The 54967-nt window shown below is 65.4% G+C and carries 55 protein-coding genes and 5 tRNA genes (2 of these 60 only partly in view); 48 read left to right on the forward strand and 12 right to left on the reverse strand.

What is annotated here, in order from left to right; all coding sequences use genetic code 11:
- Positions 1-193: the 3' end of an NAD(P) transhydrogenase subunit alpha gene (locus tag ACZ75I_RS03635; RefSeq protein WP_111201060.1), read on the forward strand. 887 nt of this gene lie to the left of the window's left edge; only the last 193 of its 1080 coding nucleotides appear in the window; its start codon lies beyond the left edge, outside the window; its stop codon occupies positions 191-193.
- Between the two features lie 101 nt (positions 194-294).
- Here ACZ75I_RS03635 and ACZ75I_RS03640 read toward each other — a convergent pair whose 3' ends face one another.
- The 3 genes from ACZ75I_RS03640 to ACZ75I_RS03650 are packed head-to-tail and all read right to left on the reverse strand — an operon-like array spanning position 295 to position 1667.
- Positions 295-756 (reverse strand): DUF3106 domain-containing protein, encoded by a 462-nt coding sequence (locus ACZ75I_RS03640; RefSeq protein ID WP_061480123.1) that lies wholly within the window; start codon positions 754-756, stop codon positions 295-297.
- Between the two features lie 3 nt (positions 757-759).
- Positions 760-1086 (reverse strand): hypothetical protein, encoded by a 327-nt coding sequence (locus tag ACZ75I_RS03645; protein ID WP_472958719.1) that lies wholly within the window; start codon positions 1084-1086, stop codon positions 760-762.
- Positions 1083-1667, reverse strand: a complete 585-nt coding sequence (locus tag ACZ75I_RS03650; RefSeq protein WP_180868698.1) for an RNA polymerase sigma factor — start codon at positions 1665-1667, stop codon at positions 1083-1085. The genes ACZ75I_RS03645 and ACZ75I_RS03650 overlap by 4 nt, the downstream gene beginning before the upstream one ends.
- Positions 1668-1764: 97 nt before the next feature.
- Here ACZ75I_RS03650 and ACZ75I_RS03655 point away from each other — a divergent pair, with 97 nt between their 5' ends.
- Both ACZ75I_RS03655 and ACZ75I_RS03660 read left to right on the forward strand, forming a co-directional pair.
- Positions 1765-2085 carry an NAD(P) transhydrogenase subunit alpha part 2 gene (locus tag ACZ75I_RS03655; protein ID WP_005415382.1) on the forward strand — a complete coding sequence of 107 codons (321 nt, stop codon included), beginning with the start codon at positions 1765-1767 and terminating at the stop codon, positions 2083-2085.
- Positions 2082-3542 (forward strand): NAD(P)(+) transhydrogenase (Re/Si-specific) subunit beta, encoded by a 1461-nt coding sequence (locus ACZ75I_RS03660; protein ID WP_472958720.1) that lies wholly within the window; start codon positions 2082-2084, stop codon positions 3540-3542. The genes ACZ75I_RS03655 and ACZ75I_RS03660 overlap by 4 nt, the downstream gene beginning before the upstream one ends.
- A gap of 111 nt (positions 3543-3653) precedes the next feature.
- Here ACZ75I_RS03660 and ACZ75I_RS03665 read toward each other — a convergent pair whose 3' ends face one another.
- The gene (locus ACZ75I_RS03665; RefSeq protein WP_032953950.1) at positions 3654-4073 is read right to left on the reverse strand and encodes a membrane protein; all 420 of its coding nucleotides are present in this window, start codon (positions 4071-4073) and stop codon (positions 3654-3656) included.
- 122 nt (positions 4074-4195) lie between these two features.
- Between ACZ75I_RS03665 and sufT the strand changes: the two genes are divergently transcribed.
- The 3 genes from sufT to ACZ75I_RS03680 all read left to right on the forward strand — a co-directional run bounded on the left by sufT (position 4196) and on the right by ACZ75I_RS03680 (position 8097).
- Positions 4196-4747 (forward strand): putative Fe-S cluster assembly protein SufT, encoded by a 552-nt coding sequence (sufT, locus tag ACZ75I_RS03670; RefSeq protein WP_005415385.1) that lies wholly within the window; start codon positions 4196-4198, stop codon positions 4745-4747.
- Positions 4748-4806: 59 nt separating this feature from the next.
- Positions 4807-5901 (forward strand): branched-chain amino acid aminotransferase, encoded by a 1095-nt coding sequence (locus ACZ75I_RS03675; RefSeq protein ID WP_005412326.1) that lies wholly within the window; start codon positions 4807-4809, stop codon positions 5899-5901.
- Positions 5902-6354: 453 nt separating this feature from the next.
- On the forward strand, positions 6355-8097 hold the full coding sequence (locus tag ACZ75I_RS03680) for a S8 family peptidase (protein WP_472958721.1): 1743 nt from the start codon (positions 6355-6357) through the stop codon (positions 8095-8097).
- Positions 8098-8286: 189 nt separating this feature from the next.
- Here ACZ75I_RS03680 and ACZ75I_RS03685 read toward each other — a convergent pair whose 3' ends face one another.
- From ACZ75I_RS03685 to wrbA, 3 genes are all read right to left on the reverse strand, one after another.
- The gene (locus ACZ75I_RS03685; RefSeq protein ID WP_010481766.1) at positions 8287-8772 is read right to left on the reverse strand and encodes an asparaginase domain-containing protein; all 486 of its coding nucleotides are present in this window, start codon (positions 8770-8772) and stop codon (positions 8287-8289) included.
- 79 nt (positions 8773-8851) lie between these two features.
- Complete coding sequence (locus ACZ75I_RS03690) at positions 8852-9187, reverse strand: DUF2069 domain-containing protein (RefSeq protein ID WP_005415388.1); 336 nt, start codon at positions 9185-9187, stop codon at positions 8852-8854.
- On the reverse strand, positions 9184-9777 hold the full coding sequence (wrbA, locus tag ACZ75I_RS03695; protein WP_049438254.1) for an NAD(P)H:quinone oxidoreductase: 594 nt from the start codon (positions 9775-9777) through the stop codon (positions 9184-9186). Before wrbA ends, ACZ75I_RS03690 begins: the two co-directional genes overlap by 4 nt.
- A gap of 77 nt (positions 9778-9854) precedes the next feature.
- On the opposite strand from wrbA, the gene ACZ75I_RS03700 reads away from it, so the two are divergent.
- Both ACZ75I_RS03700 and ACZ75I_RS03705 read left to right on the forward strand, forming a co-directional pair.
- The gene (locus tag ACZ75I_RS03700; protein WP_005415390.1) at positions 9855-11129 is read left to right on the forward strand and encodes a YihY family inner membrane protein; all 1275 of its coding nucleotides are present in this window, start codon (positions 9855-9857) and stop codon (positions 11127-11129) included.
- Positions 11126-11698, forward strand: a complete 573-nt coding sequence (locus ACZ75I_RS03705; protein WP_346476623.1) for a TlpA family protein disulfide reductase — start codon at positions 11126-11128, stop codon at positions 11696-11698. Before ACZ75I_RS03700 ends, ACZ75I_RS03705 begins: the two co-directional genes overlap by 4 nt.
- Positions 11699-12307: 609 nt before the next feature.
- On the opposite strand, the gene ppk2 is transcribed toward ACZ75I_RS03705, so the two are convergent.
- From ppk2 to hemA, 4 genes are read right to left on the reverse strand one after another with little or no spacing between them, the layout of a single operon-like run.
- Positions 12308-13090, reverse strand: a complete 783-nt coding sequence (gene ppk2 / locus ACZ75I_RS03710) for a polyphosphate kinase 2 (RefSeq protein WP_346476624.1) — start codon at positions 13088-13090, stop codon at positions 12308-12310.
- Between the two features lie 46 nt (positions 13091-13136).
- Positions 13137-14843, reverse strand: coding sequence for an O-linked N-acetylglucosamine transferase, SPINDLY family protein (locus tag ACZ75I_RS03715; protein WP_472958722.1), 1707 nt, complete (start codon positions 14841-14843; stop codon positions 13137-13139).
- A gap of 5 nt (positions 14844-14848) precedes the next feature.
- Positions 14849-15931 (reverse strand): peptide chain release factor 1, encoded by a 1083-nt coding sequence (gene prfA, locus ACZ75I_RS03720; protein WP_014036080.1) that lies wholly within the window; start codon positions 15929-15931, stop codon positions 14849-14851.
- Positions 15909-17192: a glutamyl-tRNA reductase gene (hemA, locus tag ACZ75I_RS03725; protein ID WP_180868706.1), complete on the reverse strand. Its 1284-nt coding sequence runs from the start codon at positions 17190-17192 to the stop codon at positions 15909-15911. Before hemA ends, prfA begins: the two co-directional genes overlap by 23 nt.
- A 63-nt stretch (positions 17193-17255) precedes the next feature.
- Here hemA and ACZ75I_RS03730 point away from each other — a divergent pair, with 63 nt between their 5' ends.
- The 8 genes from ACZ75I_RS03730 (at position 17256) to ychF (ending at position 24320) form a co-directional block, all read left to right on the forward strand.
- Positions 17256-18941, forward strand: a complete 1686-nt coding sequence (locus ACZ75I_RS03730) for a tetratricopeptide repeat protein (protein ID WP_472958723.1) — start codon at positions 17256-17258, stop codon at positions 18939-18941.
- Complete coding sequence (lolB, locus tag ACZ75I_RS03735; protein WP_472958724.1) at positions 18938-19597, forward strand: lipoprotein insertase outer membrane protein LolB; 660 nt, start codon at positions 18938-18940, stop codon at positions 19595-19597. Before ACZ75I_RS03730 ends, lolB begins: the two co-directional genes overlap by 4 nt.
- A complete protein-coding gene (gene ispE, locus ACZ75I_RS03740; RefSeq protein WP_472958725.1) occupies positions 19594-20463 on the forward strand; it encodes a 4-(cytidine 5'-diphospho)-2-C-methyl-D-erythritol kinase in 870 nt (289 codons plus the stop codon). The genes lolB and ispE overlap by 4 nt, the downstream gene beginning before the upstream one ends.
- Before the next feature lie 11 nt (positions 20464-20474).
- A tRNA-Gln gene (locus tag ACZ75I_RS03745) sits at positions 20475-20551 on the forward strand.
- 140 nt (positions 20552-20691) lie between these two features.
- Positions 20692-21651 (forward strand): ribose-phosphate diphosphokinase, encoded by a 960-nt coding sequence (locus ACZ75I_RS03750; protein ID WP_005415400.1) that lies wholly within the window; start codon positions 20692-20694, stop codon positions 21649-21651.
- Between the two features lie 109 nt (positions 21652-21760).
- Positions 21761-22378: a 50S ribosomal protein L25/general stress protein Ctc gene (locus ACZ75I_RS03755; RefSeq protein WP_005408191.1), complete on the forward strand. Its 618-nt coding sequence runs from the start codon at positions 21761-21763 to the stop codon at positions 22376-22378.
- A gap of 48 nt (positions 22379-22426) precedes the next feature.
- The gene (pth, locus tag ACZ75I_RS03760; protein WP_134527759.1) at positions 22427-23005 is read left to right on the forward strand and encodes an aminoacyl-tRNA hydrolase; all 579 of its coding nucleotides are present in this window, start codon (positions 22427-22429) and stop codon (positions 23003-23005) included.
- A gap of 223 nt (positions 23006-23228) precedes the next feature.
- Complete coding sequence (ychF, locus tag ACZ75I_RS03765) at positions 23229-24320, forward strand: redox-regulated ATPase YchF (protein WP_472958726.1); 1092 nt, start codon at positions 23229-23231, stop codon at positions 24318-24320.
- Positions 24321-24937: 617 nt separating this feature from the next.
- Here ychF and ACZ75I_RS03770 read toward each other — a convergent pair.
- Positions 24938-27676 (reverse strand): TonB-dependent receptor plug domain-containing protein, encoded by a 2739-nt coding sequence (locus ACZ75I_RS03770; RefSeq protein ID WP_346476631.1) that lies wholly within the window; start codon positions 27674-27676, stop codon positions 24938-24940.
- Between the two features lie 170 nt (positions 27677-27846).
- Between ACZ75I_RS03770 and ACZ75I_RS03775 the strand changes: the two genes are divergently transcribed.
- The 32 genes from ACZ75I_RS03775 to rplX all read left to right on the forward strand — a co-directional run.
- Positions 27847-28866: a cyanophycinase gene (locus tag ACZ75I_RS03775; RefSeq protein ID WP_472958727.1), complete on the forward strand. Its 1020-nt coding sequence runs from the start codon at positions 27847-27849 to the stop codon at positions 28864-28866.
- A gap of 138 nt (positions 28867-29004) precedes the next feature.
- Positions 29005-30021 (forward strand): isoaspartyl peptidase/L-asparaginase family protein, encoded by a 1017-nt coding sequence (locus ACZ75I_RS03780; protein WP_472958728.1) that lies wholly within the window; start codon positions 29005-29007, stop codon positions 30019-30021.
- 137 nt (positions 30022-30158) lie between these two features.
- Positions 30159-30244: transfer RNA gene (locus ACZ75I_RS03785), tRNA-Tyr, on the forward strand.
- A gap of 24 nt (positions 30245-30268) precedes the next feature.
- A tRNA-Gly gene (locus ACZ75I_RS03790) sits at positions 30269-30342 on the forward strand.
- Positions 30343-30391: 49 nt separating this feature from the next.
- Positions 30392-30467, forward strand: a tRNA-Thr gene (locus ACZ75I_RS03795).
- Between the two features lie 41 nt (positions 30468-30508).
- The gene (gene tuf / locus ACZ75I_RS03800) at positions 30509-31699 is read left to right on the forward strand and encodes an elongation factor Tu (RefSeq protein WP_049416993.1); all 1191 of its coding nucleotides are present in this window, start codon (positions 30509-30511) and stop codon (positions 31697-31699) included.
- Positions 31700-31801: 102 nt separating this feature from the next.
- Positions 31802-31877, forward strand: a tRNA-Trp gene (locus ACZ75I_RS03805).
- Between the two features lie 49 nt (positions 31878-31926).
- Positions 31927-32340, forward strand: a complete 414-nt coding sequence (secE, locus tag ACZ75I_RS03810) for a preprotein translocase subunit SecE (protein WP_004145202.1) — start codon at positions 31927-31929, stop codon at positions 32338-32340.
- Positions 32341-32350: 10 nt separating this feature from the next.
- Complete coding sequence (gene nusG, locus ACZ75I_RS03815) at positions 32351-32911, forward strand: transcription termination/antitermination protein NusG (protein ID WP_004154362.1); 561 nt, start codon at positions 32351-32353, stop codon at positions 32909-32911.
- 299 nt (positions 32912-33210) lie between these two features.
- Positions 33211-33639, forward strand: a complete 429-nt coding sequence (gene rplK, locus ACZ75I_RS03820; protein ID WP_004145248.1) for a 50S ribosomal protein L11 — start codon at positions 33211-33213, stop codon at positions 33637-33639.
- 4 nt (positions 33640-33643) lie between these two features.
- Positions 33644-34342, forward strand: a complete 699-nt coding sequence (gene rplA / locus ACZ75I_RS03825) for a 50S ribosomal protein L1 (RefSeq protein ID WP_005415407.1) — start codon at positions 33644-33646, stop codon at positions 34340-34342.
- Between the two features lie 386 nt (positions 34343-34728).
- Positions 34729-35265: a 50S ribosomal protein L10 gene (gene rplJ / locus ACZ75I_RS03830; protein WP_010480377.1), complete on the forward strand. Its 537-nt coding sequence runs from the start codon at positions 34729-34731 to the stop codon at positions 35263-35265.
- Between the two features lie 63 nt (positions 35266-35328).
- Positions 35329-35697 carry a 50S ribosomal protein L7/L12 gene (gene rplL / locus ACZ75I_RS03835; RefSeq protein ID WP_005415408.1) on the forward strand — a complete coding sequence of 123 codons (369 nt, stop codon included), beginning with the start codon at positions 35329-35331 and terminating at the stop codon, positions 35695-35697.
- Positions 35698-36025: 328 nt separating this feature from the next.
- Positions 36026-40180, forward strand: a complete 4155-nt coding sequence (rpoB, locus tag ACZ75I_RS03840) for a DNA-directed RNA polymerase subunit beta (RefSeq protein WP_005415409.1) — start codon at positions 36026-36028, stop codon at positions 40178-40180.
- 87 nt (positions 40181-40267) lie between these two features.
- Positions 40268-44491, forward strand: coding sequence for a DNA-directed RNA polymerase subunit beta' (rpoC, locus tag ACZ75I_RS03845; RefSeq protein WP_180868718.1), 4224 nt, complete (start codon positions 40268-40270; stop codon positions 44489-44491).
- 284 nt (positions 44492-44775) lie between these two features.
- Positions 44776-45150 (forward strand): 30S ribosomal protein S12, encoded by a 375-nt coding sequence (rpsL, locus tag ACZ75I_RS03850; protein WP_004145320.1) that lies wholly within the window; start codon positions 44776-44778, stop codon positions 45148-45150.
- Between the two features lie 12 nt (positions 45151-45162).
- Positions 45163-45636: a 30S ribosomal protein S7 gene (gene rpsG / locus ACZ75I_RS03855; protein WP_004145321.1), complete on the forward strand. Its 474-nt coding sequence runs from the start codon at positions 45163-45165 to the stop codon at positions 45634-45636.
- 141 nt (positions 45637-45777) lie between these two features.
- Positions 45778-47919 carry an elongation factor G gene (fusA, locus tag ACZ75I_RS03860; protein ID WP_049414677.1) on the forward strand — a complete coding sequence of 714 codons (2142 nt, stop codon included), beginning with the start codon at positions 45778-45780 and terminating at the stop codon, positions 47917-47919.
- Between the two features lie 52 nt (positions 47920-47971).
- Positions 47972-49162, forward strand: a complete 1191-nt coding sequence (gene tuf / locus ACZ75I_RS03865; protein WP_049416993.1) for an elongation factor Tu — start codon at positions 47972-47974, stop codon at positions 49160-49162.
- A gap of 332 nt (positions 49163-49494) precedes the next feature.
- A complete protein-coding gene (gene rpsJ / locus ACZ75I_RS03870; protein ID WP_005408208.1) occupies positions 49495-49806 on the forward strand; it encodes a 30S ribosomal protein S10 in 312 nt (103 codons plus the stop codon).
- Between the two features lie 11 nt (positions 49807-49817).
- Positions 49818-50468, forward strand: a complete 651-nt coding sequence (gene rplC, locus ACZ75I_RS03875; protein ID WP_004145336.1) for a 50S ribosomal protein L3 — start codon at positions 49818-49820, stop codon at positions 50466-50468.
- 12 nt (positions 50469-50480) lie between these two features.
- The gene (rplD, locus tag ACZ75I_RS03880) at positions 50481-51086 is read left to right on the forward strand and encodes a 50S ribosomal protein L4 (RefSeq protein WP_005415412.1); all 606 of its coding nucleotides are present in this window, start codon (positions 50481-50483) and stop codon (positions 51084-51086) included.
- Positions 51083-51382, forward strand: coding sequence for a 50S ribosomal protein L23 (gene rplW, locus ACZ75I_RS03885; RefSeq protein WP_004145338.1), 300 nt, complete (start codon positions 51083-51085; stop codon positions 51380-51382). Before rplD ends, rplW begins: the two co-directional genes overlap by 4 nt.
- A gap of 10 nt (positions 51383-51392) precedes the next feature.
- On the forward strand, positions 51393-52220 hold the full coding sequence (gene rplB / locus ACZ75I_RS03890) for a 50S ribosomal protein L2 (RefSeq protein ID WP_004145339.1): 828 nt from the start codon (positions 51393-51395) through the stop codon (positions 52218-52220).
- A gap of 6 nt (positions 52221-52226) precedes the next feature.
- Complete coding sequence (gene rpsS / locus ACZ75I_RS03895; RefSeq protein WP_005415413.1) at positions 52227-52496, forward strand: 30S ribosomal protein S19; 270 nt, start codon at positions 52227-52229, stop codon at positions 52494-52496.
- Positions 52497-52508: 12 nt separating this feature from the next.
- Positions 52509-52844 (forward strand): 50S ribosomal protein L22, encoded by a 336-nt coding sequence (gene rplV, locus ACZ75I_RS03900; RefSeq protein WP_004145348.1) that lies wholly within the window; start codon positions 52509-52511, stop codon positions 52842-52844.
- A gap of 18 nt (positions 52845-52862) precedes the next feature.
- Positions 52863-53597 (forward strand): 30S ribosomal protein S3, encoded by a 735-nt coding sequence (gene rpsC / locus ACZ75I_RS03905; RefSeq protein WP_005415414.1) that lies wholly within the window; start codon positions 52863-52865, stop codon positions 53595-53597.
- Between the two features lie 5 nt (positions 53598-53602).
- Complete coding sequence (gene rplP, locus ACZ75I_RS03910; protein ID WP_004154486.1) at positions 53603-54016, forward strand: 50S ribosomal protein L16; 414 nt, start codon at positions 53603-53605, stop codon at positions 54014-54016.
- Positions 54016-54201 carry a 50S ribosomal protein L29 gene (gene rpmC, locus ACZ75I_RS03915; protein WP_004154487.1) on the forward strand — a complete coding sequence of 62 codons (186 nt, stop codon included), beginning with the start codon at positions 54016-54018 and terminating at the stop codon, positions 54199-54201. Before rplP ends, rpmC begins: the two co-directional genes overlap by 1 nt.
- A gap of 11 nt (positions 54202-54212) precedes the next feature.
- Positions 54213-54482 carry a 30S ribosomal protein S17 gene (gene rpsQ, locus ACZ75I_RS03920; protein WP_004154489.1) on the forward strand — a complete coding sequence of 90 codons (270 nt, stop codon included), beginning with the start codon at positions 54213-54215 and terminating at the stop codon, positions 54480-54482.
- 12 nt (positions 54483-54494) lie between these two features.
- Complete coding sequence (rplN, locus tag ACZ75I_RS03925) at positions 54495-54863, forward strand: 50S ribosomal protein L14 (RefSeq protein ID WP_010483978.1); 369 nt, start codon at positions 54495-54497, stop codon at positions 54861-54863.
- A gap of 16 nt (positions 54864-54879) precedes the next feature.
- Positions 54880-54967: the 5' end (the start) of a 50S ribosomal protein L24 gene (gene rplX, locus ACZ75I_RS03930; protein WP_004154490.1), read on the forward strand. The gene runs 230 nt beyond the window's last position; only the first 88 of its 318 coding nucleotides appear in the window; the start codon lies at positions 54880-54882; its stop codon lies off the right edge, out of view.

The raw sequence follows: 54967 nt of genomic DNA on the forward strand, positions 1-54967 counted from the left end.
GCCGGGGCAGTGCATCGAACACCAGGGCGTGACCATCGACGGTCCGCTGGGCCTGGCCAGCCGCGGCGCGACCCAGGCCAGCGAGATGTATGCGCGCAACCTGCTCAACTTCGTTGCGCTGTTCGTGCGCGACGGGCAGCTCGGTTTCGATTGGGACGACGAACTGCTGGCGAAGACACGCTGGCAGGGGTGAACCTCATTGCCTCCTGTAGAGCCGAGCCCATGCTCGGCTTGCGCAGGCGCGATAGAGCAGCAGAGCGTGGGCTCGGCTCCACAAAGGGTTGAACGTTGCCTTTACCGCGGCTTCGCCGGCGGCGGGTTCTCCCGCACCCAGTCCTTGCGTTGCTCCGGCGTCATCTGCGACCAGCGCTCGCGCAGTGCGTCGCGCTGCGCGGGCGGCAGATCCCGCATCTGACCGAACAGGGCCCGGGCCTGCTCACGCTGTTCCGGGCTCATGTGCTCGAAGCGGCGCAGGCCGCGGCGGGCCTTGTCGCGTTCCTCCGGGCTCATCGATTGCCAGCGCTGGCCATGCGAGAGCATGCGCTGGCGCTGGCCGGCATCGGCGCTGTTCCAGCGGTCGCGCAGCGGCGCCAGCAGGGACTCACGCTGGGATTCGCTCAGCTGCTCCCACGCAGGCAGCGTGGCGCCCGGCGCAGGGCGTGCAGCAGGCGCGGGCGCTGCGCTCTGCGCCAGTACCGGGAAGACCGGCAGCAGCAACAGGGTCAACAGCAGCGGCAGGGTATGCAGTCGGGACATGGTTCACTCCATCGCCAGGTCGGTATCGCCCAGCCACAGGTACAGATCGGGATTTTCGTCGTACAGCGCGCTGTTGTCTTCCACCGAGGCCAGCACCGGTGCCGGCACGGCGGGCGACAGGGGGCTGTGGCCGCTGAACTGCAGGCCGATCCCCAGCGCCACCACCAGAGAGCAGGCGCTGGTCAGCCACCAGCGCCAGCGCCCGTGACGAGCTGTGCTGGCGCCGTGGCGCGCCAGGCGCAGCCGTGCCAGCGTGGCCGGTGACAGCGCCTGCAGCGACTGCGCGTGCAGGTTGCGCAGCATGTCATCGGAGGGCAGGGAGCGGTTCACGGGTGGGTCTCCAGGTAGTCCTGCAGCGCCTGCCGGGCGCGTGCCAGATGGGTTTTTACCGCGCCTTCGCTGCAGCCCATGGCGCGGGCGGTGGTGGCCCCGTCCAGGTCCTGCAGCACGCGCAGGGTGAAGGCCTCGCGCTGGCGTGCGGGCAGGGTACGCAGCGCCTGCACCAGTTGCTGGTACTGCTGGCGCTGTTCGTGCGCCTGCGCCGGGTCCGGGCCGGGGTCGGCCCAGTCGATCCCGCCTCCGTCGGCGTCCTGGTTGTCGCGCCAGAACGGCAGGCGGAAACGGCGCCGGCGCTGCAGGTCGATCACGCGGCGGCGCAGGATGCTCCAGAACAGGGGCGCCCATTCGGCCGCCGGCTTGTCGGCGTAGTCCAGCATGCGCAGCAGCGCATCCTGCACGGCGTCCATGGCGTCTTCGCGCTGGCGCAGGCCGGCCTCGGCGAAGCGGAACGCACGCGGGCCGACGCTGGCCAGGAACGCCTCCAGCGATGCCGGCAGGGCATCGGTCTCGGCGCTCGGGGGGACGGGGCTGCTCACCAGCACAGGGTACGGTTCCTCGCTCGGGGTCACCATCGACAACGCGTGAGCGTCGCTGCGGTTGACGTCGGGTGCGCGCGGGTTCAGCCCGTGGTTATGATGGGGCGACGAAGACAGAGCGGGAGCGTTGCCAGTGAGTGACGGGTTCGTGGCGCTGTACATCTTCATGCTGGCGGCCATCGCCGGCCACGTGATCATTTCGCGGGTGCCAGTGATCCTGCATACCCCGCTGATGTCGGGCTCCAACTTCATCCACGGCATCGTGCTGATCGGTGCGATGGTGGTGCTGGGGCATGCGCAGACGCCGCTGGAGAAGGCGCTGGGCTTCCTTGCCGTGGTGCTCGGTGCCGGCAACGCCGCCGGTGGCTACGTGGTCACCGCGCGCATGCTGGAAATGTTCAAGCCGAGCGCGCCCAAGGGCGGCAGGGACGAGCCGAAGGAGCCGCAGGCTTGAACATCAGCACCGTCGAACTGCTCGATTGGCTGGTCAAGGCCAGCTACCTCGTCGCCGCCACGCTGTTCCTGCTGGGCCTGCAGCGCATGGCTTCGCCGTTGACCGCGCGCAGCGGCATCCGCTGGGCCGGGCTGGGCATGCTGCTGGCCACGGTGGCGACTTTCTTCCTGCCTGAACTGCACAACGTGCCGCTGATCCTGGTGGCGCTGCTGCTGGGCGCCGGCCTGGCCTGGTGGTCGGCCGGCAAGGTTGCCATCACCGACATGCCGCAGATGGTGGCGCTGTACAACGGTATGGGCGGTGGCTCGGCGGCGGCGATCGGTGCGGTGGAACTACTGCGCTATGCCTTCCTTGCCAACCGCGATACCAGCCACTGGAGTGCACAGGCGCTGGCCGACCTGGCCGCGCGCCAGCCGTCGGGCATGGTGCTGCTGCTGGCGGTGGTCGGCGCGGCGATCGGTGCGGTGTCGCTGTCCGGTTCGGTGATCGCCTGGGCCAAGCTGGATGGGCGCCTGGACAAGCGCGTGACCTGGCCCGGCCAGCAGGTGATGAACCTGCTGGTGGCACTGGCGGTGGTGGTGCTGGCGATCATCGCGGCCAGCACGCTCAATACCTGGGCGATCGTCGCCTTCTTCGTGCTGGCGCTGGCACTGGGCGTGCTGATGACGTTGCCGATCGGTGGCGCCGACATGCCGGTGGTGATCTCGCTGTACAACGCGTTCACCGGCCTGGCGGTGTCCTTCGAAGGTTATGTGCTGGGCAATGAGGCGCTGATCATCGCCGGCATGATGGTCGGCGCGGCCGGCATCCTGCTGACCCGGTTGATGGCCAAGGCAATGAACCGGCCGATCCGCAACGTGCTTTTCTCCAACTTCGGCGGCGGTGCCGGAGGCGAGGCACAGGCGATCACCGGCGCGCAGAAGCCCATCGAAGCGTCGGACGTCGCGGCGATGATGGCCTTTGCCGAGCGCGTGGTGATCGTGCCCGGCTACGGCATGGCGGTGGCGCAGGCCCAGCACAAGATCTGGGAACTGGCGCAGCGGCTGGGCCAGCGTGGCGTGAGAGTGAAGTTCGCGATCCACCCGGTGGCCGGGCGCATGCCCGGGCACATGAACGTGCTGCTGGCCGAGGCCGGCGTGCCCTACGACCTGATCGCCGACATGGACGACATCAACCCCGAATTCGCCAATACCGACGTGGTGCTGGTGATCGGTGCCAACGACGTGGTCAATCCGGTGGCGCGGACCGACCCGGCCAGCCCGATCTACGGCATGCCGGTGCTGGACGTGGTCAACGCGCGCAACGTGGTGGTGATCAAGCGCGGCAAGGGCACCGGTTTTGCCGGCATCGAGAATGCGCTGTTCTACGCCGACAACACCCGCATGCTCTATGGCGACGGCGCCGAAGCGGCGGCCTCGCTGGTGAGCGAGCTGAAGGCGCTCGACGGCGGGCATTGAGGCCGTACCGGTAGCGCCGGGCCATGCCCGGCGGCGTTTCGTGCGGACCGCTGCGCTCGCCGGGCATGGCCCGGCGCTACCCTCATCCACGCGTGGCGTGGATCTGCGCGCTCAGCGCGCCAGCCAGGCACCTACGGCCACGGCCACGGCCAGCCACAGCCATTCCACCGCGCCGTTGGCCAGGCTGATCAGGGTCCAGGCCAGGTGCGGGCCCATCCGCGTGGTGGCATCCCACAGGTCCAGGCCGATCGAGCCGCCCATCCAGGCGCTGGCGATGGCCCAGTTGGCCACGGCGGCCACCAGCAGGGTGCCGAGCACGACTAGGGCGACGCGCAGCCGGCCTGGGCCCAGCGTGCCCAGGCGCAGCATGAACACCAGTTCCAGGGCGGCCAGCACCGCCATCCAGCCGACCTGCCGGCCGGTCATCAGCGCCAGGACCATCCAGGCGAGGGGAGCGACAAACAGGCCCAGCAGCAGCATGAGGGGCCAGAGCCAGGTCACGGTCCTGGCACGCGCGGCATTGGAGGACATCGAAGCTCCCAGAAGATCACCCACAGGATACTGTGGTTTGCCGCAGTGCACCGGCGGTGCGGGGGCGGCTGGGCTAGAATGCCGTCTTGCGTGGCCACGGCCACGGCCCCATATCGGTCCCCATGTATTCCCGTAGCAGCGAACCTGTCCACTTCGAACGCGATTGCGAGGCCGTGATGGTCCCGCAGGGCGACACCGTGACCCTGCCTGCCGGCAGCTATGGGTACATCACCCAGGCGCTGGGCGGCAGTTATTCGGTGTTCGTCGAGGGCAACCTGTTCCGCATCGCCGGCAAGGACGGCGATGCCATCGGCAAGGAGGCACCGGCGCCGCTTGAGCTGCCGGCCGACGCCACCGATGAACAGGTGGAGCAGCTGGTGTGGCAGCAGCTGCGCACCTGCTTCGATCCGGAAATTCCGGTCAACATCGTGGAACTGGGCCTGGTCTATGAAGTCGAGATCAAGCACCTGGATGAGGGCAAGCGCGAGATCGACGTGAAGATGACCCTGACCGCCCCGGGCTGCGGCATGGGCGAGATCCTGGTCGACGACGTGCGCAGCAAGCTTGAAATGATCCCAACGGTGGCCGAGGCCGACGTCGACCTGGTGTTCGACCCGCCGTGGAACCAGCACATGATGTCCGAGGCGGCCCGGCTAGAGACCGGCATGCTTTGACCCAGGGCCCGCAGTGACGCGGGCCCGGCACTACCCGCAACCAGAACAGGAATCCTCCGGTGTCCCAGTCCATCCCCAGCTTCGCCGTCACCCGTTCGGACCACCCGCGCAGCGCTGAAGAGCGCGCCAAGATCCTGGAGAAGCCGGGCTTCGGCCTGCACTTCACCGATCACATGGTGGAAGTGCGCTGGGACAAGGATGCCGGCTGGCACAATGCCAACGTGCGCGCCTACGGCCCGCTGCAGCTGGACCCGGCCGCCGCCGTGCTGCATTACGGCCAGGAAATCTTCGAAGGCATCAAGGCCTACCGTCATGCCGACGGTTCGATCTGGACCTTCCGCCCGGATGCCAACGGCCGTCGCCTGCAGCGTTCGGCGCAGCGCCTGGCGTTGCCGGAACTGCCGGTGGAGATCTTCGTCGAATCGCTGAAGCAGCTGATCGCCGTCGACAGTGACTGGGTGCCTTCGGCCGATGAGTCGAGCCTGTATTTCCGCCCGTTCATGATCGGCGACGAGGCCTTCCTCGGCGTGCGCGGCGCGCACAAGGCCGGCTACTACGTCATCGCCAGCCCGGCCGGCCCGTACTTCGCCAAGGGTGTTGCCCCGGTGTCGATCTGGCTGTCCACCGAGTACGCGCGTGCGGCCAAGGGCGGCACCGGTGCCGCCAAGTGCGGTGGCAACTACGCCGCCTCGCTGCTCCCGCAGCAGAAGGCGCAGGCGCAGGGCTGCTCGCAGGTACTGTTCCTCGACCCGGTCGAAGGCAAGTACCTGGAAGAACTGGGCGGCATGAACGTGTTCCTGGTCTACAAGGACGGCACGCTGGTCACCCCGGAACTGTCGGGCAGCATCCTCGAGGGCATCACCCGCGAGAGCATCCTGCAGCTGGCCCGCGACCGTGGCATGAAGGTCGAAGAGCGCAAGGTCAGCATCGACGAGTGGAAGGACGGCGTCGCCTCCGGTGCGATCAGCGAAGTGTTTGCCTGTGGCACCGCCGCGGTGGTCACTCCGATCGGCCAGCTGAAGGGCGAGGGCTTCTCGGTGGGCGACATCAACGCGCCGGCCGGCGAAGTGACCATGTCGCTGCGCAAGGAACTGACCGATATCCAGTACGGCCGCCTGCCGGACCGCCACAACTGGCTGGTCAAGCTGGGCTGATCGCCCACATCGAATCGTAGAGCCGGGCCCGCGCCCGGCTGCGCTTCTGGAAAGCCCGTCCCCGCGACGGGCTTTCTGCGTTTCGGGCCAAGGGGTCAGATCCCTTTCCGCGTGAGAAAGGGATCTGACCCCGGATCGGTGGACGCCGATGTCGGCAAAGTCATTCCAGGACACGTGACGACCCAGTCAGGTCTGTGCAGGACACGAGAAAGTTCCTTCACCTTCACAAACCCTCGACCCGAAAAGTCTCAGAACGAACATTTCATCTTGCTGAAAAGACGCTGAAAATCTTGTGGTGTCCGGTTTCGGCCATTAGCGTCATATGTACGGCGGATCGTTAGGGGGATCCGCTGACTCATCGGACTTCGAACCTCGCCAACGCAAGCCAGCCAAGGGTTCGGGCCGGTGCTTCTGCCGATTCCGGCATTCACACCACAAGAAAGGGAAATACTGATGTCCCAGGTAACGCAACCGCGTGTGCGTCGAGTGTGGGTGGTCCTTGGTGCGTCCGTTCTGTCATCGCTGCTGCTGGCCACGCCTGCGCTGGCCGGTGACGTCCAGCTCAGCGGCCTGCAGTCCGCGCCGACGCACCAGCGCTTCATCGTGAAGTACCGCGACGGCAGTGCGCCGGTGGCCAACACCACCGCACTGGCCTCTTCGCTGAAGACTGCCGCCGCCGGCCTGGCCAGCAGCCGGGGCCGCGCGCTGGGCCTGCAGGAGGTTCGCAAGCTGGCCGTTGGCCCGACCCTGGTCAGGACCGATCGCCCGCTTGACCAGGCCGAATCCGAGCTGCTGATGCGCAAGCTCGCCGCCGACCCGAACGTGGAATACGTCGAAGTCGACCAGATCATGCGTGCGACGCTGACCCCGAATGACACCCGCTTCAGCGAACAGTGGGGCTTCGGTACCTCCAACGCGTCGATCAACGTGCGGCCGGCCTGGGACAAGGCCACCGGCACTGGCGTGGTGGTGGCCGTGATCGATACCGGCATCACCAACCATCCCGATCTCAACGCCAACATCCTGCCTGGCTATGACTTCATCAGCGATGCCGCGATGGCGCGCGATGGCGGTGGCCGCGACAACAACCCGAATGACGAGGGCGACTGGTACGGCGCCAACGAGTGCGGCTCGGGCATCCCGGCCTCCAACTCCAGCTGGCACGGTACCCACGTCGCCGGCACCGTGGCGGCGGTGACCAACAACAGCACCGGCGTGGCCGGTACTGCGTTCAATGCCAAGGTCGTCCCGGTGCGCGTGCTGGGCAAGTGCGGCGGTTACACCTCCGACATCGCCGACGCGATCGTGTGGGCCTCTGGCGGCACCGTCAGTGGCGTGCCGGCCAACGCCAACCCGGCCGAGGTCATCAACATGTCGCTGGGTGGTGGCGGCACCTGCTCGGCCACCTACCAGAACGCCATCAACGGCGCGGTCAGCCGTGGTACCACCGTGGTGGTCGCCGCCGGCAACAGCAACACCAACGTGTCCTCGTCGGTGCCGGCCAACTGCGCGAACGTGATCGCGGTGGCGGCTACGACCTCGGCCGGTGCGCGTGCCAGCTTCTCCAACTACGGTGCCGGCATCGACATTTCCGGCCCGGGCCAGAGCATCCTGTCCACCCTCAACACCGGCACCACCACGCCGGGCAGCGCCACCTATGCGTCCTACAACGGCACCTCGATGGCGGCGCCGCACGTGGCCGGCGTGGTTGCGCTGATGCAGTCGGTGGCGCCGAGCGCACTGAGTCCGGCACAGGTCGAAAGCATCATCAAGAGCACTGCACGCCCGCTGCCGGGCGCCTGCTCGGGTGGCTGCGGCGCCGGCATCGTCGACGCCAACGCGGCCGTGGATGCGGCGATCAACGGCGGTGGCAACCCGAACCCGGGTGGCAACGTGCTGCAGAACAACGTGCCGGTGACCGGCCTGGGCGCCGCGACCGGTGCCGAGCTGAACTACACCGTCGCCGTTCCGGCCGGTAGCAGCCAGCTGCGCGTGACGATCAGTGGCGGCAGCGGCGATGCCGACCTGTACGTGCGCCAGGGCAGTGCCCCGACCGATACCAGCTACACCTGCCGTCCGTACCTGAGTGGCAACAGCGAGACCTGCACCATCAACAGCCCTGCCGCTGGCACGTGGTATGTGCGGGTGAAGGCCTACAGCACCTTCTCGGGCGTGACCCTCAACGCCCAGTACTGAGCCCAAGTCCCTCTCCAAGGGCACGCCCTGGCTTTGGCCGGGGCGTTCTTGCTTCTGTAGGGCCGAGCCCATGCTCGGCTGCTCTGGCTGCGGACCGTTGTGCCGCGCTGGCACGCGGTTGCCGAGCATGGCTCGGCACTACAAGGGCAGCGCTCTGGCAGGTGCCGAGCTTGGTCGGCACGCGGTTCCTCAGACCGACTCGAAGCGGTTCGCGGCCACGTTCTTGCGCACGTGCTGCGGGTCGAAGATCCGCCCGTTCATCGCGATGTACACGCCGCTCGGCAACGACTGCACCGCACCGATCGCACAGCCGATGTTGAACTCGGCATCCGAGCCGCGGAAGCGTGCCGGGCTCAGTGCGCCGGTCATCACGATGGTCTTGTCGGGGATTGTCGCCAGCACCTTGCCGGTCTGCACCATCGAGTCGGTGCCGTGGGTCACCAGGACGTGCCGGGTCGGCTGCGCGGCGATGGTGGCGCGGATCAGCTCGCGGTCCTCATCGTTGATGTGCAGCGAATCCTTGCGCAGGATCGGAATCACGTTGAAGCGGAACGTCACGCCCAGCTCGCGCAGGATCATGCCGATCTGCGGATCGCCGATCTGGTAGTCCGACTTGTCGTCGAAGTAGATCTTGTCGATCGTGCCACCGGTGGTGACGACCAGGAGCTCTTCCATCATGTGCATGCGCGAAACCAGGACAGGTACTGCGGCGCGGGGCCAGGAATGCAGATGATACGGCCCAGCGGGCGCAGCGTCAGCGTTGCTTGCCGAAGCGGGCGCGCAGGCCGGGCAGGCTGGCGCTGAAGATCACCAGCAGGGCCAGCGCGATCTCGATCAGCGCCAGCCAGCGCGTTTCCGGATGGCTCCAGGCGCTCATCACGCCGTGGCTGAACCAGCCCAGCGCCAGGACCGAGGCCCAGAATCCGGCCTTGCGCCAGCCCAGGCGCACGGCGATGGCCAGCGCCAGCGGCGGCGCGGTGAACACCAGCTGGGTCGCCAACCAGTGCTTGTCATTGATGAACCAGCCGGCGAACAGCGCGGCCAGCCCCATCAGGGCCAGCAGCAGGACCGTGCGCGGCGCGGCGCTCATCGGGCCAACCGCTGCGCGATGCCGGCCACCCGGCGCCCCAGCGCGCGCGCCAGCACGGCTTCGTCGTCGGTCGGCTGCGGGTCGTCGGCGGCACCGGCGACGTGGCTGGCGCCGTAGGGCGTGCCACCGCTGGTGGTGTGGCTCAGCGCCGGTTCGGTGAACGGAATGCCGACGATCACGCAGCCATGGTGCAGCAGCGGCACCTGCATCGACAGCAGGGTCGATTCCTGCCCGCCATGCATGGATGCGGTGGACGTGAACACGCCGGCCGGCTTGCCGGAGAGGGTGCCATTGACCCATTCGGCGCCCAGCCCATCCAGGAAATGCTTCACCGGCGCGGCCATGTTGCCGAAGCGGGTCGGACTGCCGAGCAGCAGGCCCTGGCATTCGACCAGGTCCTGCACGCTTACATAGGGGGCGCCATCGTCGGGTACCGGCGGCTGCGCGGTCTGGGTCACTGCGGCCACCGGCGGCACCGTGCGCAGGCGCGCTGTCATGCCCGGCACTTCGCCGATGCCCCGCGCGATCTGGCGCGCCAGCCGTGCCACCGAACCGCCCCGGCTGTAATACAGCACCAGAATCTCGCCCATCGTGCCCGCTTCTCCTCGTCGTGTGGTCACCAGTATGGCTATCCTGCGAGCATTCCGCATCGGGTACCCTTCCACCGATGGAACCTTTGGATACGCTCAACCTGTGGATGGAGCGCGCGCGGGATCGCGCACGGGCCATCAGTTTCGGCCGCTTCCTGTGGCATCGCTTCCTCGACGACCGCCTGTTCCAGGCAGCGGCGGCGCTGGCGTACACCACGGTGTTCGCGCTGGTGCCGCTGGCCATCGTGGTGTTCGGCGTGCTCTCGGCCTTCCCCGTTTTCGACCGCTGGAGCGACCAGCTCAGCGACTACGTCTTCTCCAACTTCGTGCCCTCCGCTGCGCGCGCGGCCGAGGGTTACCTGCGGCAGTTTTCGGCCAGTGCCGGCCAGCTGACCGCCGCCGGCTTCATCGCACTGGTCGCTTCACTGCTGATCACGCTCAACAGCGTGGAAGAGACCTTCAACCAGATCTGGCGGGTCGGCTCGAGCCGGCCCAAGCTGACCCGCTTCCTGGTCTACTGGACCGTGCTGACCCTGGGCGCGATGCTTGCCGCCGCGTCGCTGGCAGTATCGGCGAGGGTGTTCGCGATGCCGTTGTTCGGTACCCAGGAGGGCCGTTGGTTGGCCGAACTGGCGCTGCGGCTGGCACCGATCCTGATCGAGTTCGTCTGCATCACGCTGATGTTCCGTGTGGTACCGCACCACACGGTGAAATGGCGGCATGCCGTGCCCGGCGCGATCCTGGCGGCGGTCATCCTGGAGCTGGTGAAGTGGGGCATCGGCGCGTATCTGGGCAGCTTCCAGTCCTATCAGAAGCTGTATGGCACGGTCGCCTTCGTGCCGATCCTGCTGCTGTGGATCTACCTGTGCTGGGTGGCGGTGCTGCTGGGTGCGTCGCTGGCCTCCTCGATGGCCGCCTTCCGCTACCAGCCGGTCGAGCTGCGCCTGCCACAGGGGTACGAGTTCTATGGGCTGCTGCGCCTGCTTGGCCGCTTCCAGCATGCACGGGCCAAGGGCAAAGGCCTGGCCGATGACGAAATCCTGCGGCTGGAGCCGATGCTGACCGATTCACTGCTGCAGGACCTGATCTGCAACCTGCAGGAGATCGACCTGCTGCGCCGCGATGAGCGCGGCGAGTGGCTGCTGTCGCGCGACCTGGACCAGGTCAGCCTGGCCGATCTGTACGAATGCACCCAGCTGCGCATCCCGGTAGCCGAGCAGCACCTGCCGTATCGCGACGACAGCCTGGGCCGTGCCGCCTTGGCGGCGCTGGATGACCTGCGACTGCCCCTGCGCGAACGCCTGAAGCGCAAGGTCAGTGATATCTATACCGACTCTGGAGACACCCCATGACCCGCAAGACGTCGTTGCCGCTGCTGCTCCCGTTGACCCTGCTGCTGGCCCTGGCGGCCTGCAAACCGGCCCAGGAGCCGGCACCGGCCAGCAGCCAGCCGCCGGCACAGGCGCCGACGCCGAGCACGGCACCGGTCGAGGAAACCCCGGCCGAGCGCACCACCGCCGAGTTCCCGACACTGAAGATGAAGGCGGTGGATGGCAGCGACTACGACCTGGCCGCGCATCGCGGCAAGTGGGTGGTGGTGAACTTCTGGGCCACCTGGTGCGCGCCGTGCCGCAAGGAGATGCCCGAGCTGTCGGCCCTGCATGCGATGCGCAGCAACATCGAAGTGGTCGGCTTGGCTTACGAGGACATCGAAGTGCCGGAGATGCAGTCGTTCCTGGCCAAGCATCCGGTGACCTATCCGATGGTGATCGTGGATCCCTACGATCCGCCGGCGGATTTCGCCACGCCGCGCGGCCTGCCGCTGACGCATCTGCTGGACCCGCAGGGCAAGCTGGCGCACACGTTCCTTGGCCCGGTGACCGCCGCCGACATCGAAAAGCAGATCGCTGCTGCAAAGTAGTGGGGTTGTCGGCAGGGCCTGCAGCCCTGCACCTGCGGTAGTGCCGGCCGCTGGCCGGCAACCCCAGCAAAAGCAACAGCAACAGCAACAGCAACAGCAACAGCAACAGCCCAAGAGGGTTTCCTGTGGGGAGGCGGGGTGGGTCCGGTTGCGGGGGACGCCGTAAATACGTCCCTGTAGGCTCGGTCGCCGCATCCATGCGGCTCACGCCCCCGCAACCGGACCCACCCCGCCTTTGACAGTTCTCCGCGATCTGTCGGAATGGGATGGCCTGCTCTTGGTGGGTGTCGACCTTGGTCGACACGTAGATCCACGCCATGCGTGGATGCTCTTCGTTCCATTGTCGAAATGTTCGATTTCAATGGAGATTCATCCACGCATGGCGTGGATCTACCAGATCGCCGGAATCTGTCAGAGGTGGGGCGGTGCCGGAGTGCGGGGTGTCAGCCGCATGGATGCGGCTGCCAAGCCTACAGGGACGTACTTGCGGCGTCCCCGCACTCCGGCACCGGCCCAGCTACCCACGGAATGCACGCTGTTGCTGTTGCTGTTGCCGGCCAGCGGCCGGCACTACCGCAGGTGGAGGGCGGCAGGCCCTGCCGACCCACCCTAATCCTCGACCGGGAAGTCCTCGATCGGCTTCAGCACATCGAAGTGCTCGCGATGCAGCTTGCCCTTCAGCTTCGGCAGCTCCGGCAACGGTGCGTCCACCCGCGTGTCCGGCAACCGGTCCAGCAGGTTTCGCACCAGGGTCAGCCGGCCTAGCCGCTGGTCGTTGAAGTCCACCAGCGTCCACGGCGCCGCCTCGCGATGCGTCGCGCGCAGCATCGCCTCGCGGGCCTCGGTGTACGCGCTGTACTTGCTGCGCGATTTCAGGTCGACCGGTGAGAGCTTCCAGCCCTTCAGCGGATCGAGATGGCGTTCGGCGAAGCGCTTTTCCTGCTGCTCCTGGTCCACGCACAACCAGTACTTGAACAGCAGGATGCCGTCGTCCACCAGCAGCTGTTCGAACACCGGCGCCTGGCGCAGGAACTGCTGGTACTCGGTTTCGCTGCAATAACCCATCACCCGTTCAACACCGGCACGGTTGTACCAGCTGCGGTCCATCAGCACGATCTCGCCGGCGGCGGGAAGATGCGCGGCGTAACGCTGGAAGTACCACTGCGTGGCTTCGCGGTCGGTGGGCTTGGGCAGCGCCACCACCCGGCATTGGCGCGGGTTGAGATACTGGCTGATGGCCTGGATCGCACCGCCTTTGCCTGCGGTATCACGTCCCTCGAACAGCACCAGCAGGCGTTGCCCGCTGTGCTGCACCCAGCGCGCCATGGCGGTCAGTTCCAGCTGCAAAGGCAGCAGCAGTTCGTCGTAGTCCTTGCGCTTGAGCTTGGCCATCGTTACGTCACGCGGGGAGGAAGCCGGAGCGTAACGCAGCGGTTGCTCAGGGGGTGTCGACGCCCTGCCAGCCCTGCTCGCCCGCCAGCGTCTGCAGCAGGGCGGAAAGGTCCTGGGCAAAACCTGCCATGTCGAATACACCACTGTCTTCGCGTGCCTGCGCCAGTTCGGCTCGCAACGCTGCCAGCGCCGCCGGGTTGTTGCCCAGCGCGCTGGCGGTGGCGATGAACGCCGCATCGTCGGCAACGTTCATCCGCGAAAGACCCAGATGATGGTTGAGGCTGCCGGCCACGCGCGCGGCGAAGGTATCGCCCGGGCAGGTCAGCACCGGGCAGCCGGCCCACAGCGCATCGGAGGCGGTGGTGTGCGCGTTGTAGGGATGTGTGTCGAGGAACAGGTCGGCCAGCTGATAGCGGGCCAGGTACTGCGGATGCGGCAGCTTGGCCATGAACACCAGCCGCGTTGGATCCAGGCCGGCGGCCTGCGCGGCCGCACGCAGGCGGGCATCGGCCTTGCCGGGCCCGGACAGCAGCCACAGCACGCTGCCGGGCACGGCCTGCAGCACCGCGAAGGCACGGCCCATGCTGCGCGGGTTGAGCTTGTAGCTGTTGTTGAAGCAGCAGAACACCACGCCGTGTTCGGGCAGCCCGCACTCGGCGCGGGACGGTGCCGGTTCCAGTACGCGGGTGTTGTCCGAGGGCTGGAAGGCACGTGGCAGGCGCAGGACGCGTTCGCTGAAGTGAGGTTCCAGCGATGCCGGCAGCACGAATTCGTCGGCGACCACGGCATCCAGCCAGCGCGCACCTGATGTGCCGGGGTAGGCCAGCCAGTTCAGCTGCAACGGGGCCGGGCGCATGGCCAGCACTTCGGGCGTGCCGCCGCCCCCCCAGCCGCGCAGGTCGAACAGCAGGTCGATGCCCTGTGCACGGATGCGGGTCGCGATGTCGGCATGCCGCAGTGCGGCCACGTCATGCAGGCGGGCCGCAGCCTGCAGGCGTTCGCGGATGCGGCTGCCATCGGCGCGGTTCAGTGCGAACAGGTGCAGCTGCAGCGCCGGGTCATGGCGCAGGTGTTCGAGCAGGGCCACGGTCAGCAGCCCGGTGGGATGGGCGCCGAAGCCATTGGAGAGGAAGCCGACGCGCAACGCGCCGTGCTCGCGAACCTTCACTGCAGGAAGGGGGCGCACCGCCGACGCAACGACCGCGGCGCGTGCGCGCGCACAGGCCAACTGCTCCGCAGCGCTTACGTCTTCACTGAGGAAGGCGAAGGGTTCCACTGCACCCTGCCCGGAAGCGAGCGCGGCACGTACCTGCGCAGCCAGCGTGTCCACGTCCTGCCAGTCACACAGGCGGCGCTGCCAGGCCAGGCGCTGGGCCGCGATATAGGGTTCGCCCGGCATCAGCGCATGCGCGCGGCGATAGGCCGTCGCCGCCCCTTCGGCATCATCGGCATCTTCCAGCGCGTGGCCCAGCCACAACGCGATGCCCGGGTGCTGCGGGGCCAATGCCGAGGCCTGGCCGAGCAGCTTCGCCGCGTCGGCGTGCGCGCCGGCCATCCACGCCACGCGCCCCAGCCGCGCCAGCGCTTCGGGGTGGTTGGGGCGCAGCTGCAGGGCGCGTCGTGCGGCCTGCTCGCCGGCAGCGATGTCGCCGGCTTCCAGTTCCAGGTCGGCCAGCATCACCCAGGCGACGAAGTCGCCGGGCTGGCGTGCGATCGCCTGCTGCAGGTGCTGCCGCTGCTGCCAGGCCGTCATCGTGCTCAGCCCGCCGACAGCTGGGCCAGGGCATCGACCTGGTGTTCGTGGCTGAGCCGCTGCAGCAGCGGGTCGAGGTCACCGGCCAGGATGTTGGGCAGGTCGTACAACGTCAGGCCTTCCACGCGGTGGTCGGTGATCCGGCCCTGCGGGAAGTTGTAGGTGCGGATGCGCTGGCTGCGATCGCCGCTGCCGACCTGCAGGCGCCGCGACTCGGCCTGTGCCGCGTCCTGGCGCTGGCGCTCGGCATCGAGCAGCTGCGCCTTCAGGCGCTTCATCGCCTTGTCGCGGTTGGCGTGCTGGCTGCGCTCGGTCTGGCACTCCACCACCACGCCGGTCGGCACGTGGGTGATGCGGATCGCAGACTCGGTCTTGTTGACGTGCTGGCCACCGGCGCCGGACGAGCGGAACGTATCCACCTTCAGGTCGGCCGGGTTGATGACGATGTCATCGACTTCGTCGGCCTCGGGAATGATCGCCACGGTCGCGGCCGAGGTATGGATCCGGCCCTGCGATTCGGTGGCCGGCACGCGCTGCACGCGGTGCGTGCCCGATTCGAACTTCAGTCGCGAGAACGCACCCCGGCCGACCACACGCGCCACCACTTCCTTGTAGCCGCCATGCTCGCCGGGGTTGTCCGATTCGATCTCGACCTTCCAGCCCTGGCGCTCGGCATAGCGGGCGTACATGCGGAACAGGTCGCCGGCGAAGATCGCGGCTTCGTCGCCGCCGGTGCCGGCGCGCACTTCCAGGAACAGGTTGCCTTCGTCGCGCGGGTCACGCGGCACCAGCAGCAGCGCAAGCTCCTGCTCCAGTTCCTGCAGGCGCGCCTGCGCGGCGGCGATTTCCTCGTCGGCCAGCTCGCGCAGGTCGGGGTCGGCGCGCATGCCTTCGGCGGCGGCCAGGTCGGCCTTGGCACGGGCTTCATCGGCCAGTGCAGTGGCGACCGGTTCAAGTTGGGCGAATTCGCGCGAAAGGTCGCGGAAACGGGTGTTGTCGGCGACCACGTCGGGTTCGGCGAGCAGGCGTTCCAGTTCTTCGCGGCGCTCGGCCAGCGCTTCCAGCTTACGGCGCAGGGTCGGCGTCATCGGGTCTCACGGGTGGGTGGTGGTAGCCCGGCGTGGCCGGGAACAGGCGCTCGGCGGCGCGGGTCAGGTCGGCATCGCCGCTCAGTGCGGCAGCGCGCAGGGCAGCGGTAGGAGGATGCAGCAATCGATTGGTCAGGCCGTGCGCCAGCAGTTCCAGCACTTCGTCGGCGGGCTTGCCGTTGGCCAGCTGCTGGCGTGCGCGCTCCAGCAACTCGGCGCGGGTGGCCTCGCCGAACGCACGCAGCTGCCGCAAAGGCGCCTGATGGGCACTGGCCTGCTGGGTCTCGACGTAACGCGATACCTGCAGGTCGATGATCGCCTCGGCTTCGGCGGCGGCCTCGCGGCGGCCACGGCGGTTGTCTTCCACCGCGCGCTCCAGGTCATCGACGGTGTAGAGGAAGGCATCGTTGAGCGTGCCGACCTCGGCTTCGATGTCGCGCGGAACGGCCAGGTCGAACAGCAGCATCGGCTTGTGCCGGCGTGCACGCAGGGCCTTGGCCACCATCTCGCGATGGATCACCGGCTCGCGCGCGGCGGTGGCCGAGAACACCACGTCGGCCTCGCCCAGGTGACGGTCCAGTTCGGTCAGCGGCAGGGCCACGCCGCCATGGCGGCTGGCCAGTTCCTGCGCGTGGGCCAGGGTGCGGTTGGCGATCAGCAGCCGCCGCACCTTGCCTTCGCTCAGGTGCCGTGCAGCCAGCTCGATGGTCTCGCCCGCACCGACCAGCAGCACGGTGGAGTCGTCCAGCCGGGCGAACGCGTTCTGCGCCAGGCGCACCGCGGCCGACGCCACCGATACCGGGTTGGCGCCCACCTGGGTATCGGTGCGCGCCCGCTTGGCCACCGAGAAGGTCTGCTGGAACAGGCGGTCCAGGCGCTGGCCGAGCAGGCCATGGTCGCGCGCGGTCGACCAGGCGTCCTTCACCTGGCCGAGGATCTGCGGTTCGCCCAGCACCATCGAATCCAGCCCGGTGGCGACCCGGAACAGGTGGCGCACAGCCTCGGCATCGGCATGCTGGTACAGATAACCCTGCAGGTCGCCGGCCTGGCTGCGCAGCCACTGGTCCAGCGCCTGTGCCGAGTCGGCCACGGCGTACAGCTCGGTGCGGTTGCAGGTGGACAGCAGGACCGCCTCGGCGATCTGCGGGGTATCGCGCAGCGAGCCCAGCGCACGCGGCAACGCCTCACCGGCGAAGGCCGCGCGCTCGCGCAGCTCCACCGGTGCGGTCTGGTGATTCAGTCCGAGCACCCACAGGGTCATTGTTCAGTTGCTTGCGATAAGCTGCTGGCCATTGGACGACATTTTAAGGCCCCGATGCCGACGATGCCCGCATTGATTCGCATCCCCAGTGTTCTGCTGCTGTCCCTGGCCTGCGCCCAGGCCCTGGCGGCGGTGCCGCCCAAGGCCCCCGTGCGGGCCGCGGCCACCGGGGAACTGGCGCTGGAGCCGGTGATGGCCGGTGAGTTCGCCCTGCAGGCCGGCAAGCTGGCCGAGGCCGCGCGCTGGTACCTGCAGGCCGCGCAGCAGACTGACGGCGATGCTGGCCTGGCCGAGCGCGCGACCCGTATCTCCATGCTTGCCAACGATGACGCCAGCGCCGCCAAGGGCCTGGCCCTGTGGCAGCAGCGCGCCCAGCGTTCGTTGACCATGCGCAGCGCCGCCGGTGCGCTGGCCATGCGCCAGGGTGATGTGAAGGCCGCCCGCACTGAATTGCAGGCGCTGCTGGCCGACCCCGACGAGCGCGGCTGGAAGTTCGCCCTGGCCGCGCTGATCGGCGGTGGCCGCGACCCGGCGGTGCCGGCGCAGGTGCTCGGCGAGCTGGTCGATGCCAATGCCATTCCACCGAAGATCGAGGCCTGGCAGGAGTTCGGCCGCCTCGCCCTGCGCATGGACAAGCCCGACCTGGCGCGGCGCATGATCGATGAGGTGGTCAGACGCTTCCCCGAAGAACCGCGCGTAGCCTTGCTGCGTGCCAGCCAGCTGCAGCAGGCGGGCGAGACCGACAAGGCCTTGTCGCTGCTGCACGACGTCGAGCCGAAGACCCGGCAGGACCCCGAGCTGCGCAATGCGGTGGCCATCGCCTACGACAGCCTGGGGCAACCGGCTGCGGCCGAGCGCGTACTGGCATTCGGCCCGCAGGATGTGCAGACCTGGGGCATGCGCGCTTCACTGTTGGCCAAGCAGGGCGACAAGGCGGCGCTGTCCAACCTCTACAACGAACTGTCGCGGCAGGCGGCCAAGCCGGACCCCGCGCAGCGCCTGCTGCTGGGCAAGATCGCCGAATACCTGAAGCGTTATCCCGAGGCGGTGCAGTGGTACCACAGCGTGCCCGGTGGCGATGAACTGAGCGAGGCGCGCCTGCGCGCGGCCAATGCCCAGGCCCTGGCCGGGCGCCTGCCGCAGGCATTGGATGAAGTGCACGCGATCCAGTCCGATGCGGTGGTCGACGACGATGTGCGCCGCGATGCCTACCTGCTGGAAGCCGAACTGCGCCAGCGTGCTGACGACAGTGCCGGGGAGCTGGATGCGCTGGCCCGCGGCCTGGCCGCCTACCCGGATGACAATGGCCTGCTGTACGCCCGCGCGCTCACCTGGGAGCGTCGTGACGATATTGCGCGCGCCGAAGCCGACCTGCGCAAGATCCTGGTGACCGATCCGGAAAACGTGCCGGCCCTGAACGCGCTGGGCTATACCCTGGCTGACCGCACCGGGCGCCTGCAGGAGGCGCTGGAGCTGATCGACCGCGCCCGCGTCGCCGAGCCGGACAACGCCGCCATCGTCGACAGCTATGGCTGGGTGCTGTATCGCCTGGGCCGCAAGGACGAAGCGCTGGTGCAGCTGCGCCGGGCGTGGACCCTGGCCAAGGACCCGGAGATTGCCGCCCATGTCGGCGAAGTGCTGTGGGTGCTGGGCAAGCATGACGAGGCCCGCCACTTCTTCGACGAAGCGGCCAAGCTCGACCCTGAAAACCGCGCGCTGCTGCGCGCCCGCGAGAAATTCAATCCATGAGTGTTTCCCTGATCCGGCCGCTGCTGTTGGTGGCTGCGACCCTGGCGGTGACCGCCTGTACCAGCGTGGGCACGCAGAAGACCCCGCCACCGGCGGTGGTCGAGACGGTTTCGGCCGAAGCGGCGCAGGCCGAAGCGGTGCGCGTGGCCGCCCTGCATGCACAGCCGGACTGGGCCTTCCAGGGCCGGGTCGCGGTCAGCAAGGGCAAGGACGGCGGCAGCGGTCGCATCGACTGGAAGCAGCAATGCCGCCGCTACGTGGTGGAGTTGAGCGCGCCGGTGACCCGGCAGAGCTGGAAGCTGACCGGCGATACCCATTCCGAAGCTGGCCGCCTGGAAGGACTGACGGGCGGCCCGCGCGACGGCGAGGACGCCCAGCAGCTGTTGCTGGAGGCGACCGGCTGGGACATTCCGGTCAACCAGTTGCCGGAGTGGATCCGCGGGCTGGTTGCAGGCGACGCCGCCGGCCCCGAGACGGTCGAACGCGACGGTGAAGGCCGGCCGCGCCGCATGCAGCAGATGGGCTGGCAGGTACAGTACCTGGACTGGTACCCGGCCGACGCCGGACGGCCGGCGCTGCCGCGCCGGATCGAGGCCAGCAATGGTGACGCCAAGGTGCGCCTGCTGGTGGACCAGTGGGGGCAGGGCACGCCATGAGCGGGGCAGTCGACGACGCGGGCTGGTCCTGGTGGCCGGCCCCGGCCAAGCTGAACCTGTTCCTGCACGTCACCGGCCGCCGGGCCGACGGCTACCACGAACTGCAGACCGTGTTCCGCCTGCTGGACTGGAGCGATCGCATCGGCCTGCGCCTGCGTGAAGACGGCCAGGTGCGCCGGCACGGCGAGGGCCTGGCGGGCGTGGCCGAGGCCGACGATCTGGCGGTACGTGCCGCGAAGCTGCTGAAAGAGTCGACCAATGTCGCGCAAGGTGCGGACATCATCGTTGAAAAGCATGTTTCAGCCGGTGGCGGCTTCGGTGGCGGCTCGTCCGATGCGGCCACGGTACTGGTGGTGCTGAACCGGCTCTGGCAGGCCGGGCTGGACGAAGAGGCGCTGGCCGCGCTGGGCCTGCGCCTGGGCGCCGACGTGCCGGTGTTCGTGCGCGGCCGCAACGCCTGGGCCGAAGGGGTGGGCGAGCGCCTGCAGCCGATCACGCTGGCGCCGGCCTGGTATGTGGTGGTCGAACCGGGCGTTCATGTTCCCACGCCGGCCCTGTTTGCAGACCCGGATTTGACGCGCGACAGCCCAGTGGCGAAAATAGAGGACTTCGCTTCCGGGACCCTGGTCGGGAACGCGTTCGAACCGGTGCTGCGCCGCCGTGAGCCTGCCGTCGAGGCAGCGCTTGCCGCGTTGAGCGACATCGGCACGGCGCGGCTGACCGGTTCGGGGAGTGGTTGTTTCGTCGAATTCGCGTCGCAGTCTGCTGCAGAGCAGGGACGGTCGAAATTGCCGAAGGAGTTGCGGGCAAGGGTGGCTGCGGGCGTTGCGCGTTCGCCACTGCTGGATGCACTCGAGCAACACTGATTTATCAATGCAGGGGCGTCGCCAAGAGGCCCAAGGCACCAGGTTTTGATCCTGGCATTCGTAGGTTCGAATCCTACCGCCCCTGCCAATAGCGGCTGTGTCCGCGCCTTCCAGCGCATCGCCCGCGCGGGACGTGGAAACAACCGCGGTGTTGTCAGCAGCAAGGGTCCATCCGGGTCCTTGCCGCCCCCGGATCCCCGCCACTCGTCCCCGCCCGAGACAATCATGATGCAAGAGTCCCCGAACCTGCTGGTCTTTTCCGGCAACGCCAACAAACGTCTGGCGCAGAACATCTGCAAGGAACTGGGGGTTCGCCCGGGCAAGGCGTTGGTCTCGCACTTCTCCGATGGCGAAGTGCAGGTGGAGATCGAAGAGAACGTCCGCAAGCAGGACGTGTTCGTGATCCAGCCGACCTGCGCGCCGAGCGCGGAAAACCTGATGGAACTGCTGGTGCTGATCGACGCGCTCAAGCGCGCATCGGTGGCCAGCGTGACCGCGGTGGTGCCGTACTTCGGCTACTCGCGCCAGGATCGCCGCATGCGCTCCTCGCGCGTGCCGATCACCGCCAAGCTGGCGGCGAAGATGTTCAGCACCGCGGGCGCTGATCGCGTGCTGACCGTCGACCTGCACGCCGACCAGATCCAGGGCTTCTTCGATATTCCGGTGGACAACGTGTATGCGTCCCCGCTGCTGCTGGCCGACATCTGGCGCGCCTACGGCACCGAGAACCTGATCGTCGTCTCACCGGACGTGGGCGGCGTGGTCCGCGCCCGTGCGGTGGCCAAGCGCCTGGATGACGCCGACCTGGCCATCATCGACAAGCGCCGCCCCCGCGCCAACGTCTCCACCGTGATGAACATCATCGGTGACGTCGAAGGCAAGACCTGCGTGATGGTCGATGACATCGTCGATACCGCCGGCACCCTGTGCGCCGCTGCCGCTGCCCTGAAGGCGCGCGGTGCGCTCAAGGTCGCTGCCTACTGCACCCACGCGGTGCTGTCGGGCCCGGCAGTGGACAACATCACCAATTCCCAGCTCGACGAGCTGGTGGTGACCGACACCATCCCGCTGAAGGACGCCGCGCGGGTGTGCAGCAAGATCCGCCAGCTGAGCGTGGCGGAAATGCTGGCCGAAACGATGCGCCGCATCGCCTTCGGTGAGTCGGTCAGCTCGCTGTACGTCGACTGAGTTTTTCGTCCCTGCCGGCAACGGCGGGGGCATACCCGGATGCTTCTGGTCGCGGAAGCATCTTCAACCGCCACGCCGCAGGGCGCGGCAACAACCTGAGTAGTCGAAAATGTCGAAGACCCATGAAATCAAGGTCACCAAGCGTGAACTGCAGCGTAAGGGTGCGAGCCGCCGCCTGCGTCACGCTGGTGTGATCCCGGCCATCGTGTACGGCGGCAACGCCGAGCCGGTCGCCATCAGCCTGGACCACAACGAAATCTGGCTGGCCCAGCAGAACGAGTGGTTCTATGCCTCGATCCTGGACCTGAACCTGGACGGCCAGGTGCAGAAGGTCCTGCTGCGTGACATGCAGCGCCACCCGTACAAGCAGCTGATCATGCACCTGGACTTCCAGCGCGTGAACGAGAACGAAGCCCTGACCGCTTCGGTCCCGCTGCACTTCGTCAACGAAGACACCTCGCCGGCCGGCAAGGCTGCCGACGTCGTGGTCACCCACGAACTGAAGGAAGTGACCATCACCTGCCTGCCGAAGGACCTGCCGGAGTCGATCGAAGTCGACCTGGGCGAGCTGAAGGCCGGTGACGTGGTGTACCTGTCCGACATCAAGCTGCCGAAGGGCGTGGAAATCCCGGCCCTGGCGCTGGGCAAGGACCACGACGACGCCATCGTCACCGCCAAGGCCGGCAAGGCCGACGAGGCTGACGAAGAAGCGGCTGCCGCCGAGTAATACCGTTACGGTGCCTGCCTGCGGGCAGGCACCGTACTGGAAGGAACGATGGCAGGACTGCGACTGATCGTCGGTCTGGGCAACCCCGGATCGGAACACGCCCGGACCCGGCACAATGCCGGGTTTCATTTCGTTGAGGCCCTGGCGGAAAAGGCCGGTGCGCGATGGAACGTGGACAGCAAGCTGTTCGGTGAGACCGCCAAGGTCGAGATCGCCGGGCAAACGGTGTGGCTGCTCAAGCCCGCCACCTTCATGAACCTCAGTGGCAAGTCCGTCACCGCCGCGCAGCGGTTCTGGAAGATCGAGCCGGAAGAGACCCTGCTGGCCCATGACGAACTGGATCTGGCGCCCGGTGTGGCGCGGCTGAAGTTCGACGGTGGCCACGGTGGCCAGAACGGCCTGCGTGACACCATCCGCCTGCTCGGTCACGGCAAGTTCCATCGCCTGCGCGTGGGCATCGGCCATCCCGGCCACAAGGACCGCGTGGTGGGTTGGGTGCTCGGCCGCCCGTCGAAGGACGACGACGTGCTGATCGCGCGCGCCATCGACGATGCGATCGACGTGCTGCCGCTGGCGGTGCAGGGCGATTTCAACGAAGCGATGAAGCGGCTGCACACCCCGAAATAAGCTGTAGGTACCGACCGTTGGTCGGTGTGGAACCATCCAATCCGCTAGGTACCGGCCGTTGGTCGGTACGGAACCAACCAATCCGGTAGGTACCGGCCGTTGGTCGGGACGGAACCAACCAATCCGGTAGGTACCGACCGTTGGTCGGTACGGAGAATGATTGGAAAAGCAGCGCCCAGGCCGCTGTTTCCCCAATCACTTTCACCCCAGAGAGCTGTCACCCATGGGTATCAAATGCGGCATCGTCGGCCTGCCCAACGTCGGCAAGTCGACCCTGTTCAATGCGCTGACCAAGGCGGGTATCGCCGCGGCGAACTTCCCGTTCTGCACCATCGAGCCGAACGTCGGCATCGTGCCGGTGCCGGATCCGCGCCTGAACGAGCTGGCGGGCATCATCAACCCGCAGAAGGTCATCCCGACCGCGGTCGAGTTCGTCGACATCGCCGGCCTCGTGGCCGGTGCCGCCAGCGGTGAAGGCCTGGGCAACAAGTTCCTGGCGCACATCCGCGAAGTCGATGCGATCACTCACGTGGTGCGCTGCTTCGAGCATGGCGACATCGTGCACGTGGCCGGCAAGGTCGATCCGATCTCGGACATCGAAACCATCGATACCGAGCTGGCGCTGGCCGACCTGGACAGCGTCGAGAAGGCACTGAACCGTGCCGAGCGTGCGGCCAAGGGCGGCGACAAGGATGCGGCGGCGCGCAAGCCGGTGCTGGCCAAGCTGCAGGCGGCACTGTCCGACGGCAAGGCCGGTCGCTCTGCCGGCCTGGACGAGGAAGAGAAGGCGCTGGTGCGCGACCTGTTCCTGCTCACCCTGAAGCCGGTGATGTACATCGCCAACGTGCTGGAAGACGGTTTCGAGAACAACCCGCACCTGGACGCCGTGCGCGCGCATGCCGCCGCCGAGGGCGCGCAGGTGGTGCCGGTGTCGGCCGCGATCGAAGAAGAGCTGTCCCAGCTCGACGACGAAGACCGCGATACCTTCCTGGCCGATCTGGGCCTGAGCGAGCCGGGCCTGAACCGCGTGATCAACGCGGCCTACAGCCTGCTCGGCCTGCAGACCTACTTCACCGCAGGCGTGAAGGAAGTCCGTGCGTGGACCGTGCGCAAGGGCGCCACCGCTCCGCAGGCTGCCGCGGTCATCCACACCGACTTCGAGAAGGGCTTCATCCGCGCCGAAACCATCGCGTATGACGACTTCATCAAGTACAAGGGCGAAGCCGGCGCCAAGGAAGCCGGTCGCCTGCGCCTGGAAGGCAAGGAATACCGCGTGCAGGAAGGCGATATCCTGCACTTCCGCTTCAACGTCTGATCCAGCGGCATCGGATCGACCCCGGACGCCCCGCCTTGTGCGGGGCGTTCGCGTTTCCGGCGATGGACAAAAAATCACCACGCTGCGAAACGCTTGCGGCGTGACGTTCGCCGGCACTTGTCCACAGCAAACTCCCATCGCTTTCCACGCCAGGTGTGGAAAACCGACGAACCTGATGTAGAGCCGAGCCCATGCTCGGCTGATGCCAGCCGGAGCCGAGCGTGGGCTCGGCTCTACAAGGGGCTCGCCCGCGTGACCTGGACAAATTTTCACCGCGCTTCGAAACGCCTGCGGTGCAATGCTCGCACCCACTTGTCCACATCAAGTTCCCATCGCTCTCCACGTACCGTGTGGAAAACAATCGAGGCCGTGGACAAAAAATCACCACGTCCGGAAACGCCTGCACCGCAACGCTCGAACCCACTTGTCCACACCAAGTTCCCATTGCTTTCCACGTGCGGTGTGGAAAACCCCAGATGGCCCGCTCTGGTAGTCTCCCACCTTGGTGGGCGCGGTGGAACAGTGCCCACCAAGGTGGGCATCTACCAGAGCCAGGTTCCCAAACAACAAGGCCCGCCAATGGCGGGCCCCGTCGTCCACGTCCTGCGTAACCGCGCTTACAATGCGCTGCCACCGAACTTGTGGGTGTACTGCAGGTTGATGGTGCGGCCGACGCTGTCGAACCAGGACACGTCGTAATACGGATACGCGGTGTAGGTGGCGTCCTTCGGCGGCATCTTGTTGAAGACGTTCACCACCGACAGCGACAGGCGCGAGTGGTCGTCGAAGCGGTACTGCAGCGAGGCGTTGTAGCGATAGGTCGCCTTCACGTACGGGCTGTCACCGCTGTCCCAGTCGAACACCTGGTCGTAGCTGTCCGAGGTCGGCAGCTTGCCCAGGCGCGAGCCATAGACCGTGGCCGACCACGCCTCCTTCTCCCAGCTCACGCTCAGGCTGGTCTTGGTGCGCGGAATGTCGAAGCCACTGTTGACCGCGAACTGGTCCAGGGTCGGATCACCCGGGTAGCGCTGGAAGTCGTGCTTCTTCACCCAGGTGTGCGTGCCGTTGAGGACGAAGTCGCCGATGCTGGTCTGCAGGCGGTAGCGCAGGCCGACGTCGATGCCGGAGGTGGACTCGCGGGCGACGTTGATCGGGGCGACACGCACGCCGTACAGGCGGCCATCACTGGTGCGGGTGATGCGGTCGAGCGCATCCACGCAGGTCGGCGCGCTGATGTCGGCGCTGCCGAGGCGGCAGTTTGCTTCGTTGGCCAGGAGCGTGCGCACGTCCATGTCCTGCACCTGCTTGCGCATGTCGATGTCGAACCAGTCCACCGACAGGTCCAGGCCGATCGCCGGCGACCAGACGAAGCCGGCGCTCCACGAGGTGCTGGTTTCCGGGTCGAGCTGGCGGTTGCCGGTGCGGCTGCGGATCAGGTTGCGCTCGTAATCGGAACAGTCGCTGGCTTCCTCAAGGCGGCAGGTGTACAGATCCTCGGCGCTGGTCTCGTCGTTGCCCGGTCCGGCAAACACATAGTGCAGGTCCGGTGCACGGAATGCGGTGCCGTAGGAGCCGCGCACCAGCAGGGTATCGATCGGGCGCCATTCCAGGCCGCCGCTCCAGGTCGCCTTGCCGATGGTGTGGCCGGAATAGCGGTACTGGTCGTAGCGGCCGGCGACGCTCAGGTTGACCGTCTCGTGCAGCGGCATGCGCAGCTCGGCCGCCGTGGCCCAGCGGTTGCGCGAACCGTTGCCGTCCGAATCCTTCCAGCTGTAGTAGTAGTACTGGGTCGCCAGCGGATCGGGATTCAGCGAGTACGCCTGCTGGCCTACTTCCACGGTCGCGGCGAAGCCGGCGTCACCGCCCGGCAGGCCGAACAGCGTGGAATTGGTCAGCGTGAACGCGGCCGTCTCGGTCCGCGACTTCGGGGTGTAAGTGGTACGCGCCGCGATCGAGTCGTACTCGGCGCGGGTCAGTGGCCGGTACAGGCGTGACGGATCGGCGTTGTAGACCGGGAAACCGTCGTCGTCCACGCCCAGCTGCGGGCCCAGGAACAGGTCATTGGCCTTGGCGGCAATGATCTGTGCCCAGCTGATGCGCGACTGGTACTGCGAATGGCTCAACGCCGCTTCGTAATCCCAGTTGCCAATCAGGTTGCCCTTGAAGCCGGTGGTCACGCTGAAGGTCTTCTGCGTGCTGCGCACCATGGCGTTGCGCAGGCCGCCCATTTCCTCGGGCGAGAACTGGCGCTGCCAGAACTCGATCTCGCCAGTGGCTTCGTTGTTGAAGTAGCCCGACTCATCACCGTTGGCATCCATGCGGCCCCACTGGGTGACGTCGCGCATCAGCGACATCGTGTGGTAGCCCAGCTGCACATCGGCGAACCACTGCTGGCCATTGTCGAAGTCATAGCTCAGCGACGCGTAGCCGTTGGCACCGCGGCGCTTGCTGAGGATGGTGCCGTAGCCGATCGAGCTGTCGCTGCCGCAGTAGTAGCCGTAGCGCGGGCGGTACGCGCGGTAGGTGCTGCCCTGATTCTGCCCGGCCAGCGCTTCGCAGGTGGCCGTACCCGGATCCAGGTAGTCGTCGTTGTAGTCCGTGCGCAGGTAAGCGCGGCGGGCGATGCGCGAGCCCTCGGTGGGGCCGTCCTGGGTCGAATCCTGGATGTCGCGCTCGTACGCCCACAGCGGGCGCTGCGACTGCAGCTCGACGCTGTACACGGCGTTGAAGTTGCCACGGCTGAAACCGCTGGCCAGGCTCATGTCGAACGACTCGCCGCCGCCTTCGGTGGTGGTGCCCATGCGCATGTCGATCGTGGTGCCGTCGGCCTTCTTCTTCAGGATGAAGTTGACCACGCCGGCGATCGCGTCCGAGCCGTAGATGGCCGAAGCGCTGCCGGTCAGCACTTCGATGCGCTCGATCATGCCCAGCGGGATGTTGGAGACATCGGTGAAGTTGCTGCGGCCCTTGAACGGCATCGGGAAATCGGCAATGCGCCGGCCATTGACCAGCACCAGCGTGTGGTTCGGGCCCAGGCCGCGCAGGTCCACCTGCTGGGCGCCCGGCGAGAAGTCGGCGCCACTGGAAGACTGCTGGCTCTGCGTCTCACCGCCGTTCTGGGTCATTGCACGCAGTACGTCCGGCACGCTGGTGAAGCCACTGGAGCGGATCTGCTCGGCATTGATCACCGTGATCGGAGCGGGGCCTTCCACCTGGGCGCGCGGAATGCGCGAGCCGGTGACCTGCACCGCGTCCAGTTGTTGCACCGAAGAGGAAGCCGGTGCCTGGGCCGCCGCGGAAGCAGCCACGCCCATCAACGCCAGCTGGATCGACCACGCCATCGCCTGTCTACGCATGAGGAATTCTCGGAAATGAAGCCGGCCCGCAGAGGAGGGGCCCTGTCCCCCATTCAGACTTCCGGAATGGGCGCGCGCATTTAACGCCTTTTTCATGTCCTTGACTACTGGGCCCCTATCTGGCAAAGAGTGAAAACGCTTGCAACTCGATTTTGTTCGGGGAGATCAAGATGCGACGCCTCGACCGGACCCTGCCTGGCCCCTTCGCCTGGCTGGCGCTGCTGGTGCTGGGCTGGCCATTGGCCACGCCCGCGCAGGACCTGCAGGGCCCCGGCTTCGCCTATTACGAAGTCGGCGATCTGGAATCCCCGCGTCCCGGTCCGCGCGCGCCCGCCATGATGCTGATGGGTGGTGGCGAGTGGGTGCCGGAGGCGTTCCAGTGGTGGCTGAAGCAGGCCGGCAATGGCCGTGTGCTGATTCTGCGCGCCTCCGGTGGCGACGAACTGCAGGACCGCCTGTACCGCGAGATCGGCGGCACCACCGCAGTGCAGACCCTGGTCTTCGACAGCCGCCGCGGTGCCGATGATCCGGCGGTGCTGCGCGTGGTCGCCGCGGCCGATGCCATCTTCATTGCCGGCGGCGACCAGTCCCGCTATATCCGCTTCTGGAAGGGCACCGCACTCAACCGTGCACTCAACGCCCATGTGCGCGCCGGCAAGCCGATTGCCGGTACCAGCGCTGGCCTGGCCATCCTCGGCGGCTATGCCTATGGCGCCATGGATGGCGGCAGCATCACCTCGGCCGGTGCGCTGGCCGACCCGATGGGCAGTGCCGTGACCCTGGACAGCGGCTTCCTGCAGATGCCCTACCTGCAGCGCGTGGTCACCGACGCCCATTTCGACAAGCGGGACCGGCTCGGCCGCCTGATCGTGTTCGTGGCACGTGCCGCCCAGGACAGCGGCGACCCTGACATCGTCGGCATCGGCGTCGATGAGGACACCGCCCTGTGCGTTGAGCCCGATGGCCGGGCCCAAGTCTACAGCGCAGATGGCGAAGGCAAGGTGTGGGTGGTCAGCCCCGGCCGCGACGCCGATCGCCTGGTCGAGGGGGAACCGCTGCGCTTCCATGCGGTGCCGGTGACGGTGGTCGCCAGCGGCAGCCGCATGCGGCTGGATGATTTCCAGGCCGAGGCCGATTACCAGGCCGTGGCCGACGTCAGTGACGGCGAGATCGAAGTCATCCGCCAGTGACCCGGCGATCCTGTGGCCACGCATGGGATGCTGTAGAGCCGAGCCCGCGCTCGGCTGCTCTTCAATCGAGGCATCAGCCGAGCATGGGCTCGGCTCTACGATGATGCCTCCCTTGCCCACCTGCTGGAGACGTATCCGATGAAACTGCGCCTGGCGCTGTCTATGCTGCTGTCCCTGCCCATGCTTGCCCAGGCCGCACCGGCCGCTTCACCGCTGCTGGTCATCCACGGCGGCGCCGGTGTCGAGCGCAAGGACCTGTCGCCGGCTGAGGAGAAGGCTGCGCGCGACGCGCTGAGCGCGGCGCTGCTGAAGGGCCATGCCGAACTGGCGGCCGGTCGCCCGGCGCTTGCAGCCGTCACTGCGGCAATCACCGTGCTGGAGGACGATCCGACCTTCAACGCCGGCAAGGGTGCGGTGTTCACCCATGACGGCCACAACGAACTGGATGCCGCGGTGATGGATGGCGCCACCCAGGCTGCAGGTGCGGTGGCCGGCGTGCAGCGGGTGCGCAACCCGATCCTGCTGGCCCAGACCGTGATGCAGAAGTCCAGGCACGTGATGATGGTCGGGCAGGGGGCCGAGGCGTTCGCGGTGGAGCAGGGCATCAGCCTGGTCGATCCATCCTATTTCCGTACCGACAAGCGCTGGCAGCAACTGCAGCGTGCATTGAAGGAAGAGGCCCGTGGCCAGGCGCACGCCGACCTGGAGACCGCAAGGCACTTCGGCACGGTGGGCGCGGTTGCGCTGGATGCGCAGGGGCAGCTTGCTGCCGGCACCTCCACCGGTGGCATGACCAACAAGCGCTATGGCCGTGTGGGCGATTCGCCGATCATCGGCGCCGGTACCTGGGCCGACGCGGGCTGCGCGGTATCGGGCACCGGGTGGGGCGAGTACTACATCCGGACTGCGGCCGCGCACGAGATCTGTGCACGCATGCGCTACCAGCGGCAGACGCCGGAGCAGGCCGGCAGGGGCGTGATCAACGAGATGATTCCGAAGATGGGCGGCGACGGCGGCGCGATCGTGCTTGCCGCAGACGGAAAAATGGCCATGCCGTTCAACACCCACGGCATGTATCGGGGCTGGATTGGCGCCGATGGCGTCCCCCATGTCGCAATTTTCGCCAGCGAGACCCTGCCGGTTCCTGGGCAATAACCTTGCGTATCAATGGGTTTGCGACAACGTGTGAAAAAGATGGAAAAAAGCGTTGACAGCCCCCCGCCTGATCAGCAGAATAAGCGGCTCACCACCACACACCGCAACGCTTCGGCGGCAACGGGTTGGGGTGGTAAGGAGGGATACCCAAGCGGCCAACGGGGGCAGACTGTAAATCTGCTGGCTTACGCCTTCGGTGGTTCGAATCCACCTCCCTCCACCAGTTTCACGTTGTGACATTCCCGGCGCGGGAGTAGTTCAATGGTAGAACCTCAGCCTTCCAAGCTGATGGTGCGGGTTCGATTCCCGTCTCCCGCTCCATTGAATGAACTTTGAATATTATCGAGTTCATGTCATAATGCAAAACTCGGCTCACGTAGCTCAGTCGGTAGAGCACTTCCTTGGTAAGGAAGAGGTCGAAGGTTCGATTCCTTTCGTGAGCACCATCTCAAGCATCACCTCTCAGACGAATTCGAGATAAGCAGCCATGGCCAAGGGTAAGTTCGAGCGCACCAAGCCGCACGTCAACGTCGGCACCATCGGTCACGTCGACCACGGCAAGACCACGCTGACCGCCGCACTGACCAAGATCGGTGCCGAGCGCTTCGGTGGCGAGTTCAAGGACTACTCCTCGATCGACGCCGCGCCGGAAGAAAAGGCACGTGGCATCACGATCTCGACCGCGCACGTCGAATACGAATCCCCGATCCGTCACTACGCCCACGTTGACTGCCCGGGCCACGCTGACTACGTCAAGAACATGATCACCGGTGCCGCCCAGATGGACGGCGCGATCCTGGTGTGCTCGGCCGCTGACGGCCCGATGCCGCAGACCCGTGAGCACATCCTGCTGTCGCGCCAGGTCGGCGTGCCGTACATCGTCGTGTTCCTGAACAAGGCCGACATGGTGGACGATGCCGAGCTGCTCGAGCTGGTCGAGATGGAAGTGCGCGAGCTGCTGAGCAAGTACGAGTTCCCGGGCGACGACACCCCGATCATCGCCGGTTCGGCCCGTCTGGCGCTGGAAGGCGACCAGAGCGACATCGGCGTGCCGGCCATCCTGAAGCTGGTCGACGCGCTGGACAGCTGGATTCCGGAGCCGGAGCGTGCGATCGACAAGCCGTTCCTGATGCCGGTGGAAGACGTGTTCTCGATCTCGGGCCGCGGCACCGTGGTGACCGGTCGTATCGAGCGCGGCGTGATCAAGGTTGGCGACGAAATCGAAATCGTCGGCATCCGTCCGGTGCAGAAGACCACCGTGACCGGCGTTGAAATGTTCCGCAAGCTGCTGGACCAGGGTCAGGCAGGCGACAACGCTGGCCTGCTGCTGCGCGGCACCAAGCGTGACGACGTCGAGCGTGGCCAGGTGCTGGCCAAGCCGGGCACGATCAAGCCGCACACCAAGTTCGAAGGCGAAGTGTACGTCCTGTCGAAGGACGAGGGCGGCCGCCACACCCCGTTCTTCAACGGCTACCGTCCGCAGTTCTACTTCCGCACCACCGACATCACCGGCGCCGCCAAGCTGCCGGAAGGCGTCGAAATGGTGATGCCGGGTGACAACGTCAAGATGGAAGTCACCCTGATCAACCCGGTGGCCATGGACGAAGGCCTGCGCTTCGCCATCCGCGAAGGTGGCCGTACCGTCGGCGCCGGCGTGGTCTCGAAGATCATCGAGTAAGCCTGCAGTGCCGGTGGTTGCATAGCGCCGCCGGTTACGCGAATGGCGGGCCGGGAACCTCGGTCCGCCTTCGCCGTCTAAGGGAAGGCAAGTTTTCAACGTACGCCAGTAGCTCAATTGGCAGAGCAGCGGTCTCCAAAACCGCAGGTTGGGGGTTCGAGTCCCTCCTGGCGTGCCATCTGCCCACCTTATCCAGCGGCCTGGGCCGCTAAAGCAGACACAGCCGGATGAATAGCAAGATCGAACACTCCAAGGACAACTCCGCCAACGGTGGAGATATCGTCAAGTATGTCGCCGCATCGCTGCTGGTGCTGGCCGGTCTGTTCGTCTGGTTCTGGTTCTCCGCCGACTCCGGTCGCGCCGCCCAGCTGGGTGCGTGGGCGGGTCAGCTGCGTGCATTGGCGGTCGTGGTCGGTCTGGTTGGCGGTATCGGCGTGTTCATGCTGACCGGCAAGGGGCGCGACACCCGCGAATTCCTCTCCGAGTCGCGCTTCGAACTGCGCAAGGTGGTCTGGCCGACGCGCCAGGAAGCCGTCCGCATGACCTGGGTCGTGATCGTCGTGGTGCTCATCCTCAGTCTTCTGCTGGGTGGCTTCGACTTCCTGATCCAGAAACTGACTCAGTGGTTCCTGAGCCGCTAAGGAGAATTGCATGAAGCGTTGGTACGTCGTTCACGCCTATTCGGGCTTCGAGAAGTCGGTGGCGCAGGCTCTGCGCGATCGCATCGTCCGTGACGGCATGGAAGAGCGCTTCGGCGACGTCCTGGTCCCGACCGAGGAAGTGGTCGAGATGCGCGCCGGCCAGAAGCGCCGTTCCGAGCGCAAGTTCTTCCCGGGTTACGTGCTGGTCCAGATCGAGACCCACGAGGAAGCCGGCATTCCGCGCATCGACAACGAAAGCTGGCATCTGGTCAAGGAAACCCCGCGGGTCATGGGCTTCATCGGCGGAACCGCCGATCGTCCGCTGCCGATCGCCGATTCCGAGGCCGAGGCCATCCTGAACCGCGTTCAGGAAGGCGTCGAGAAGCCGCGTCCGAAGGTGCTGTTCGAGCCGGGCCAGATGGTCCGCGTCACCGACGGTCCGTTCAACGATTTCAATGGCGTCGTCGAAGAAGTCAACTACGAGAAGAGCCGTCTGCGCGTCTCGGTGCTGATCTTCGGTCGTGCCACTCCGGTCGAGCTCGAGTTCGGCCAGGTCGAAAAGGCCGTCTGACCTGTCCTGTCGAGTCGAGCCATGCTCGACTCCGGGGTCTGGATGGTGCGGTAGTCGGGCATGGCTCGACTCTCCAAAGGGAACCGGGCCTGGCCCGGTTCCGTTCGTTTACCTGCCGCTTCAGGCATGTGAAGAAAAAACCTGTTATAGTGCGCGGCTCCCCGCTGGGGAAGCCAGCAGGACGAGGCCGCCGCAAGGTGGCCTTCAGCATGATTTCAAAACGCGATGCCGGGACGCGTGATTCCCGGTCCGATGGGGAGCCTGTTGTCGAAAGGCGCTAGCACCCGGAGAGCACTCACATGGCAAAGAAAGTTGTCGGTTACATCAAGCTGCAGGTGAAGGCCGGTCAGGCCAACCCCTCGCCGCCGGTCGGTCCTGCGCTGGGTCAGCGTGGCCTGAACATCATGGAATTCTGCAAGGCGTTCAACGCTGCCACGCAGAAGCTCGAGCCGGGTCTGCCGGTTCCGGTGATCATCACGGCCTACTCGGACCGTACGTTCACCTTCATCACCAAGAGCACCCCGGCTACCACCCTGCTGAAGAAGGCCGCTGGCATCTCGTCGGGCTCCAAGCGCCCGAACACCGAGAAGGTCGGCAAGGTCACCCGTAAGCAGCTGGAAGAGATCGCCAAGGCGAAGGAACCGGATCTGACTGCCGCCGACCTGGACGCCGCCGTGCGTACCATCGCTGGCTCTGCCCGTTCCATGGGCCTCGTGGTGGAGGGTTAATAAGATGGCACAGACCAAGCGTGAGAAGGCCATCAAGGCCGCCGTCGTTCCGGGCAAGGCATACGCCTTCGAGGACGCGATCAACATCCTGAAGACCGCCACCAAGGCCAAGTTCGTCGAGTCGATCGACGTCGCCGTGCGCCTGGGCGTCGATGCGAAGAAGTCCGACCAGCAGGTCCGTGGCTCTACCGTGCTGCCGGCCGGTACCGGCAAGTCGGTCCGCGTCGCCGTGTTCGCTCCGGCCGGTGCCAAGGCTGACGAAGCCCTGGCTGCTGGCGCCGACGCCGTCGGTATGGATGACTTGGCCGAGAAGATGCAGGCCGGCGATCTGAACTACGACGTCGTCATCGCGACCCCGGACGCCATGCGCGTCGTCGGTAAGCTGGGCACCGTGCTGGGCCCGCGCGGCCTGATGCCGAACCCGAAGGTCGGCACCGTTTCCCCGAACCCGGGTGAAGCTGTGAAGAACGCCAAGTCGGGTCAGGTCCGTTACCGCACCGACAAGGCCGGCATCATCCACTGCACCATCGGCAAGGCCGACTTCGCCGAAGACGCGCTGAAGTCGAACCTGACCGCGCTGCTGCTGGACCTGATCAAGGCCAAGCCGGCCACCTCGAAGGGCACCTACCTGCAGAAGGTTTCGGTCAGCTCGACGATGGGCCCGGGCGTCACCGTCGACCAGTCGTCGCTGACCCTGAAGTAATTGTTTCAAGCGGTCACGGTGCCCCGGGTGCCGTGACCGTGACATTTGAAGGCATCGCTGGCAGTGCATCGCCCGCGGTAGCCGTCAAAGACCGCAGGCGCGGTCGTGGCAATACCGGCGACGGGCATGGAAGCTCGATCTGGCAAGGAGTCGCCGCCGGAGCAGTCAGGAGCGCTTAATCGATTCCCCGGAATCACCCTGCGTAGATGGTGCCCTTCTGGAGTTTTTCTGGTTCACGCACGTCTGGGTTTCCCAGGTTGGCCCACTCCAGGTCTAGAACGGCCCACCCCCGGAACATCATCCTGATGTTCCCGGCGTCCAGGATGGATGCCGCACAGGACCGCACACGGCAGGAGCCGTAAGCGGAGTTCAATAGGAGGAGTGCAATGGCTCTCAATCTGTCCCAGAAGCAAGAAGTAGTCGCCGAGCTGGCAGACGTCGCCGCCAAGGCCCACTCCTTGATCGCAGCCGAATACGCTGGCACCACGGTCGCCCAGATGACCGCGATGCGCAAGCAGGCTCGTGAAACCGGTGTTTTCTTGAAGGTTGTCAAGAACACCCTGGCTTCGCGCGCCGTTGAAGGCACCGAGTTCGCAGTCGCCCAGGACCAGATGGTTGGTCCGCTGCTGTACGCGTTCTCGCTCGAGGAGCCCGGCGCTGCCGGTCGCCTGATCAAGGAAGCCGCCAAGGGCAACGACAAGCTGAAGGCTAAGGTCGTCGCCATCGGTGGCGAAGTGTTCCCGGCAAGCCACGTCGAAGTGCTGGCCTCGCTGCCGACCCGCGACCAGGCCCTGGCCATGCTGGCCCGCGTCCTGACCGAGCCGGTCACGATGTTTGCCCGCGCCATCAAGGCCGTTGGCGAGAAGCAGGGTGGTGGCGATGTCGCCGCTGACGCTGCCGAGCCGGCCGCCGAGACCGCCTGAGTTTCGACTTACCGTGGTTCCTGACGGAACCTCAATCCAGAAAATCATCCAAAGGTATTAATCATGTCCCTTACCAACGAACAGATCGTCGACGCCATCGCCGAGAAGTCCCTGATGGAAGTGATGGAGCTGGTCAAGGCCATCGAAGAGAAGTTCGGCGTCTCCGCCGCTGCTCCGGTTGCCGTGGCTGCTGCCGCTGGCCCGGCTGCTGCTGTTGAAGAGCAGACCGAATTCGTCGTCACCCTGAAGACTGCCGGCGAGAAGAAGGTCGAAGTCATCAAGGCCGTCCGCGCCATCACCGGCCTGGGCCTGAAGGAAGCGAAGGACCTGGCCGAAGCCGGCGGCGTCCTGAAGGACAACGCTTCGAAGGAAGAAGCCGAGAAGATGAAGAAGGACCTGGAAGCTGCTGGCGCGACTGTCGAAGTCAAGTAAGCAGTTACCTTGCATCGTCACCGATTCGCGGCGATGCAGCCAAGGCTGGGGGCGTAAGCCCCCGGCCTTTGGTCGTTGTTGCGGTGTTGTAGATCCGCGCTATGCGTGGATGTGAAAAAAGCAGGAAAAAGCCCAACACGGGCTGCAGTCAAACCCCGGCAGGCCAGCGCCGAGCGCGGCAGCGGGGGAGTGGTAGCAGACGAGTTGGCAGTTGGAAGTAGCGGGAGAAGGCGTGCTGGTGCCGGCAATACCAGCGACTTCCAACTGACAATTTCAAGTTCCCTTCGGATCGTGGGCGCACGATCCGCACAACAAGGTGGAAGACCTCATGACGTCCTATTCGTTCACCGAAAAAAAGCGTATCCGCAAGGATTTCGGCAAGCAGCGCTCGATTCTCGAAGTGCCGTTCCTGCTCGCCATCCAGGTGGATTCCTATCGTGAATTCCTGCAGGAAAACGTCGATCCGGCCAAGCGCACGGACCACGGCCTGCACGCTGCGCTGAAGTCGGTCTTCCCGATCGCCAGCTACAGCGGCAACGCTGCCCTGGAATACGTCGGCTACAAGCTGGGCGAACCGGTCTTCGACGAGCGTGAGTGCCGCCAGCGCGGCATGAGCTACGGCGCCCCGCTGCGCGTGACCGTGCGCCTGGTGATCTACGACCGTGAGTCGTCGACCAAGGCCATCAAGTACGTGAAGGAGCAGGAGGTCTATCTGGGCGAAATCCCGCTGATGACCGAGAACGGCACCTTCATCGTCAACGGCACCGAGCGCGTCATCGTCTCCCAGCTGCACCGCTCGCCGGGCGTGTTCTTCGACCACGACCGTGGCAAGACCCACAGCTCGGGCAAGCTGCTGTACAGCGCCCGCATCATTCCCTACCGCGGCTCCTGGCTGGACTTCGAGTTCGACCCGAAGGACGCGCTGTTCACCCGTATCGACCGCCGCCGCAAGCTGCCGGTGTCGATCCTGCTGCGCGCGCTCGGCTACAGCAACGAAGAGATGCTGGCCGAGTTCTTCGAGATCAACACCTTCCACATCAACCCGGATGAAGGCGTCCAGCTGGAGCTGGTGCCGGAGCGCCTGCGTGGCGAGACCCTGGGCTTCGACCTCGCCGACGGCGACAAGGTCATCGTGGAAGCCGGCAAGCGCATCACCGCGCGCCACATCAAGCAGCTGGAAGCCTCGGGCATCGCCGCCCTGGCCGTGCCGGACGACTACATCGTCGGCCGCATCCTGTCGCACGACGTGGTCGATGCCTCGACCGGCGAACTGCTGGCCCAGGCCAACGACGAGATCACGGACGAGCAGCTGCAGGCCTTCCGCAAGGCCGGTGTGGATGCCGTGGGCACCCTGTGGGTGAACGACCTGGATCGTGGCCCGTACCTGTCCAACACCCTGCGTATCGACCCGACCAAGACCCAGCTGGAAGCCTTGGTCGAGATCTACCGCATGATGCGTCCGGGCGAGCCGCCGACCAAGGATGCCGCGCAGAACCTGTTCCACAACCTGTTCTTCACCTTCGAGCGCTACGACCTGTCCGCGGTCGGCCGCATGAAGTTCAACCGTCGCGTGGGCCGCAAGGAAACCACCGGCGAAGCCGTGCTGTACGACAGCAAGTACTTCGGCGAGCGCAACGACGAAGAGTCCAAGCGCCTGGTCGCTGCCCACGGCGAAAGCTCCGACATCCTGGACGTGATCAAGGTCCTGACCGAGATCCGCAACGGTCGCGGCGTGGTCGACGACATCGATCACCTGGGCAACCGTCGCGTGCGTTCGGTCGGCGAAATGGCCGAGAACGTGTTCCGCGTCGGCCTGGTCCGCGTCGAGCGTGCGGTCAAGGAGCGCCTGTCGATGGCCGAATCGGAAGGCCTGACCCCGCAGGAACTGATCAACGCCAAGCCGGTCGCCGCTGCCATCAAGGAGTTCTTCGGCTCCTCGCAGCTGTCGCAGTTCATGGACCAGAACAACCCGCTGTCGGAAGTGACGCACAAGCGTCGCGTCTCGGCCCTGGGCCCGGGCGGCCTGACCCGTGAGCGCGCCGGCTTCGAAGTGCGCGACGTGCACCCGACCCATTACGGCCGCGTCTGCACCATCGAAACCCCGGAAGGCCCGAACATCGGCCTGATCAACTCGCTGGCCGTGTACGCCCGCACCAACAAGTACGGTTTCCTCGAGACCCCGTACCGCAAGGTCGTGGACGGCAAGGTCTATGACGAAGTCGAGTTCCTGTCGGCCATTGAAGAGAACGAGTACGTCATTGCGCAGGCCAACGCGCTGACCGACGCCAAGGGCACCCTGACCGAGCAGTTCGTTCCGTGCCGCTTCCAGGGCGAATCGCTGCTGAAGCCGCCGGCGGAAGTCCACTTCATGGACGTTTCGCCGATGCAGACCGTCTCGATCGCGGCCGCGCTGGTTCCGTTCCTGGAGCACGATGACGCGAACCGCGCACTGATGGGCGCCAACATGCAGCGTCAGGCCGTGCCGACCCTGCGTTCGCAGAAGCCGCTGGTCGGTACCGGCATCGAGCGCGCCGTGGCGCGTGACTCGGGTGTGACCGTGAACGCCCGTCGTGGTGGTGAGATCGTGCAGATCGACGCCGCCCGCATCGTGGTCAAGGTTAATGAGGAAGAGATCGTTGGCGCCACCGACGCCGGCGTGGACATCTACAACCTGGTCAAGTACACCCGGTCGAACCAGAACACCTGCATCAATCAGCGTCCGCTGGTCCAGGTGGGTGACGTCATCGCCCGCGGTGACGTGCTGGCCGACGGTCCGTCCACCGACATCGGCGAGCTGGCCCTGGGCCAGAACATGCTGATCGCGTTCATGCCGTGGAACGGCTACAACTTCGAAGACTCCATCCTGCTCTCCGAGCGCGTGGTGGAAGAGGATCGCTACACCACGATCCACATCGAAGAGCTGACCTGCGTCGCGCGTGACACCAAGCTGGGGCCGGAGGAAATCTCCGCCGACATCCCGAACGTCTCCGAGCAGGCGCTGAACCGCCTGGACGAGAGCGGCGTGGTGTACATCGGTGCCGAAGTGCGCGCCGGCGACATCCTGGTCGGCAAGGTCACCCCGAAGGGCGAAAGCCAGCTGACCCCGGAAGAGAAGCTGCTGCGCGCGATCTTCGGCGAGAAGGCTTCGGACGTTAAGGACAGCTCGCTGCGTGTTCCGCCGGGCATGGACGGCACCGTCATCGACGTGCAGGTCTTCACCCGCGACGGCATCGAGAAGGACAAGCGCGCGCGCCAGATCGAAGAGTCCGAAATCAAGCGCGTCAAGAAGGACTTCGATGACCAGTTCCGCATCCTGGAAGCGGCCATCTACATGCGTCTGCGTTCGCAGATCGTGGGCAAGGTGGTCAATGGTGGTGCCGGCCTGAAGAAGGGTGACGTGATCACCGACGCCTTCCTCGACGGCCTGAAGAAGTCTGACTGGTTCGCCCTGCGCATGAAGGACGAGGACGCCTCGGAAGCCATCGAGCGCGCCCAGAAGCAGATCCAGGCGCACGAGAAGGAATTCGAGCGTCGCTTCGCCGACAAGCGCGGCAAGATCACCGCGGGCGACGACCTCGCCCCGGGCGTGCTGAAGATGGTCAAGGTGTTCCTGGCGGTGAAGCGCCGCATCCAGCCGGGCGACAAGATGGCAGGCCGCCACGGCAACAAGGGTGTGGTGTCCAACGTGGTGCCGGTCGAGGACATGCCGTACATGGCCTCGGGCGAGACCGTGGACATCGTGCTGAACCCGCTGGGCGTGCCGTCGCGTATGAACATCGGCCAGATCCTGGAAGTGCACCTGGGCTGGGCCGCCAAGGGCCTGGGTCGCAAGATCCAGGCGATGCTGGAAGCCCAGGCCGCGGTGGCCGACCTGCGCAAGTTCCTGGACGACATCTACAACCACGACGACACCAACGTGGCCAACCGTGTCGACCTGTCGCAGTTCAGCGACGAGGAACTGCTGCGCCTGGCCCGCAACCTGACCGACGGCGTGCCGATGGCCACCCCGGTCTTCGACGGCGCCACCGAAGCGGAAATCAAGCGCATGCTGGAACTGGCCGACCTGCCGAGCAGTGGCCAGACCCAGCTGTACGACGGCCGCACCGGTGAAGCCTTCGACCGCCATACCACCGTCGGTTACATGCACTACCTGAAGCTGAACCACCTGGTCGACGACAAGATGCACGCCCGTTCGACCGGTCCGTACTCGCTCGTCACCCAGCAGCCGCTGGGCGGCAAGGCGCAGTTCGGCGGCCAGCGCTTCGGTGAAATGGAAGTCTGGGCGCTGGAAGCCTACGGCGCGGCCTACACCCTGCAGGAAATGCTGACGGTGAAGTCCGATGACGTGCAGGGCCGCAACCAGATGTACAAGAACATCGTCGACGGCGAGCACGAGATGGTCGCGGGCATGCCGGAATCCTTCAACGTGCTCGTGAAGGAAATCCGCTCGCTGGCCATCAACATGGAACTGGAAGACAACTGATCCATGCCGGCGCGGCGGTCCGCCGCCGCGCCGCTGGCAGTGAACTGAAAGCCCATCGACACAGCATTCCTCCTTCTGGAGAACACCATGAAAGACCTGCTCAACCTCTTCAACCAGCAGCGCCAGACGCTGGACTTCGACGCGATCAAGATCGCGCTGGCCTCGCCGGACCTGATCCGTTCGTGGTCCTTCGGCGAAGTGAAGAAGCCGGAAACCATCAACTACCGTACCTTCAAGCCGGAACGCGACGGCCTGTTCTGCGCCGCCATCTTCGGCCCGGTGAAGGACTACGAGTGCCTGTGCGGCAAGTACAAGCGCATGAAGCACCGCGGCGTGGTCTGCGAAAAGTGCGGCACCGAAGTGACCCTGGCCAAGGTGCGTCGTGAGCGCATGGGCCACATCGACCTGGCTTCGCCGGTCGCGCACATCTGGTTCCTCAAGTCGCTGCCGTCGCGCATTGGCCTGATGCTGGACATGACCCTGCGCGACATCGAGCGCGTGCTGTACTTCGAAGCGTACGTGGTGACCGAGCCGGGCCTGACCGCCCTGGAGCGCCGCCAGCTGCTGACCGAAGAACAGTACCTGCAGGCCCGCCAGGAGCACGGCGACGACTTCGACGCCGCGATGGGCGCCGAGGCCGTCTACGAACTGCTGCGCACGATCGACCTGCAGTCGGAGATGACCCGCCTGCGCGAGGAAATCGCCGCTACCGGTTCGGAAACCAAGCTCAAGCGCCTCACCAAGCGCATCAAGCTGATCGAAGCCTTCCTGGAATCGGGCAACCGTCCGGAGTGGATGGTCATGACCGTGCTGCCGGTGCTGCCGCCGGACCTGCGTCCGCTGGTCCCGCTGGATGGCGGCCGCTTCGCGACCTCCGACCTGAACGACCTGTACCGCCGCGTCATCAACCGCAACAACCGCCTGCGCCGCCTGCTCGAACTGAGCGCGCCGGACATCATCGTGCGCAATGAAAAGCGCATGCTGCAGGAATCGGTCGATGCGCTGCTGGACAACGGCCGTCGCGGCCGTGCCATCACCGGCACCAACAAGCGCCCGCTGAAGTCGCTGGCGGACATGATCAAGGGCAAGCAGGGTCGCTTCCGCCAGAACCTGCTCGGCAAGCGCGTCGACTACTCTGGCCGTTCGGTCATCGTGGTCGGCCCGTACCTGCGCCTGCACCAGTGCGGCCTGCCGAAGAAGATGGCGCTTGAGCTGTTCAAGCCGTTCGTCTTCGCCAAGCTGCAGCGTCGTGGCCTGGCCACCACCATCAAGGCCGCCAAGAAGCTGGTCGAGCGCGAAGAAGCCGAAGTCTGGGACATCCTGGAAGAGGTCATCCGCGAGCATCCGGTGATGCTGAACCGTGCGCCGACCCTGCACCGCCTGGGCATCCAGGCGTTCGAGCCGGTACTGATCGAGGGCAAGGCCATCCAGCTGCACCCGCTGGTCTGCACCGCGTTCAACGCCGACTTCGACGGTGACCAGATGGCCGTCCACGTGCCGCTCTCGCTGGAAGCCCAGCTGGAAGCGCGTGCGCTGATGATGTCGACCAACAACATCCTGTCGCCGGCCAACGGCGAGCCGATCATCGTGCCGTCGCAGGACGTCGTGCTGGGTCTGTACTACATGACCCGCTCGCTGGAGAACAAGAAGGGCGAGGGCATGGCCTTCGCCAACATCGCCGAAGTCAAGCGCGCCTACGACAACCGCGTGGTGGAACTGCACGCCAAGGTCAAGGTCCGCATCACCGAGGTGGTGACCGACGAAGACGGCAACAAGCAGAACAAGACCTCGATCGTGGACACCACGATCGGTCGCGCCCTGCTGGCTGAAATCCTGCCGGAAGGCCTGCCGTTCGCGCTGGCCAATGTCGAGCTGACCAAGAAGAACATCAGCCGCCTGATCAACTCCAGCTACCGCCAGCTCGGCCTGAAGGACACGGTCGTGTTCGCCGACAAGCTGATGTACACCGGCTTCGCCTATGCGACCCGCGCCGGCGTCTCGATCGGCATCGACGACATGCTGATCCCGGACGAGAAGAAGGGCATCCTCACCGAGGCCGAAGCCGAAGTGCTGGAAATCCAGGAGCAGTACCAGTCGGGCCTGGTCACCGCCGGCGAGCGCTACAACAAGGTGGTCGACATCTGGTCGCGCACCAACGAGCGCATCGCCAAGGCGATGATGGACACCATCGGTACCGAGAAGGTCGTCAATGCCAAGGGCGAGACCATCGACCAGAAGTCGATGAACTCGCTGTACATCATGGCCGACTCCGGTGCGCGTGGTTCGCAGGCGCAGATCCGTCAGCTGGCCGGCATGCGTGGCCTGATGGCCCGCCCGGACGGCTCGATCATCGAGACGCCCATCAAGGCGAACTTCCGCGAAGGCCTGAACGTGCAGGAGTACTTCAACTCCACCCACGGTGCCCGTAAGGGTCTGGCCGATACCGCGCTGAAGACCGCGAACTCGGGTTACCTGACCCGTCGCCTGGTCGACGTGGCGCAGGACGTGGTGATCACCGAAGTGGATTGCGGTACCACCGAAGGCCTGATCATGACCCCGATCGTGGAAGGCGGCGACGTGGTCGAGCCGCTGAAGGATCGCGTGCTGGGCCGCGTGGTTGCCGAGGACGTGTTCCTGCCGGGCAACGACGAAGATCCGATCGTCACCCGCAACACCCTGCTGGACGAAGCCTGGGTTGCCAAGCTGGAAGATGCCGGCGTGCAGACCATCAAGGTCCGCTCGACCATCTCCTGTGAATCGGCTTTCGGTGTCTGCTCGCGCTGCTACGGCCGCGACCTGGCGCGTGGCCACCTGGTCAACATCGGTGAAGCGGTCGGCGTCATCGCCGCCCAGTCCATCGGTGAGCCGGGTACCCAGCTGACCATGCGTACGTTCCACATCGGTGGTGCGGCGTCGCGAGCTGCTGCGGTCGACAACATCACCGTCAAGACCACCGGCTCGGTCAAGTTCAGCAACCTCAAGTCCGTGGAGCACGCCAACGGCTCGCTGGTGGCGGTGTCGCGCTCGGGCGAAATCTCGGTGCTCGATGCGCACGGCCGTGAGCGTGAGCGTTACAAGCTGCCGTACGGTGCGACCATCACGTCCAAGGACGGTGATGCGATCAAGGCTGGCCAGACCGTGGCCAACTGGGATCCGCATAACCACCCGATCGTGTCGGAAGTGGCCGGCTTCATCCGCTTCATCGACTTCGTCGACGGCGTCACCGTCATCGAGAAGACCGACGAGCTGACCGGCCTGGCCTCGCGCGAAATCACCGATCCGAAGCGTCGTGGTACCCAGGCCAAGGACCTGCGCCCGATCGTGCGCATCGTCGACGCCAAGGGCAACGACCTGTCGATCCCGGGCACCGACCTGCCGGCGCAGTACCTGCTGCCGCCGCGTTCGATCGTCAACCTGCAGGACGGCGCCCCGGTGGGCGTGGGCGACGTCGTCGCCAAGATCCCGCAGGAAGCGTCGAAGACCCGTGACATCACCGGTGGTCTGCCGCGCGTGGCCGACCTGTTCGAAGCGCGCAAGCCGAAGGATCCGGCGGTGCTGGCCGAGCGTTCGGGCATCATCAGCTTCGGCAAGGACACCAAGGGCAAGCAGCGCCTGATCATCAAGGACACTGATGGTTCGGAGCACGAAGAGCTGATCCCGAAGTACCGCCAGGTCATCGTGTTCGAAGGCGAGCATGTCACCAAGGGTGAAACCATCGTGGACGGCGAGCCGAGCCCGCAGGACATCCTGCGCCTGCTGGGTGTCGAGCCGCTGGCTGCCTACCTGGTCAAGGAAATCCAGGACGTGTACCGCCTGCAGGGCGTGAAGATCAACGACAAGCACATCGAGGTGATCACCCGCCAGATGCTGCGCAAGGTCGAGATCACCGACCAGGGCAGCAGCAAGTTCCTGAACGGCGAACAGGTGGAGCGCCAGCGCGTTATCGAGGAGAATGCGCGCCTGTCGACCCGCAACGAACTGCCGGCGCGCTTCGATCCGGTCCTGCTGGGTATCACCAAGGCCTCGCTGGCGACCGAATCGTTCATCTCGGCGGCCTCCTTCCAGGAGACCACCCGAGTGCTGACCGAGGCTGCCGTCCGCGGTACCAAGGACAACCTGCGTGGCCTGAAGGAAAACGTCATCGTCGGCCGCCTGATTCCGGCCGGTACCGGCCTGTCCTACCACAGCAGCCGCCGTCGCGGCGCTTCCGGTCTCACCGACTCGGAAATGCAGACCCTGGCCGGCACCCCTGCTGCGATCGAGTCCCCGGTGGTTGAAGCCGAAGCTGAACAGGCCTCGGGCGAAGAATGAGGTATCCGGTCCGGCCGCAAGGCCGGACCACCCCATCAGTCCATCGATGGGATTGGGAAAGGGCAGGGGAGATCGTCCGCGATCGACCCAGCCAACCTGAACGGGGTACATGGAGGCCCCCCAGTAACGTCCCGGGATCAGGGACGGGCTTGACAGGAGGCGTTTGACTGCTTTCCTTGCAGGTTGCTACAATCGTCTGTCTCAGCAGGCCAAAATTTCGGCCTGCTTTAACATTTCCGCATCTCTGGCCGGATTTTCCGGCCACCAATCAGAAGAACCTACTGATGGCGACGATCAACCAGCTGGTCCGCAAGCCGCGGCAAGCGACCACCTACAAGAGTGCCTCGCCGGCGCTCGACAAGTGCCCGCAGCGCCGTGGCGTCTGCACCCGTGTCTACACCACCACTCCGAAGAAGCCGAACTCGGCTCTGCGCAAGGTTGCCAAGGTCCGCCTGACCAACCAGGAAGAAGTGATTTCCTACATCGGTGGTGAAGGCCACAACCTGCAGGAGCACTCCGTGGTCCTGATCCGCGGCGGTCGCGTCAAGGACCTGCCGGGTGTGCGTTACCACACCGTTCGTGGCTCGCTCGACGCCGCCGGCGTTGCCAAGCGTCGCCAGGCCCGTTCCAAGTACGGCGCCAAGCGTCCGAAGGCATAAGGAGAGAGCACTATGTCGCGTAAGGGTAATACTCCGCAGCGTTCCGTCCTGCCCGATCCGAAGCACGGAAGCGAAACCATCGCCCGTTTCATCAACATGGTCATGCAGAGCGGCAAGAAGTCCGTCGCCGAAAAGATCGTGTACGGCGCCATGGACGTGATCACCGAGAAGAACAGCAGCGCCAACGCCATTGAACTGGTGCAGAAGGCTCTGGACAACGTCGCTCCGGCGGTCGAAGTCAAGTCGCGCCGCGTCGGTGGTGCCACCTACCAGGTGCCGGTCGAAGTGCGTTCGTCGCGCAAGATGGCCCTGGCCATGCGCTGGCTGATCGACTCCGCGCGCAAGCGTGGTGAGAACACCATGCCGAAGAAGCTGGCTGCTGAACTGATCGACGCCTCGGAAAACCGCGGCGGCGCCATCAAGAAGCGCGAAGAAACCCACCGCATGGCCGAAGCCAACAAGGCATTCGCCCACTACCGCTGGTGAGTTTGACGGCCTTGTAAAACAGGCAGGGCAGCACCACTTCGGTGCGTGCTGCCTCGCGGTCCCAGAAGGACTGCGCCAATCCGAAGGCCGCCGAAAGGCGGCGTTCGGCCATCCGAAATCCAAGAAATCTGAGAGGCTCCCGTGGCCCGTTCCACTCCCATCGAGCGTTACCGTAACTTCGGCATCATGGCTCACATCGATGCCGGCAAGACCACCACGTCCGAGCGCATCCTGTTCTACACCGGCAAGAGCCACAAGATCGGTGAAGTGCACGACGGCGCCGCCACCATGGACTGGATGGAGCAGGAGCAGGAGCGTGGCATCACGATCCAGTCCGCTGCCACCACCGCGTTCTGGAAGGGCATGGACAAGTCCCTGCCGGAGCACCGCTTCAACATCATCGACACCCCCGGGCACGTCGACTTCACCATCGAAGTGGAGCGTTCGCTGCGCGTGCTCGACGGTGCCGTCTTCGTCCTGTGCGCCGTCGGTGGCGTGCAGCCGCAGTCGGAAACCGTGTGGCGCCAGGCAAACAAGTACCACGTGCCGCGCATCGCGTTCGTCAACAAGATGGACCGCACCGGTGCCAACTTCCAGAAGGTCGTCGGCCAGCTGAAGGCCAAGCTGGGTGCGGTTGCCGTGCCGATGCAGCTGCCGATCGGCGCTGAAGACAACTTCAAGGGCGTCGTCGACCTGCTGAAGATGAAGGCCATCCATTGGGATGAAGCTTCGCAGGGCATGAAGTTCGAATACAGCGACATCCCGGCCGAACTGCAGGGCCCGGCGGAAGAGGCTCGCCAGTTCATGGTCGAGACCGCTGCCGAAGCCAGCGAAGAGCTGATGGAAAAGTACCTGGGCGGCGAAGAGCTGGCCGAGGCTGAAATCATCAACGCCCTGCGTACCCGCACCCTGGCCACCGAGATCGTGCCGATGTACTGCGGCTCGGCCTTCAAGAACAAGGGCGTGCAGGCCATGCTGGACGGCGTGATCCAGCTGCTGCCGTCGCCGGTCGACGTGCCGGACGTGAAGGGCGTGGACGTTGACGACGACACCGTCGAAATGACCCGCAAGTCGGACGACAAGGCTCCGTTCTCGTCGCTGGCCTTCAAGATCATCACCGACCCGTTCGTCGGCGCGCTGACCTTCTTCCGTGTCTACTCGGGCACCCTGAACGGTGGCGACACCGTGCTGAACTCGGTGAAGGGCAAGAAGGAGCGCATCGGCCGCATCCTGCAGATGCACTCGAACAACCGCGAGGAAATCAAGGAAGTTCTGGCTGGTGACATCGCCGCTGCCGTGGGCCTGAAGGACACCACCACCGGTGACACCCTGTGCGCCGTGGACGCCCCGATCATCCTGGAGCGCATGACGTTCCCGGAGCCGGTGATCTCGATGGCCGTCGAGCCGAAGACCAAGTCGGACCAGGAAAAGATGGGCCTGGCCCTGGGCCGCCTGGCGCAGGAAGATCCGTCGTTCCGCGTCAAGACCGACGAAGAATCCGGCCAGACCATCATCTCGGGCATGGGCGAGCTGCACCTGGACATCATCGTTGACCGCCTGAAGCGCGAGTTCAACGTTGAAGCCAACGTCGGCGCGCCGCAGGTGGCCTACCGCGAAACCATCACCCTGGCCGACGTCAAGTCGGACTACAAGCACGCCAAGCAGTCCGGTGGTAAGGGTCAGTACGGTCACGTCGTGATCGAGCTGTCGCCGATCACCGCTGCCGACCGTGCCGATCCGAAGATCGCTCCGATGATCAAGGACGACTTCCTGTTCATCAACGACATCACCGGCGGCGTGATCCCGAAGGAATTCATCCCGTCGGTCGAGAAGGGCCTGCGCGAAACCATCACCAGCGGCCCGCTGGCTGGCTTCCCGGTCGTGGACGTCAAGGTGAAGCTGGTGTTCGGTTCGTACCACGACGTCGACTCCTCGGAAATGGCGTTCAAGCTGGCTTCGTCGATGGCCTTCAAGCAGGGCTTCGCCAAGGCCAAGCCGGTGCTGCTGGAGCCGATCATGAAGGTCGAGATCGTGACCCCGGAGGATTACCAGGGTGACGTGATGGGCGACGTCAGCCGTCGTCGCGGCGTGCTGCAGGGTTCCGACACCACCGGTGACGGTTCGGCCAGCATCATCAACGCGATGATCCCGCTGGGTGAAATGTTCGGCTACGCCACTGCGCTGCGTTCGCAGACCCAGGGCCGCGCCACCTTCACCATGGAATTCGATCACTACGAGCCGGCTCCGACCAACATCGCCGAAGCCGTCATGAAGAAGGGCTGAGCCTCGCTCAGCCTCTCTTGAAACCACTTACGAACAATCAAGGTATAGAACAATGGCAAAGGGTAAGTTCGAACGCACCAAGCCGCACGTCAACGTCGGCACCATCGGTCACGTCGACCACGGCAAGACCACGCTGACCGCCGCACTGACCAAGATCGGTGCCGAGCGCTTCGGTGGCGAGTTCAAGGACTACTCCTCGATCGACGCCGCGCCGGAAGAAAAGGCGCGTGGCATCACGATCTCGACCGCGCACGTCGAATACGAATCCCCGATCCGTCACTACGCCCACGTTGACTGCCCGGGCCACGCTGACTACGTCAAGAACATGATCACCGGTGCCGCCCAGATGGACGGCGCGATCCTGGTGTGCTCGGCCGCTGACGGCCCGATGCCGCAGACCCGTGAGCACATCCTGCTGTCGCGCCAGGTCGGCGTGCCGTACATCGTCGTGTTCCTGAACAAGGCCGACATGGTGGACGACGCCGAGCTGCTCGAGCTGGTCGAGATGGAAGTGCGCGAGCTGCTGAGCAAGTACGAGTTCCCGGGCGACGACACCCCGATCATCGCCGGTTCGGCCCGTCTGGCGCTGGAAGGCGACCAGAGCGACATCGGCGTGCCGGCCATCCTGAAGCTGGTCGACGCGCTGGACAGCTGGATTCCGGAGCCGGAGCGTGCGATCGACAAGCCGTTCCTGATGCCGGTGGAAGACGTGTTCTCGATCTCGGGCCGCGGCACCGTGGTGACCGGTCGTATCGAGCGCGGCGTGATCAAGGTTGGCGACGAAATCGAAATCGTCGGCATCCGTCCGGTGCAGAAGACCACCGTGACCGGCGTTGAAATGTTCCGCAAGCTGCTGGACCAGGGTCAGGCAGGCGACAACGCTGGCCTGCTGCTGCGCGGCACCAAGCGTGACGACGTCGAGCGTGGCCAGGTGCTGGCCAAGCCGGGCACGATCAAGCCGCACACCAAGTTCGAAGGCGAAGTGTACGTCCTGTCGAAGGACGAGGGCGGCCGCCACACCCCGTTCTTCAACGGCTACCGTCCGCAGTTCTACTTCCGCACCACCGACATCACCGGCGCCGCCAAGCTGCCGGAAGGCGTCGAAATGGTGATGCCGGGTGACAACGTCAAGATGGAAGTCACCCTGATCAACCCGGTGGCCATGGACGAAGGCCTGCGCTTCGCCATCCGCGAAGGCGGCCGTACCGTCGGCGCCGGTGTGGTCTCGAAGATCATCGAGTAATCTGGTAGTATCTGCGCCCCGATGTTGCCTGGGTAGGGCATCGGGGCGTATCAAATGGGAAAGCAGGCACAGGATGTGCCTTGTGTTCCCCGGACCAGGAAGGGTCAATGCCATTCAGGCGGCGTCAACGGGCGACTGTTGACAGCTGCCTTGCGTGCCATTATGCTTCTACGTCTGGGCAGGCCGGGTAACTGGTCTGCCTACGTTTTTGAGGTCCACGGATTGACCTTGGCGGCCTGCAGGACTGTGGGTCGTCCGTATTCAGGAATTTCATGGGGCAAAGCAACCCAGAGGCTTTGTCTGTCGCTCTTTTAACGAAGGAACCTACCGCCATGGCGGACCAAAAGATCCGGATCCGGCTGAAAGCGTTCGATCATCGTCTGATCGACCGTTCGGCCAGCGAGATCGTTGAAACGGCAAAGCGGACCGGCGCGCAAGTGCGTGGCCCGATCCCGCTGCCGACCAAGATCGAGCGTTACACCGTTCTCGTTTCCCCGCACGTCGACAAGGACGCGCGTGACCAGTACGAGACCCGCACGCACAAGCGCGTGCTCGATATCGTTGACCCGAATGACAAGACCGTGGACGCGCTGATGAAGCTCGAACTGGCTGCCGGCGTCGACGTTCAGATCAAGCTGACCTGAGGACTACGACCATGACGAAGAAGTATTCGTTGGGCTTCGTGGGCCGCAAGGCCGGCATGAGCCGCGTGTTCACTGAAGATGGCCGCTCCATCCCGGTGACCCTGATCGAAGCAACCCCGAACCGCATCGCGCAGATCAAGACCGTCGAAACCGACGGCTACAGCGCCGTGCAGGTGACCGTCGGCGCGCGTCGCGCTGCCCTGGTCAACAAGCCGGAAGCCGGCCACTTCGCCAAGGCGAAGGTGGAAGCGGGTCGTGGCCTGTGGGAATTTCGCGTTGAAGACGCGCAGCTCGGCGATTTCGCCGTTGGCGGCGAAGTCAAGGCGGACATCTTCGAAGTCGGCCAGATCGTCGACGTCCAGGGTGTCACCAAGGGTAAGGGCTTCCAGGGCACCATCAAGCGCCACAACTTCCGTATGGGCGATGCAACCCACGGTAACTCGCTGTCGCATCGCGCGCCGGGTTCGCTGGGTCAGCGCCAGACCCCGGGTCGCGTTTTCCCGGGCAAGAAGATGTCGGGCCACATGGGCGCGGTGCAGCAGAGCACCCAGAACCTGGAAGTGGTCAAGGTCGACGTCGAGCGCGGTCTGATCGCGGTTCGCGGCGCCGTTCCGGGCGCGGCGGGTGGCGATGTGATCGTCCGTCCGGCGAGCAAGGCATAAGGAGAGATGACGATGGAACTCGTTATCACGGGTAGCAACAACAAGGTCTCGGTCTCCGAAGCCGTGTTCGGTCGCGATTTCAGCGAAGATCTGGTCCACCAGGTCGTCGTTGCTTACCGCAACGCCGGTCGCGCCGGCACCAAGGCACAGAAGACTCGCTCCGAAGTGGCTGGTACCACCAAGAAGTCGAAGAAGCAGAAGGGCGGCGGCGCGCGTCATGGCGCACTGACGGCTCCGATCTTCGTCGGCGGCGGTGTCACCTTCGCGGCCAAGCCGCGCAGCTTCGAGCAAAAGGTCAATCGCAAGCAGTACCGTGCCGCCATGTGCGCGATCCTGTCCGAGCTGAACCGTCAGGGCCGTCTGACCATCGTGGAGGCCTTCGACGTCGAAGCCACCAGCACGAAGGGTCTGATCGCCAAGCTGGCCGGCCTGGAAGTGGGCAAGCGCCCGCTGATCGTCACCGAGGAAGCGTCCGAGCACCTGTACCTGTCCGCCCGCAATCTGCCGTACGTGCAGGTGCGTGACGTGCAGGGTCTGGACCCGGTCTCGCTGGTGGGTGCCGACACGGTCGTCATCACCGCTGACGCGGTCAAGAAGGTCGAGGAGTGGCTGGCATGAACAGCAACGAAAAAATCTTCAGCGTGCTGCGTGCCCCGCGTGTCTCGGAAAAGACCGCGCGCCTGCAGGAACTCTCCAATCAGTATGTCTTCGAAGTTTCGAACGAAGCCACCAAGGCCGATGTAAAGGCCGCGGTTGAGCAGCTGTTCGACGTCAAGGTCGAAGCCGTCAACGTGGTCAACGTCAAGGGCAAGAACAAGTCCTTCCGTAACCGTGCTGGCCGCCGCGGCGATTGGCGCAAGGCGTACGTTCGCCTGGCCGACGGCCAGTCGATCGATGTAACGGCCAAGGCCTGAGGTACATCCCATGCCATTGATGAAATTCAAGCCCACCTCCCCCGGCCGCCGTTCGGCCGTGCGCGTGGTCACCCCCGACCTGCACAAGGGTGCTCCGCACGCCGCGCTGGTCGAGTCGCAGAGCCGCTCGGGTGGTCGTAACCACCACGGTCGCATCACCGTGCGTCACGTCGGTGGTGGTGCCAAGCAGCACTACCGCATCATCGACTTCAAGCGCAACAAGCTGGGCATCCCGGCGCGCGTGGAACGCATCGAATACGATCCGAACCGCACCGCCCACATCGCTCTGCTGTGCTACGTCGACGGTGAGCGTCGCTACATCATCGCCCCGAAGGGCCTGAAGGCTGGTGATCAGGTGATCGCTGGTTCGGACGCCCCGATCAAGGCCGGCAACACCCTGCCGCTGCGCAACATCCCGGTCGGCACCACCATCCACTGCATCGAACTGAAGCCGGGCAAGGGCGCTCAGATCGCTCGCGCCGCTGGTGCGGCCGTGCAGCTGGTGGCTCGTGAAGGCATCTACGCCACCCTGCGCCTGCGCTCGGGTGAAATGCGCAAGGTTCCGGTCGAGTGCTGCGCCACCATCGGCGAAGTCGGCAACGACGAGCACAGCCTGGAAAAGCTGGGCAAGGCCGGTGCCAAGCGTTGGCGCGGCGTCCGCCCGACCGTTCGTGGTGCTGCCATGAACCCGGTTGACCACCCGCACGGTGGTGGTGAGGCCAAGGCCGGCCAGGGTAACCCGCATCCGGTCACCCCGTGGGGTGTCCCGACCAAGGGTTACAAGACGCGCCATAACAAGCGCACTCAGCAGTTCATCGTCCGCGATCGTAGGGGCTAATCGACCATGGCACGTTCACTCAAGAAGGGCCCGTTCGTCGATCACCACCTCGTCAAGAAGGTGGAGGCCGCTGCGGGCAGCAAGAAGCCGATCAAGACCTGGTCGCGCCGTTCGATGATCCTGCCTGACATGGTAGGCATCACCATTGCCGTGCATAACGGCAAGAACCACATCCCGGTTCTCGTCAACGAGAACATGGTCGGCCACAAGCTCGGCGAATTTGCCATCACCCGGACCTTCAAGGGTCACGGTGGTGACAAGAAGTCGGGCAAGTAAGGAGAGATGACAATGGAAGCGAAAGCCATCCTGCGCACTGCGCGCATCTCCCCGCAGAAGGCTCGTCTGGTCGCTGACCAGGTGCGCGGTCTGCCGGCCGAACGTGCGGTCAACCTGCTGAAGTTCTCGGACAAGAAGGCTGCCCACCTGATCAAGAAGGTGGTGGAGTCGGCAATTGCCAACGCCGAGAACAACCAGGGCGCCGACGTCGACGAGCTGAAGGTTCAGACCATCATGGTTGATGAAGGTCCGACCCTGAAGCGTTTCATGGCGCGGGCGAAAGGCCGCGGTACCCGCATCCTCAAGCGCACCAGCCACATCACTGTGGTTGTGGGCGCCGCCAAGTAAGCGGATAAGGAAAAGACCATGGGTCATAAAGTTCATCCGATTGGTATCCGCCTCGGCATTTCCAAGGACTGGAACTCCAAGTGGTACGCCAACAAGGCCGAGTTCGCTGGTTACCTGGCAGCCGACCTGAAAGTGCGCGACATGCTGCGCAAGAAGCTGGCTCAGGCCGGCATCAGCAAGATCCTGATCGAGCGTCCGGCCAAGACCGCTCGCGTGACGATCCACACCGCCCGTCCGGGCGTGGTGATCGGCAAGCGCGGTGAGGACATCGAGAAGCTGCGCAAGGAAGTGAGCGAGATGATGGGCGTCCCGGCGCACATCAACGTCACCGAAGTGCGCAAGCCGGAACTGGACGCGCAGCTCGTTGCCGAGTCGATCGCCCAGCAGCTGGAGCGTCGCATCATGTTCCGCCGTGCAATGAAGCGCTCGGTCGGCAACGCGATGCGCCTGGGTGCCCTGGGCATCAAGGTCAACGTCGGTGGCCGCCTCAACGGTGCAGAAATCGCCCGTTCGGAGTGGTACCGCGAAGGCCGCGTGCCGCTGCACACCCTGCGTGCCGACATCGACTATGGCTTCGCTGAAGCCAAGACGACCTACGGCATCATCGGCATCAAGGTCTGGATCTACAAGGGCGAGGTCTTCGATTTCTCCCAGGTTGGCCAGGAAAAGCAGGACGACACCCCGTCGCGCAACGATCGTCACGATCGCGGCGACCGTGGTGACCGTCAGCGCCCGGCCCGTGAAGCGAGGTAACGACAATGTTGCAACCCAAGCGAACCAAGTACCGCAAGGTACACAAGGGCCGTAACGATGGCCTGAGCTGGAGCGCCAACGCTGTCAGCTTCGGCGAATACGGCCTGAAGGCAACCGCACACGGTCAGCTGACCGCGCGTCAGATCGAAGCGGCCCGCCGCTCGATCAGCCGCTACGTCAAGCGCGGCGGCAAGATGTGGATCCGCGTGTTCCCCGACAAGCCCATCACCAAGAAGCCCATCGAAGTCCGAATGGGTTCGGGTAAGGGTAACGTGGAATACTGGGTGGCCCAGATCCAGCCCGGCCGCATGATCTATGAAATCGAGGGTGTTTCCGAGGAAGTGGCTCGCGAGGCGTTCCGCCTGGCCGCCGCCAAGCTCTCGGTCACCACCACTTTCGTGACCCGTACGGTGCGCTGATGGATATCAAAACTCTCCGTGAAAAGTCGGCTGACGAACTCAAGGCCCACCTGATCGACCTGCGTAAGGAACAGTTCTCTGTCCGTATGCAGCAGGTCACCGGCCAGCTGCCGAAGACCCACGACATTCGCCGGGTCCGTCGCGAGATTGCTCGCGTCAAGACCCTGCTCGGCAGCACGAAGTAAGGATGGCCGCTATGAGCGACAATACTGAAAAGAAGACGCTGCGCACGGTCGAAGGCCGTGTCGTCAGCAACAAGATGGACAAGACGGTTACCGTCCTGGTTGAGCGTCAGGTCAAGCACGCGCTGTACGGCAAGTACATCAAGCGCTCGACCAAGCTGCACGCCCACGATGCCGACAACGCCTGCAAGGAAGGCGACGTCGTCCGCGTGACCGAGATTGCTCCGATGTCCAAGACCAAGAACTGGCGCGTGGTGGAAGTCATCACGCGTGCGGCTGAATAAGGAGTCTGAATCATGATCCAGATGCAGAGCTACCTTGACGTCGCGGACAATTCGGGTGCCAAGCAGGTGATGTGCTTCAAGGTGCTGGGTGGTTCCAAGCGCCGTTACGCCGGTATCGGCGACATCATCAAGGTCACCGTGAAGGATGCGATTCCGCGCGGCAAGGTCAAGAAGGGTGAAGTGTATGACGCCGTCGTGGTGCGTACCCGCAAGGGTGTGCGTCGCGCCGACGGTTCGCTGATCCGCTTCGACGGCAACGCTGCCGTCCTGCTGAACAACAAGCAGGAGCCGATCGGTACCCGTATCTTCGGGCCGGTGACCCGTGAACTTCGTTCGGAGAAGTTCATGAAGATCGTCTCGCTCGCTCCCGAAGTGCTGTGAGCGACAGGAGATAATCATGGCTAACCGTATCAAGAAGGGCGACCAGGTTGTCGTCAACGCTGGCAAGGACAAGGGCAAGCAGGGCGAAGTCGTCCGCGTCGACG

Source organism: Stenotrophomonas sp. X (assembly GCF_055721025.1).

What these genes read in the sequence shown, in the direction of transcription:
- ACZ75I_RS03775 (WP_472958727.1), top strand. Translation starts at nt 27,847, where the DNA reads ATGCGACGCCTCGACCGGACCCTGCCTGGCCCCTTCGCCTGGCTGGCG.
- rpmC (WP_004154487.1), top strand. Translation starts at nt 54,016, where the DNA reads ATGGATATCAAAACTCTCCGTGAAAAGTCGGCTGACGAACTCAAGGCC.
- sufT (WP_005415385.1), top strand. Translation starts at nt 4,196, where the DNA reads ATGTATTCCCGTAGCAGCGAACCTGTCCACTTCGAACGCGATTGCGAG.
- ACZ75I_RS03685 (WP_010481766.1), bottom strand. Translation starts at nt 8,772, where the DNA reads ATGGAAGAGCTCCTGGTCGTCACCACCGGTGGCACGATCGACAAGATC.
- tuf (WP_049416993.1), top strand. Translation starts at nt 47,972, where the DNA reads ATGGCAAAGGGTAAGTTCGAACGCACCAAGCCGCACGTCAACGTCGGC.
- ACZ75I_RS03650 (WP_180868698.1), bottom strand. Translation starts at nt 1,667, where the DNA reads ATGGTGACCCCGAGCGAGGAACCGTACCCTGTGCTGGTGAGCAGCCCC.
- lolB (WP_472958724.1), top strand. Translation starts at nt 18,938, where the DNA reads ATGAGTGTTTCCCTGATCCGGCCGCTGCTGTTGGTGGCTGCGACCCTG.
- ACZ75I_RS03700 (WP_005415390.1), top strand. Translation starts at nt 9,855, where the DNA reads ATGGAACCTTTGGATACGCTCAACCTGTGGATGGAGCGCGCGCGGGAT.
- rpsQ (WP_004154489.1), top strand. Translation starts at nt 54,213, where the DNA reads ATGAGCGACAATACTGAAAAGAAGACGCTGCGCACGGTCGAAGGCCGT.
- ACZ75I_RS03755 (WP_005408191.1), top strand. Translation starts at nt 21,761, where the DNA reads ATGTCGAAGACCCATGAAATCAAGGTCACCAAGCGTGAACTGCAGCGT.
- rplA (WP_005415407.1), top strand. Translation starts at nt 33,644, where the DNA reads ATGGCACAGACCAAGCGTGAGAAGGCCATCAAGGCCGCCGTCGTTCCG.
- ACZ75I_RS03640 (WP_061480123.1), bottom strand. Translation starts at nt 756, where the DNA reads ATGTCCCGACTGCATACCCTGCCGCTGCTGTTGACCCTGTTGCTGCTG.
- ispE (WP_472958725.1), top strand. Translation starts at nt 19,594, where the DNA reads ATGAGCGGGGCAGTCGACGACGCGGGCTGGTCCTGGTGGCCGGCCCCG.
- ACZ75I_RS03665 (WP_032953950.1), bottom strand. Translation starts at nt 4,073, where the DNA reads ATGTCCTCCAATGCCGCGCGTGCCAGGACCGTGACCTGGCTCTGGCCC.
- rplJ (WP_010480377.1), top strand. Translation starts at nt 34,729, where the DNA reads ATGGCTCTCAATCTGTCCCAGAAGCAAGAAGTAGTCGCCGAGCTGGCA.
- prfA (WP_014036080.1), bottom strand. Translation starts at nt 15,931, where the DNA reads ATGACGCCGACCCTGCGCCGTAAGCTGGAAGCGCTGGCCGAGCGCCGC.
- ychF (WP_472958726.1), top strand. Translation starts at nt 23,229, where the DNA reads ATGGGTATCAAATGCGGCATCGTCGGCCTGCCCAACGTCGGCAAGTCG.
- rpsS (WP_005415413.1), top strand. Translation starts at nt 52,227, where the DNA reads ATGGCACGTTCACTCAAGAAGGGCCCGTTCGTCGATCACCACCTCGTC.
- rpsL (WP_004145320.1), top strand. Translation starts at nt 44,776, where the DNA reads ATGGCGACGATCAACCAGCTGGTCCGCAAGCCGCGGCAAGCGACCACC.
- ACZ75I_RS03705 (WP_346476623.1), top strand. Translation starts at nt 11,126, where the DNA reads ATGACCCGCAAGACGTCGTTGCCGCTGCTGCTCCCGTTGACCCTGCTG.
- pth (WP_134527759.1), top strand. Translation starts at nt 22,427, where the DNA reads ATGGCAGGACTGCGACTGATCGTCGGTCTGGGCAACCCCGGATCGGAA.
- tuf (WP_049416993.1), top strand. Translation starts at nt 30,509, where the DNA reads ATGGCCAAGGGTAAGTTCGAGCGCACCAAGCCGCACGTCAACGTCGGC.
- rplW (WP_004145338.1), top strand. Translation starts at nt 51,083, where the DNA reads ATGAACAGCAACGAAAAAATCTTCAGCGTGCTGCGTGCCCCGCGTGTC.
- rplN (WP_010483978.1), top strand. Translation starts at nt 54,495, where the DNA reads ATGATCCAGATGCAGAGCTACCTTGACGTCGCGGACAATTCGGGTGCC.
- ACZ75I_RS03780 (WP_472958728.1), top strand. Translation starts at nt 29,005, where the DNA reads ATGAAACTGCGCCTGGCGCTGTCTATGCTGCTGTCCCTGCCCATGCTT.
- rplC (WP_004145336.1), top strand. Translation starts at nt 49,818, where the DNA reads ATGACGAAGAAGTATTCGTTGGGCTTCGTGGGCCGCAAGGCCGGCATG.
- rplK (WP_004145248.1), top strand. Translation starts at nt 33,211, where the DNA reads ATGGCAAAGAAAGTTGTCGGTTACATCAAGCTGCAGGTGAAGGCCGGT.
- ACZ75I_RS03715 (WP_472958722.1), bottom strand. Translation starts at nt 14,843, where the DNA reads ATGACGGCCTGGCAGCAGCGGCAGCACCTGCAGCAGGCGATCGCACGC.
- rpoB (WP_005415409.1), top strand. Translation starts at nt 36,026, where the DNA reads ATGACGTCCTATTCGTTCACCGAAAAAAAGCGTATCCGCAAGGATTTC.
- wrbA (WP_049438254.1), bottom strand. Translation starts at nt 9,777, where the DNA reads ATGGGCGAGATTCTGGTGCTGTATTACAGCCGGGGCGGTTCGGTGGCA.
- rpsG (WP_004145321.1), top strand. Translation starts at nt 45,163, where the DNA reads ATGTCGCGTAAGGGTAATACTCCGCAGCGTTCCGTCCTGCCCGATCCG.
- rplD (WP_005415412.1), top strand. Translation starts at nt 50,481, where the DNA reads ATGGAACTCGTTATCACGGGTAGCAACAACAAGGTCTCGGTCTCCGAA.
- ACZ75I_RS03680 (WP_472958721.1), top strand. Translation starts at nt 6,355, where the DNA reads ATGTCCCAGGTAACGCAACCGCGTGTGCGTCGAGTGTGGGTGGTCCTT.
- rplB (WP_004145339.1), top strand. Translation starts at nt 51,393, where the DNA reads ATGCCATTGATGAAATTCAAGCCCACCTCCCCCGGCCGCCGTTCGGCC.
- rplV (WP_004145348.1), top strand. Translation starts at nt 52,509, where the DNA reads ATGGAAGCGAAAGCCATCCTGCGCACTGCGCGCATCTCCCCGCAGAAG.
- rplP (WP_004154486.1), top strand. Translation starts at nt 53,603, where the DNA reads ATGTTGCAACCCAAGCGAACCAAGTACCGCAAGGTACACAAGGGCCGT.
- secE (WP_004145202.1), top strand. Translation starts at nt 31,927, where the DNA reads ATGAATAGCAAGATCGAACACTCCAAGGACAACTCCGCCAACGGTGGA.
- rplL (WP_005415408.1), top strand. Translation starts at nt 35,329, where the DNA reads ATGTCCCTTACCAACGAACAGATCGTCGACGCCATCGCCGAGAAGTCC.
- rpsJ (WP_005408208.1), top strand. Translation starts at nt 49,495, where the DNA reads ATGGCGGACCAAAAGATCCGGATCCGGCTGAAAGCGTTCGATCATCGT.
- ACZ75I_RS03770 (WP_346476631.1), bottom strand. Translation starts at nt 27,676, where the DNA reads ATGCGTAGACAGGCGATGGCGTGGTCGATCCAGCTGGCGTTGATGGGC.
- nusG (WP_004154362.1), top strand. Translation starts at nt 32,351, where the DNA reads ATGAAGCGTTGGTACGTCGTTCACGCCTATTCGGGCTTCGAGAAGTCG.
- hemA (WP_180868706.1), bottom strand. Translation starts at nt 17,192, where the DNA reads ATGACCCTGTGGGTGCTCGGACTGAATCACCAGACCGCACCGGTGGAG.
- ACZ75I_RS03690 (WP_005415388.1), bottom strand. Translation starts at nt 9,187, where the DNA reads ATGAGCGCCGCGCCGCGCACGGTCCTGCTGCTGGCCCTGATGGGGCTG.
- rpoC (WP_180868718.1), top strand. Translation starts at nt 40,268, where the DNA reads ATGAAAGACCTGCTCAACCTCTTCAACCAGCAGCGCCAGACGCTGGAC.
- ppk2 (WP_346476624.1), bottom strand. Translation starts at nt 13,090, where the DNA reads ATGGCCAAGCTCAAGCGCAAGGACTACGACGAACTGCTGCTGCCTTTG.
- rpsC (WP_005415414.1), top strand. Translation starts at nt 52,863, where the DNA reads ATGGGTCATAAAGTTCATCCGATTGGTATCCGCCTCGGCATTTCCAAG.
- ACZ75I_RS03730 (WP_472958723.1), top strand. Translation starts at nt 17,256, where the DNA reads ATGCCCGCATTGATTCGCATCCCCAGTGTTCTGCTGCTGTCCCTGGCC.
- ACZ75I_RS03750 (WP_005415400.1), top strand. Translation starts at nt 20,692, where the DNA reads ATGCAAGAGTCCCCGAACCTGCTGGTCTTTTCCGGCAACGCCAACAAA.